Source organism: Klebsiella sp. HMSC16C06 (genome assembly GCF_001808325.1).
Classification (GTDB): Bacteria; Pseudomonadota; Gammaproteobacteria; order Enterobacterales; family Enterobacteriaceae; genus Klebsiella; species Klebsiella variicola.
Genome location: NZ_KV793011.1, coordinates 251,614 through 307,955 on the forward strand (window position 1 = coordinate 251,614; position 56,342 = coordinate 307,955).

58 protein-coding genes and 1 pseudogene (2 of these 59 only partly in view) are annotated in these 56,342 nt (G+C 55.5%); 26 read left to right on the forward strand and 33 right to left on the reverse strand.

Translation table 11 applies throughout. From position 1 onward, the window contains the following. Positions 1–258 carry the 3' portion of an H-NS family histone-like protein gene (locus HMPREF3142_RS18570; protein ID WP_001278198.1) on the forward strand. Its footprint begins 150 nt before the window's first position, so 258 of the gene's 408 nt are visible here — the last part of the coding sequence; the start codon falls outside the window, past its left edge; its stop codon occupies positions 256–258. Between the two features lie 12 nt (positions 259–270). Beyond that, positions 271–819, forward strand: coding sequence for a hypothetical protein (locus HMPREF3142_RS29100; protein WP_014639265.1), 549 nt, complete (start codon positions 271–273; stop codon positions 817–819). Positions 820–1,077: 258 nt separating this feature from the next. Here HMPREF3142_RS29100 and HMPREF3142_RS18585 read toward each other — a convergent pair whose 3' ends face one another. From HMPREF3142_RS18585 to HMPREF3142_RS18595, 4 genes are all read right to left on the reverse strand, one after another. Further along, positions 1,078–2,328 (reverse strand): hypothetical protein, encoded by a 1,251-nt coding sequence (locus HMPREF3142_RS18585; RefSeq protein ID WP_000069445.1) that lies wholly within the window; start codon positions 2,326–2,328, stop codon positions 1,078–1,080. Between the two features lie 373 nt (positions 2,329–2,701). Next, positions 2,702–5,362 carry a DotA/TraY family protein gene (locus HMPREF3142_RS18590; protein ID WP_070612294.1) on the reverse strand — a complete coding sequence of 887 codons (2,661 nt, stop codon included), beginning with the start codon at positions 5,360–5,362 and terminating at the stop codon, positions 2,702–2,704. Between the two features lie 16 nt (positions 5,363–5,378). Further along, complete coding sequence (locus HMPREF3142_RS28240; RefSeq protein WP_077270050.1) at positions 5,379–5,903, reverse strand: hypothetical protein; 525 nt, start codon at positions 5,901–5,903, stop codon at positions 5,379–5,381. Positions 5,904–6,223: 320 nt separating this feature from the next. Beyond that, entirely contained in the window at positions 6,224–6,988 is a 765-nt protein-coding gene (locus tag HMPREF3142_RS18595) for a hypothetical protein (protein ID WP_001002320.1), read from the reverse strand. 1,303 nt (positions 6,989–8,291) lie between these two features. Between HMPREF3142_RS18595 and HMPREF3142_RS18600 the strand changes: the two genes are divergently transcribed. Continuing rightward, entirely contained in the window at positions 8,292–8,858 is a 567-nt protein-coding gene (locus HMPREF3142_RS18600; protein WP_416376791.1) for a replication/maintenance protein RepL, read from the forward strand. Here the strand turns inward: HMPREF3142_RS18600 and HMPREF3142_RS18605 are convergent. From HMPREF3142_RS18605 to HMPREF3142_RS18650, 11 genes are all read right to left on the reverse strand, one after another. Further along, positions 8,842–9,522, reverse strand: coding sequence for a hypothetical protein (locus tag HMPREF3142_RS18605; RefSeq protein WP_070612296.1), 681 nt, complete (start codon positions 9,520–9,522; stop codon positions 8,842–8,844). The two genes, HMPREF3142_RS18600 and HMPREF3142_RS18605, sit on opposite strands and share 17 nt — an antisense overlap. 168 nt (positions 9,523–9,690) lie before the next feature. Next, the gene (locus HMPREF3142_RS18610; RefSeq protein ID WP_070612297.1) at positions 9,691–10,059 is read right to left on the reverse strand and encodes a hypothetical protein; all 369 of its coding nucleotides are present in this window, start codon (positions 10,057–10,059) and stop codon (positions 9,691–9,693) included. A gap of 42 nt (positions 10,060–10,101) precedes the next feature. After that, positions 10,102–10,350, reverse strand: coding sequence for an H-NS family histone-like protein (locus HMPREF3142_RS18615; RefSeq protein ID WP_077270053.1), 249 nt, complete (start codon positions 10,348–10,350; stop codon positions 10,102–10,104). Between the two features lie 68 nt (positions 10,351–10,418). Continuing rightward, the gene (locus HMPREF3142_RS18620; protein WP_011093214.1) at positions 10,419–10,769 is read right to left on the reverse strand and encodes a hypothetical protein; all 351 of its coding nucleotides are present in this window, start codon (positions 10,767–10,769) and stop codon (positions 10,419–10,421) included. 26 nt (positions 10,770–10,795) lie between these two features. Next, positions 10,796–11,032, reverse strand: a complete 237-nt coding sequence (locus HMPREF3142_RS18625) for a hypothetical protein (RefSeq protein ID WP_070612310.1) — start codon at positions 11,030–11,032, stop codon at positions 10,796–10,798. A gap of 80 nt (positions 11,033–11,112) precedes the next feature. Further along, positions 11,113–11,409 (reverse strand): hypothetical protein, encoded by a 297-nt coding sequence (locus tag HMPREF3142_RS18630; protein WP_070612299.1) that lies wholly within the window; start codon positions 11,407–11,409, stop codon positions 11,113–11,115. 78 nt (positions 11,410–11,487) lie between these two features. Continuing rightward, positions 11,488–11,802, reverse strand: a complete 315-nt coding sequence (locus HMPREF3142_RS18635; protein ID WP_070612300.1) for a hypothetical protein — start codon at positions 11,800–11,802, stop codon at positions 11,488–11,490. Between the two features lie 32 nt (positions 11,803–11,834). Continuing rightward, positions 11,835–12,053 (reverse strand): helix-turn-helix transcriptional regulator, encoded by a 219-nt coding sequence (locus tag HMPREF3142_RS28250; RefSeq protein WP_077270051.1) that lies wholly within the window; start codon positions 12,051–12,053, stop codon positions 11,835–11,837. Between the two features lie 177 nt (positions 12,054–12,230). Beyond that, positions 12,231–13,073: a DUF6387 family protein gene (locus HMPREF3142_RS18640; protein ID WP_070612301.1), complete on the reverse strand. Its 843-nt coding sequence runs from the start codon at positions 13,071–13,073 to the stop codon at positions 12,231–12,233. Positions 13,074–13,423: 350 nt separating this feature from the next. Continuing rightward, positions 13,424–13,756, reverse strand: a complete 333-nt coding sequence (locus HMPREF3142_RS18645) for a type II toxin-antitoxin system PemK/MazF family toxin (protein ID WP_008804165.1) — start codon at positions 13,754–13,756, stop codon at positions 13,424–13,426. Continuing rightward, positions 13,757–14,014 carry an AbrB/MazE/SpoVT family DNA-binding domain-containing protein gene (locus HMPREF3142_RS18650; RefSeq protein ID WP_012541132.1) on the reverse strand — a complete coding sequence of 86 codons (258 nt, stop codon included), beginning with the start codon at positions 14,012–14,014 and terminating at the stop codon, positions 13,757–13,759. 526 nt (positions 14,015–14,540) lie between these two features. Between HMPREF3142_RS18650 and HMPREF3142_RS18655 the strand changes: the two genes are divergently transcribed. Then, positions 14,541–15,641: an AarF/UbiB family protein gene (locus HMPREF3142_RS18655; RefSeq protein ID WP_070612302.1), complete on the forward strand. Its 1,101-nt coding sequence runs from the start codon at positions 14,541–14,543 to the stop codon at positions 15,639–15,641. Here HMPREF3142_RS18655 and HMPREF3142_RS18660 read toward each other — a convergent pair. The 3 genes from HMPREF3142_RS18660 to HMPREF3142_RS18670 all read right to left on the reverse strand — a co-directional run bounded on the left by HMPREF3142_RS18660 (position 15,638) and on the right by HMPREF3142_RS18670 (position 18,406). Beyond that, positions 15,638–16,609, reverse strand: coding sequence for a sensor domain-containing diguanylate cyclase (locus HMPREF3142_RS18660; RefSeq protein ID WP_016161433.1), 972 nt, complete (start codon positions 16,607–16,609; stop codon positions 15,638–15,640). The two genes, HMPREF3142_RS18655 and HMPREF3142_RS18660, sit on opposite strands and share 4 nt — an antisense overlap. 206 nt (positions 16,610–16,815) lie before the next feature. Beyond that, complete coding sequence (locus tag HMPREF3142_RS18665; protein ID WP_008804155.1) at positions 16,816–17,652, reverse strand: alpha/beta fold hydrolase; 837 nt, start codon at positions 17,650–17,652, stop codon at positions 16,816–16,818. A 178-nt stretch (positions 17,653–17,830) separates the two neighbouring features. Further along, positions 17,831–18,406, reverse strand: a complete 576-nt coding sequence (locus HMPREF3142_RS18670; RefSeq protein ID WP_012541129.1) for a hypothetical protein — start codon at positions 18,404–18,406, stop codon at positions 17,831–17,833. Positions 18,407–18,537: 131 nt separating this feature from the next. Between HMPREF3142_RS18670 and HMPREF3142_RS18675 the strand changes: the two genes are divergently transcribed. Continuing rightward, complete coding sequence (locus tag HMPREF3142_RS18675; RefSeq protein ID WP_008804154.1) at positions 18,538–19,452, forward strand: LysR substrate-binding domain-containing protein; 915 nt, start codon at positions 18,538–18,540, stop codon at positions 19,450–19,452. 5 nt (positions 19,453–19,457) lie between these two features. Here HMPREF3142_RS18675 and HMPREF3142_RS18680 read toward each other — a convergent pair whose 3' ends face one another. Further along, the gene (locus HMPREF3142_RS18680) at positions 19,458–19,793 is read right to left on the reverse strand and encodes a DUF1869 domain-containing protein (protein ID WP_016161436.1); all 336 of its coding nucleotides are present in this window, start codon (positions 19,791–19,793) and stop codon (positions 19,458–19,460) included. A gap of 6 nt (positions 19,794–19,799) precedes the next feature. Next, the gene (locus HMPREF3142_RS18685; RefSeq protein WP_002911866.1) at positions 19,800–20,132 is read right to left on the reverse strand and encodes a TehB family protein; all 333 of its coding nucleotides are present in this window, start codon (positions 20,130–20,132) and stop codon (positions 19,800–19,802) included. 97 nt (positions 20,133–20,229) lie between these two features. Between HMPREF3142_RS18685 and HMPREF3142_RS29645 the strand changes: the two are divergent. Continuing rightward, a pseudogene (locus HMPREF3142_RS29645) lies at positions 20,230–20,357 on the forward strand (hypothetical protein). Here the strand turns inward: HMPREF3142_RS29645 and HMPREF3142_RS18690 are convergent. Beyond that, on the reverse strand, positions 20,354–22,264 hold the full coding sequence (locus tag HMPREF3142_RS18690; protein WP_012541126.1) for a putative bifunctional diguanylate cyclase/phosphodiesterase: 1,911 nt from the start codon (positions 22,262–22,264) through the stop codon (positions 20,354–20,356). The pseudogene HMPREF3142_RS29645 and the gene HMPREF3142_RS18690 sit on opposite strands and share 4 nt — an antisense overlap. A 10-nt stretch (positions 22,265–22,274) precedes the next feature. After that, positions 22,275–22,772: a putative pterin-binding protein gene (locus tag HMPREF3142_RS18695; RefSeq protein ID WP_012541125.1), complete on the reverse strand. Its 498-nt coding sequence runs from the start codon at positions 22,770–22,772 to the stop codon at positions 22,275–22,277. 306 nt (positions 22,773–23,078) lie between these two features. Here HMPREF3142_RS18695 and shiA point away from each other — a divergent pair, with 306 nt between their 5' ends. After that, the gene (gene shiA / locus HMPREF3142_RS18700) at positions 23,079–24,398 is read left to right on the forward strand and encodes a shikimate transporter (RefSeq protein ID WP_070612303.1); all 1,320 of its coding nucleotides are present in this window, start codon (positions 23,079–23,081) and stop codon (positions 24,396–24,398) included. Between the two features lie 46 nt (positions 24,399–24,444). Beyond that, the gene (locus HMPREF3142_RS18705; protein ID WP_032733310.1) at positions 24,445–25,185 is read left to right on the forward strand and encodes a lipoyl protein ligase domain-containing protein; all 741 of its coding nucleotides are present in this window, start codon (positions 24,445–24,447) and stop codon (positions 25,183–25,185) included. Here HMPREF3142_RS18705 and HMPREF3142_RS18710 read toward each other — a convergent pair. Beyond that, on the reverse strand, positions 25,145–26,101 hold the full coding sequence (locus HMPREF3142_RS18710; protein ID WP_022065282.1) for a LysR family transcriptional regulator: 957 nt from the start codon (positions 26,099–26,101) through the stop codon (positions 25,145–25,147). The genes HMPREF3142_RS18705 and HMPREF3142_RS18710 overlap by 41 nt on opposite strands. A gap of 115 nt (positions 26,102–26,216) precedes the next feature. On the opposite strand from HMPREF3142_RS18710, the gene HMPREF3142_RS18715 reads away from it, so the two are divergent. Next, the gene (locus HMPREF3142_RS18715) at positions 26,217–26,606 is read left to right on the forward strand and encodes a tautomerase family protein (protein ID WP_008804146.1); all 390 of its coding nucleotides are present in this window, start codon (positions 26,217–26,219) and stop codon (positions 26,604–26,606) included. Positions 26,607–26,627: 21 nt separating this feature from the next. Here HMPREF3142_RS18715 and HMPREF3142_RS18720 read toward each other — a convergent pair whose 3' ends face one another. Continuing rightward, positions 26,628–27,359: an HPP family protein gene (locus HMPREF3142_RS18720; RefSeq protein ID WP_023297929.1), complete on the reverse strand. Its 732-nt coding sequence runs from the start codon at positions 27,357–27,359 to the stop codon at positions 26,628–26,630. A gap of 200 nt (positions 27,360–27,559) precedes the next feature. Here HMPREF3142_RS18720 and HMPREF3142_RS18725 point away from each other — a divergent pair, with 200 nt between their 5' ends. Then, positions 27,560–28,669, forward strand: a complete 1,110-nt coding sequence (locus HMPREF3142_RS18725) for an adenosylhomocysteinase (RefSeq protein ID WP_044649982.1) — start codon at positions 27,560–27,562, stop codon at positions 28,667–28,669. 45 nt (positions 28,670–28,714) lie between these two features. Here the strand turns inward: HMPREF3142_RS18725 and cobT are convergent, their stop codons facing one another. The 6 genes from cobT to dacD form a co-directional block, all read right to left on the reverse strand. Then, a complete protein-coding gene (gene cobT / locus HMPREF3142_RS18730; RefSeq protein WP_070612304.1) occupies positions 28,715–29,782 on the reverse strand; it encodes a nicotinate-nucleotide--dimethylbenzimidazole phosphoribosyltransferase in 1,068 nt (355 codons plus the stop codon). A 27-nt stretch (positions 29,783–29,809) separates the two neighbouring features. After that, a complete protein-coding gene (cobS, locus tag HMPREF3142_RS18735; RefSeq protein WP_049010751.1) occupies positions 29,810–30,550 on the reverse strand; it encodes an adenosylcobinamide-GDP ribazoletransferase in 741 nt (246 codons plus the stop codon). A 312-nt stretch (positions 30,551–30,862) separates the two neighbouring features. Continuing rightward, positions 30,863–31,186 carry a DUF496 family protein gene (locus tag HMPREF3142_RS18740; protein WP_002911883.1) on the reverse strand — a complete coding sequence of 108 codons (324 nt, stop codon included), beginning with the start codon at positions 31,184–31,186 and terminating at the stop codon, positions 30,863–30,865. Between the two features lie 167 nt (positions 31,187–31,353). After that, the gene (locus tag HMPREF3142_RS18745; protein ID WP_004203544.1) at positions 31,354–32,412 is read right to left on the reverse strand and encodes an FUSC family protein; all 1,059 of its coding nucleotides are present in this window, start codon (positions 32,410–32,412) and stop codon (positions 31,354–31,356) included. A gap of 98 nt (positions 32,413–32,510) precedes the next feature. After that, on the reverse strand, positions 32,511–32,984 hold the full coding sequence (gene sbmC / locus HMPREF3142_RS18750) for a DNA gyrase inhibitor SbmC (RefSeq protein WP_016161443.1): 474 nt from the start codon (positions 32,982–32,984) through the stop codon (positions 32,511–32,513). Positions 32,985–33,160: 176 nt separating this feature from the next. Further along, entirely contained in the window at positions 33,161–34,324 is a 1,164-nt protein-coding gene (dacD, locus tag HMPREF3142_RS18755) for a serine-type D-Ala-D-Ala carboxypeptidase DacD (RefSeq protein ID WP_016161444.1), read from the reverse strand. Between the two features lie 180 nt (positions 34,325–34,504). On the opposite strand from dacD, the gene sbcB reads away from it, so the two are divergent. Beyond that, entirely contained in the window at positions 34,505–35,929 is a 1,425-nt protein-coding gene (gene sbcB, locus HMPREF3142_RS18760; protein ID WP_023297932.1) for an exodeoxyribonuclease I, read from the forward strand. Between the two features lie 105 nt (positions 35,930–36,034). Here sbcB and fusA read toward each other — a convergent pair whose 3' ends face one another. Further along, a complete protein-coding gene (fusA, locus tag HMPREF3142_RS18765; RefSeq protein WP_070612305.1) occupies positions 36,035–38,137 on the reverse strand; it encodes an elongation factor G in 2,103 nt (700 codons plus the stop codon). A gap of 240 nt (positions 38,138–38,377) precedes the next feature. Here fusA and HMPREF3142_RS18770 point away from each other — a divergent pair, with 240 nt between their 5' ends. Further along, complete coding sequence (locus tag HMPREF3142_RS18770) at positions 38,378–38,686, forward strand: ArsR/SmtB family transcription factor (RefSeq protein WP_008804136.1); 309 nt, start codon at positions 38,378–38,380, stop codon at positions 38,684–38,686. Between the two features lie 16 nt (positions 38,687–38,702). Here the strand turns inward: HMPREF3142_RS18770 and nifJ are convergent, their stop codons facing one another. Next, positions 38,703–42,218: a pyruvate:ferredoxin (flavodoxin) oxidoreductase gene (gene nifJ / locus HMPREF3142_RS18775; RefSeq protein ID WP_064171026.1), complete on the reverse strand. Its 3,516-nt coding sequence runs from the start codon at positions 42,216–42,218 to the stop codon at positions 38,703–38,705. 403 nt (positions 42,219–42,621) lie between these two features. On the opposite strand from nifJ, the gene nifH reads away from it, so the two are divergent. From nifH to nifM, 14 genes are all read left to right on the forward strand, one after another. Continuing rightward, the gene (gene nifH / locus HMPREF3142_RS18780) at positions 42,622–43,503 is read left to right on the forward strand and encodes a nitrogenase iron protein (protein WP_004203553.1); all 882 of its coding nucleotides are present in this window, start codon (positions 42,622–42,624) and stop codon (positions 43,501–43,503) included. Between the two features lie 16 nt (positions 43,504–43,519). After that, entirely contained in the window at positions 43,520–44,968 is a 1,449-nt protein-coding gene (nifD, locus tag HMPREF3142_RS18785) for a nitrogenase molybdenum-iron protein alpha chain (protein WP_012541112.1), read from the forward strand. 55 nt (positions 44,969–45,023) lie between these two features. Beyond that, positions 45,024–46,586 (forward strand): nitrogenase molybdenum-iron protein subunit beta, encoded by a 1,563-nt coding sequence (nifK, locus tag HMPREF3142_RS18790; RefSeq protein ID WP_060876525.1) that lies wholly within the window; start codon positions 45,024–45,026, stop codon positions 46,584–46,586. A gap of 39 nt (positions 46,587–46,625) precedes the next feature. After that, positions 46,626–46,844 carry a putative nitrogen fixation protein NifT gene (gene nifT, locus HMPREF3142_RS18795; protein WP_004203557.1) on the forward strand — a complete coding sequence of 73 codons (219 nt, stop codon included), beginning with the start codon at positions 46,626–46,628 and terminating at the stop codon, positions 46,842–46,844. Positions 46,845–46,854: 10 nt separating this feature from the next. After that, positions 46,855–47,517 carry a NifB/NifX family molybdenum-iron cluster-binding protein gene (locus HMPREF3142_RS18800; protein WP_012967614.1) on the forward strand — a complete coding sequence of 221 codons (663 nt, stop codon included), beginning with the start codon at positions 46,855–46,857 and terminating at the stop codon, positions 47,515–47,517. A gap of 582 nt (positions 47,518–48,099) precedes the next feature. Further along, complete coding sequence (gene nifE, locus HMPREF3142_RS18805; protein WP_012967613.1) at positions 48,100–49,473, forward strand: nitrogenase iron-molybdenum cofactor biosynthesis protein NifE; 1,374 nt, start codon at positions 48,100–48,102, stop codon at positions 49,471–49,473. A 9-nt stretch (positions 49,474–49,482) separates the two neighbouring features. Continuing rightward, a complete protein-coding gene (nifN, locus tag HMPREF3142_RS18810; protein WP_070612306.1) occupies positions 49,483–50,868 on the forward strand; it encodes a nitrogenase iron-molybdenum cofactor biosynthesis protein NifN in 1,386 nt (461 codons plus the stop codon). Continuing rightward, positions 50,855–51,325, forward strand: a complete 471-nt coding sequence (locus HMPREF3142_RS18815) for a NifB/NifX family molybdenum-iron cluster-binding protein (RefSeq protein ID WP_008804129.1) — start codon at positions 50,855–50,857, stop codon at positions 51,323–51,325. The genes nifN and HMPREF3142_RS18815 overlap by 14 nt, the downstream gene beginning before the upstream one ends. Positions 51,326–51,519: 194 nt before the next feature. Beyond that, on the forward strand, positions 51,520–52,359 hold the full coding sequence (gene nifU / locus HMPREF3142_RS18820) for a Fe-S cluster assembly protein NifU (protein WP_038435476.1): 840 nt from the start codon (positions 51,520–51,522) through the stop codon (positions 52,357–52,359). A 15-nt stretch (positions 52,360–52,374) separates the two neighbouring features. Next, complete coding sequence (nifS, locus tag HMPREF3142_RS18825; protein ID WP_023297938.1) at positions 52,375–53,577, forward strand: cysteine desulfurase NifS; 1,203 nt, start codon at positions 52,375–52,377, stop codon at positions 53,575–53,577. 15 nt (positions 53,578–53,592) lie between these two features. Continuing rightward, complete coding sequence (gene nifV, locus HMPREF3142_RS18830) at positions 53,593–54,735, forward strand: homocitrate synthase (protein WP_070612311.1); 1,143 nt, start codon at positions 53,593–53,595, stop codon at positions 54,733–54,735. Between the two features lie 2 nt (positions 54,736–54,737). Continuing rightward, complete coding sequence (locus HMPREF3142_RS18835; protein WP_008804125.1) at positions 54,738–54,995, forward strand: nitrogenase-stabilizing/protective protein NifW; 258 nt, start codon at positions 54,738–54,740, stop codon at positions 54,993–54,995. Next, positions 54,992–55,435 (forward strand): nitrogen fixation protein NifZ, encoded by a 444-nt coding sequence (locus HMPREF3142_RS18840; protein ID WP_008804124.1) that lies wholly within the window; start codon positions 54,992–54,994, stop codon positions 55,433–55,435. The genes HMPREF3142_RS18835 and HMPREF3142_RS18840 overlap by 4 nt, the downstream gene beginning before the upstream one ends. Then, positions 55,435–56,235 (forward strand): nitrogen fixation protein NifM, encoded by an 801-nt coding sequence (nifM, locus tag HMPREF3142_RS18845; protein WP_070612307.1) that lies wholly within the window; start codon positions 55,435–55,437, stop codon positions 56,233–56,235. Before HMPREF3142_RS18840 ends, nifM begins: the two co-directional genes overlap by 1 nt. Positions 56,236–56,257: 22 nt before the next feature. On the opposite strand, the gene HMPREF3142_RS18850 is transcribed toward nifM, so the two are convergent. Next, positions 56,258–56,342 carry the end of a flavodoxin gene (locus tag HMPREF3142_RS18850; protein ID WP_070550064.1) on the reverse strand. The gene runs 446 nt beyond the window's last position, so 85 of the gene's 531 nt are visible here — the last part of the coding sequence; its start codon lies off the right edge, out of view — the gene reads right to left on this strand; its stop codon occupies positions 56,258–56,260.

Genomic DNA, 56,342 nt, shown 5'->3' on the forward strand with positions numbered 1-56,342 from the left:
CAGGAAGAGAAACAGGCCAAGCTGGAAGCATTCCGTCAGAAGTTGTTGGAAGATGGCATAGACCCGGCAGAGTTGCTTTCAACTGTTAGCCCATCTTCTTCCAAGACAGGAGCGAAACGCGCCCCACGTCCAGCTAAGTATAAATATGTTGATACCGATGGTTCGGAAAAGACGTGGACAGGTCAGGGCCGAACTCCTCGTGCTATCGCTGCTGCGCTCGAAGCCGGTAAGACACTGGAAGATTTCGAGATCAAGTAATCTTCATACCATATGTCTACCAAATCCGCTCATTTTTCTTGGGCGGGTTTGTTGAACCAACCTACAGGGATTAACATGCCAATAAAAGAGTTCTTAATTATGAAATCAAAAGCCTTTATTAACTTCATGCGCACTGAACTAAAAAACACATTTACAACTTCTCCTTGCGAAAATAAATTAAGAAAGGCTATTTTTATTTTTTCTTTATTAAATGCCTTAAATATCATAGGTTATTACATCCTCACATATAGTATGCAAATCCTGTTCCTGTTGCCTATTATTTGGGGAGGGTTATTAGCACACGGGACTTACAAACGCTATGGAGATTTGCTTAGATCTGGTTCTGATTGTGCTCTTTTTCTGGTGGCTACTATTACATCAGCATATCTCGTCATTAACACAGCAAGTGATGATGTCGATTTTTTTGAAAAGCATATGATAAATGGATTAGGTTTTTTGATTACATATGTTTTTGCTGTAGCTGCATCCGTTCGTTTTTATATCAGTGCAATAGATTTATATAATAGCTTTATTTCTTTTAAAAAATCAAAAGAAAAATGAAATCACTCATCCTTAGAGTCCATATCTGCCCTGAGGATGATATACCAAAATACATGTATAAAGATAAACAATAAATTAAATGCATAAACCTTTTGATTCATTGCCATTAAGTTCACAAAAACACTCACAATAAGAAATAAATAGTTCTTTTTTCTATGTTCTTTTAGATACCTGATGAATAACATAATAACCTCCATATTGAAAATATGGAAATTATTTAACATCTATCATTAATAAGTCAAGGCAGTCTACAGGAATTTATTCACTTGCCTGAGTCGCTCTTGTCGCATTTGTTTTTAAATTATTCAGCATTTGCTTATCAACCGGTTGCAGTTGTTGTCCTAACAGAGCCGCAAGCAAAATATTTGTGTCTTCTGTTCTTTCGATTTGAAGCATTTGTAATCTTAAATCAAGTGCCTGCATTCTTGCCTGCTCATGCGCAGTTTCTTTTTCATCAGCACTACTGATTTTTACCTGCCAAGCGTCAGCACCTGTTGTATCTGCATAGCGTGAATAGATCTCATATCTTAACATTTCCCACTCTGAAGGATTATCCGGGAATGTTGTGCCGGGAAATAAGGTCGCATACTTGTTTTTTACGGAAGCATCTGACCAAGCAAGGTTTGCTCCCTGCGTAGAGCCTAATGTGGATCCTATTTTGGCCCCTCTGGAGTTCACTGATATATTACTTGCTTTTTTCATTGCCAGTACGGAATCAATGGCGTTTGTTCCAGCAGTGCTTCTGGAGACAAAGCTCGAAAAGGCCGATAAATATTCTCGACCTTCATTTGTGTCTTCTAATCCTTTGTTCTTCAATGGTTCAACGGGCAAGTTCCCTATAAGATTTCTTTTTGCCGCTTCAGCAACTTCAATCTGCTCAACAGAATAGGACTGATTCGAAACCTTATTAGACAATGCATCGGATTTAGATAATGGTGGTGTAATCAGGCTTGATGCCGACTTATCTTTATCAGGATACTGACCTATAGTATTGCACCCACCTCTGTTATATTTCACATCATCTTCGGAGCAAACATTTATTGATACTCTGCCCATGATGTTTTTCTTGGCCTCATTTATTCTGGTATTTGCTTGTGTAAACATCTTAACGCTGTTTTCAGATAAAGCCTCTTTAGCTGAGCTTGTATTCGATCCTGCTGCACCACGACCACCTGCGCTCGTGACTTCTTCACAGGCGTTGGCATCAGGTATTCTGTTTAAGATATTTTTCATGCGCTGTTCTTGGATTGCCTGACTGGCATTACTGACAACCGCATTCTTCTGATTCTCACTGGCTGTTATGGTTGCTTGTGCCAGCTTGTCGTTCATTGAGACTAATGTTTCAATTATTCCATTGCCCATAGATTGGGGTGAAGCCCCCATAAGATACGGTGTCAAAACCTCTTCTGTGACGGGCCAGACAGCGAAAGCTGTATTTGTATATAATACAGAAAAACACAAAGCTGAAACCACTGTTATTCTCTTTACTTTAAATTTATTATTACTCATCACAACACTCCTGTTAACTTATTACCTTCTTTATTATTTAACCAATTAAATATGAACTGTCAATTTTAACAAAAATATTCATCTGGCATCCAACTTTAAAATTATTATAAAAGAAGCGTATAAATCCAACGAAGTAGATTCCATGAACTAGCGTGGTGCTTTTATAGCTTTATCGATGAAGATAGATAGCATGAAATAACTTTACTTTTACGGGAGCATAAAACTTTATAAAAGTAATGTTTCCATTCAAAAAAGCCGTAGCAATATTTTATTTTAGATGCAGCCATTTCAACTTTGTTTATAAGAAAAAATATAAAGTGAGTTTCATTGCAGATAATAATCAGTTAGAAAGAGGACCGAAGCCCTCTTAATATCACATTCCATCATTACCTTCTTTTGATGATGAACTACCACCGGAAGATCCACTACCGCTCCCTTTCTCTGGAGCCTTAAAGCTTTCAATTGGTGAAGCTTGGGCCTGTAAACTTACAGGCAGCAACGGTCTGTTATGTTCACCAAACGATACCGCTCTGTTAGCAGCCTTTTGAGCTACATTCATATAACCTGCTGCGCCTGCTGTATCACCAATAGCATCTGCTGCCTCAGCTGCATTGTAAGCCGAGTTAGCACTTTCAAGAGACTGATATTCATCCTGCTGATCAAGTGGGCCAGCATTACTCATATGAGTTCTGAATGCAGATCCCGTATCATTGGCTTTATTAGCCGCCAGTGCTTTCCCCTGTTGAGCCTGTTGCTGTTGTTGAAGCTCACGTTGCTGTTCACGGTCTTTGTTAATTTGCGCATTCCTGATCTGATTACCCATCGCATTTGAGGTATGGGAAACCTGATCCAACACGGTTTTGGTAAACATAGCACCTTCAACACCTTTTGATGCCGACTGTGCGTAACCCGACATGCTCTGACCACCATGAACACCAAGCCACTTCATAATTTCATCAGGGATGATGTGAATCAGTGAAAGTGATTTCTTCACTACCGTGAACATCATTGCAATATAAACAGCAATGAGAGCCAGTGACTCGATGATACCTATCCCGGCATTGGCTGACATCATGCCAAAAGCGCCGGAGAATGTTTCGTTGACGATCCCACCAAGGATAGGGAGCATCGTATAGGCTGCTATTAATCCTGTTATCATTAGCGCTGGTCGCATGGTTAACGATAAAACCAGACCATAACCAGCGCCACCACGACCCACTACGCCATCACCGTCTGGATGTAAATGTGTTATTACCCATAATGGTGCTGCGACCATTGCTTCAAGGCACAGGATCATCCAGCCGACGCAAACACCAAACCACATGACGTAAGGCAACATAGGAATAACAACGGCTAAAGTATCGCCAGCTATCCATAATGGGATAACCAGTGGCATAACAATCCCCATAGCGCCAAATGCACCTGATACCCAGCTTGACGTCCAAGAGGTCCATGCGCCAAGACCTGCGCCAACAACCGCAGAACTTCCTAATAACGTCCAGCCAGCGGCACTGATTGTATCCCCAAGTCCTTTAACGGCTAATAACGGGTTTATCGCCTGTAAATTGGCAGCAGTTGTGTCGGTTGAAAATGAGACAATTTTTCCTTGTTTTCTGCCATTGATAACGCTGGAGCTGAGAAAACCCGCCATTGCACCAGAAATACTCTTATTGGCTTCACTCTGAAGAGAGGAAACAATTTTCCCGGCATCATCCGTTTTAGGACCTGCGCCACTTTTACCACTGGTATTGGCTTCTGTTCGGCTTTGCGCATCAATACCATTCGCATATCTTGAAGCTGTCGTCGATTTCGCCATATCCTGAGCTACTTTTGCCATAATTGCGTTCAGACTGTTATCGAATATATCGCCGTATTCCATTGTCGCTTGCCCAGCTACAGGAAGATTATGAGCTGCTCCATTAATCGCATCCTGCACACGGATCAGTTTCATACTCCATGCGCCAGCCATAAACCATCCGTCTTTCTGGACATTCTCTTTGAAATCATCCCACTGGTCGCCAGTGGAGAAAACTGTTCGTACTGCAGTATCAATAATGGATACATATGAGGCTGTTGCGCTGTTTATTCCGGTCTGAATATCAATATTATTATCGGCCACATACTGTTCAGCCAGCGTTTTCATACTGTTATCAAGACCGATGAATGCGGCATTGTGTGCCTCAATAACATCTGAAATATTCGTCTTTATATCCTGTGGCATATAAGCCATATACATGCCGCCAGCAGCAATGGTAGCCTGAGCTTTAGCCTGTTCATCATAAGAAGCTTTGGCCTTGGGGTCTGTAAGCGTGATGCTTCCACATGCAGCCTTGGATACCAGTAAATTTTTATTCATATCATTACCGGCATTGCTGGCCCCATAACTGTATGTGTATAAATAGGCACCTTTCTCCGGCGTCATTTCAAACGCAGGCGTGACGTGCGGGAAGGGATCGGCTGCTGCTGATTTCTTCCATAATTCACCCGCCTTCAACATACAGACGTTATTGATAAACGCAGTTTTCGCTATACGGTCAAGTTCCTGATAAGACGCTGATGTTGTGATAACTGCTCCATCTGAGGGGTTAGAGGCGTAAGTATTCCAGACGGTATCCGCCAGACCTACTCCCTGATTAATCATCCACAGCACCATAACCTGAGCGGCACAGAAACCACCTGCTGCCGGGAGTATCATTGCCGTGCCTAATGCAGTTCTTACGGGCAACCACATGGAAGACCATTTCTTACCCAGCATTTCTCCGTCATGTGCCGTTGACATGGTTCCGGCAATCAGCGTGTAGGCAGCTAAAATACCACCAATCAGCAAAACGGCGCTGTTAAGGATTGTCATTGTGCTGGCTAAGGGACTTTCCGCTAAATTGTCCGGGAATAAGATATCCAGAAACCACAGCTTTGATTTGTCTGTCTCCGGGACGGTAAATAAATCTGCGGCATAAGCTGACTGAGTTAATAACAGGCAAGCTAATATTACTAATAATATCGATACTTCTTTTTTCTTTATATTTATCATCATTACATTCCTTTGCCTCTTACTTCATTGAATTACTGATGCTGCTCCAGACATCGTTTCCGTTGACTGTTGCTCCCGATCCTGATGAAGAGCCAGTTCCTGTAGAAACACTTCCATTTGCGATATTCCCAATCACGGGCATATCAATAGAAATGCTTTCGGATATACTTCCGGTCAGTTGACTTACTTTTTCCCTCGCAATCGAACAGGCTTTACTTATTGCTGCTTCCTTCGTTTTTTTAATTATTGAATCCACAGATGGCAGGCTGATGCCGAGGTTACCCACAGGCCAAGCGTCCGTACAACCAATCGTCTCAAGTGACTGATTGATGTTATCCATGAAATTCTTCGCTACCGGCTCTAACTGAGCCGCATCCTGCTTCATTGCGTTATATTGCGCTTGTTTTAATGATGATCTGACATCCGGGCTACAGACTGCTGCATTAGCTGTGGTTGCTGAAATTAATATTGTTGCGGGAAGGATTATTTTGAAAATGCGGACACAGACATTTGTTCGCCATTTATTTTTATTAAGTTTATTCATTTGATACCCCTTTAATTTATTACATTTTATTCACCATATTTTCTTCTTGTGATTAAATAAAAATACAATGCCTTATTAATATATATTAAATAAAATAGAATTAATCAAGAGAACGATCATTTAATTTGACAATGACTTTATTTTTGATTACTGTTTAAAAGTAAATAAATGATTACTCCAAAAAATTTATTACAATACTCTGAAGAGGCCAGTTTATCTGGCTTCTTTTAATTTAATAAGGATTTCACCTTCCACATTCCAACGTTTAAAATATGAATATATGTGTATAAAAAGTTCAGAGAAGTCGCGTTAATGGATCACTAAATATTATCCCAATCTAACGGTTCTTCTGGTGGCACAAGACTTGTGTTCTCTACAGAAGGGATTTCATTTATACTTTCACTCTTCACTAACCCTTGAGACTTTTTAGCCTGCAATCTTGCGATTAACAAATCTATCTCATCTTGGTTATTAACTTCTTGTATAACTGCTTCAATTGACCTGTTTTTATCTTTAAGTATGCTATTGCCACCGCCATTGACGACTATGCTTTCGGGTTGTTCTTCCATTGCTTCTTTCTTTTTTATAATCTCTGATACAAAGCGAGCACGATCACCATTGAAGACAATAGCAGGGTTTATGAAATACCAGTTTTTCTCATTGGTTTTAGCAATAATACGTTTTTCGATGAGTTCTTTGATACCTCTGTAAAAGATAGATTCAGACAAAACAAAGTGATCTATCTTTTCCGCAAGAGACATTGCCTTTTTACAGCTCAGGTAGAAATGATCTTTGCCTATCGCATCCTGATATATTCGTAAAAATATGAAAAACACTTTGTATGCTGTTTTCGTGAGATCAAAATATGCTTTTATCTGAGAGGTATAGAGTTTAATGAACTCTTCTTTATCGACCTCTTGTGTATGCACGATATTGGCGAAGTAGCTTTTACCTGTATCTTTCTTTTCGATAAGTTCTGTGCCTCTTGAAACGGTCAGATTTTTCTTTCGTGTTTCAATCTTTAGCTCTGTCTCAAAGCAAAAAGGATTTAACCCTAAATCTAAGTCAACGTCTATTTCATTCATTTCATTATTACCTCTTGTTGTTTTATTTATAATAAATTAAATACCATGCACAAAAAAGATATCAAGTTTTTTGCATATTTTTTTGCGAAAATATTTTCAAAATCGCAACTATTCCAGTGACGATACTTTAAAGCACTGTCGTTTTTAAGCTTAAAATGACATAGAAACTGACTGCAAAGTCAGGAAAGCTCACCGTGCAGTCAGGAATACTGGCTATAGAGTCAAGAACACTGACCGTACAGTCAGTCGCCTATTTTCGTTATAAGTCTTATACAACAAGGGCTACAGTCTGATTATTTATTAATTTAATTTTGCAAGAAGTAAGAGATAATACTTAAGAGGATTAAAAGAAACCGGGCGATTTTTATGATCGCCATATGGGGTTTCAACATTAAAAATGATTAGCTGTTTTTGAGTACAAGTTGTTTTATATTGCGAAGCTTTCCTTTCTATTTCATTAAAATCTTTTTTTTGAAAATATCTACCATCTATGAGCTAACGCTCATGTGCTGAAGCACGGCTACGCCCTAACTCTGAAATATGTATTTTTATCTTGATGAGGTGACTTATTAATATTGATAGTAAAAAATGGAAAGATCTTTTCCAGATCATTCCATCAAAAAACAACAAAATTGCTCCTATTTTGAACATGGTATGTTATCTTCAACATATAGCATTTGCTCTTAAACGTATAGGAAAACTATATTCAAAGAAGCAGCACTTAGTGATTGTTCAAAACAATCACATTGCTGGAACAGGGCTTGCCGCTGTTAGTGATGGATTTATCCATAGAGAATTTCGGTTTTAGCCGCTAATAAAGTAGAAGTAATATTTTAATACTTAGTCACAATCATTCAGCGCTTCGTGATTGTATGAAACAATCACTTCGCTGAAATATAAATTCAAGAAAAATGAAAACAACTTATAACATTGGTTAGTTGCAGGAAAGAAACCAATGTAATAAAAATTAAAACTGCACCAAAAAATTTACTTTGCATAGTTGTTCTCAGCTTCGCTAATTTAATAATGAAGAAGAAAAATGCTCTCAGGCCAGTCATAGCTTAAAACGAAGTACCGACATCCGGGAGTTAAAGTCCCGAATCTCGGTACTTATGTTGAGAACTATTCTCAAATAAAAATAATGAAGTATTATATTTCTATAAACTTCCGAACTTCAAGTATCCGAATATAATACCTAGAGTATTATTTTTCTGAAAAAATATACACTTTAAGTATTGACTTGTAGGAAATATATAGTATTTAATTTGCAGATAACTAAAAAAATAAAGGAATAAATATAATAATAGAAGATAATACACAAGCAGATAAAAAAGAAATAAAGAAATCAAGAAGAGGTCTTCCACGCCACGAGAAAAACCCTTTTCTTAATGATACGAACCTACATACTAAAACAGGAGTCAGACGTATTACAACAGGAAAAGATCGATTAGCATTAGTAAATGAAAATACTGGAGAACAAGTTGGTAATGGCGGTTTCTTTCAGGCTATGGAGGTTGATAAAACACAGTTCGTGAAACTTTATGTTGATGGCGTATCCGCTATTGAAGGACTCTCTTCATCTGGTAAAAAAGTTTTCAATATTCTTTACCTTGCTATCAGGGATAATAAGGACACTGATACTATTTTGATGTCATACGATATTGTTGATCAAGATGTCGTAAAAATATCAAGAACAACGTATTTCAAAGGTATGAAAGAACTTGCTGACAAGAAGTTTATCGCAGAGACCATGATACAGAACTATTACTTTATTAACCCGGACTATATGTTTAATGGTGATCGCTTGACCTTTATGAAAACCTATTACTTGAAGGATAAAAACACCCACCCTACTATAAAAACTGTATAGGGTGATTAAAAAATGAAGAAAAATCAAATGAGAAAACATTTCTTATATACCAATTTACAAACTCATATCTGGCAGAACCACTTTTTATCATTGCTGACATATCGATCATATTATTTGTTTCTCTGCGTGTTTCTGATATATATAGAACGAAATCAATATGTTTATAATGAGGATTTTCAACAAGAAAATTAAGTTCTGTCATTACATTCTCTGATTCATAGGGCATTATTGTTTCATTAAGAATAACAAGTCCACCGACTGCATTAGGAATATTTAAAGATTGTTTTGTTGATCTAATCTGCCTATTGGCTGTTGCTACAAGATCTTTTATATTTCTATAAGCATAATCCATTATCTTTTTTCTGAAATCATCTGAATCAGGGTGCTTTTGAATCAATTCCTCTATATGAACACTGCCAAACCAATATTTTTTCAGCCATTCATCAGTCTTGGCTAACTCATTAAGTTTTTCATTAATCAAATCAGTTCTGTCATTTGTAAGTAATTTTTGTTCTAAAATAACCTCTCTATTAAATAACAAGTAGTCTGCCATCTTAGAGTTAGTACCATCATTCTTCTTGAAATCTTCCTTGATATCATCTAATACTATATTGTTTTTCTTAGATCTAATAAAATCAAGGAATCTTTTATCTATAGATGTCATCTTTGCTTCCTTCAGCCTTACTTAATCTTTAATGAACTTAATAATACATCATGCAGTTACCATTCGGCAACGTAATGATTATAGTAATGAATGATAATAAAGAAGATATTGATAATATATCTGGAACACACTATAAAAATATTATTTTAGCTTTGACATTAACCGGCCCTATAAAGAAGTTTTTTTATCAGTAGATGATGAGTTAACCCATGACGGATTCATCAGATCGCTTGATAGTAAATATTTATGGTCATCCTCATCAACAACTACAGCATTTAACTTATCAGCTATCTGCAACATCATACAATAAAGCGCCTCGTCTGGATGCTTAGTCGAAATCCTTCCATCATTCCAGTCAAGCCAAGGTTCATTGTGTTCACTTTGACCACTCCATATAGCAAAAAACTCTCCATTCTTGCGATCTATTGATAGTTCTTTATCATCATCAGCAAGCTGGAGCCATTCCTCACTACTGATTGGATTGCTTGCGCTATCGAACCAATTTTCTGTTCTTATTATATGAAGTTCCCAGCCCATAGACACTTCCGTTGCTTGATGAAGATACAATATTATGACTGGCTATTGCCAGTCAATGAGATCCACCGGTGATACACGATCACGCCCCATTTTCTCAATCAACTGTTGTAATCTCTTGGCTCTCAATTTCTGAGCCTTTTTCTCACCAATCTCCTGATAGTATTCTTCCCGGCGCTCCGTGACAACTTGGCGGAACTTCTTCAAAAGCTGTTCCAGTGTTTTGATGTCTGTAGTAGCCGCTTCAGCTTGGATTTTTCTATACATATACATAACGTGGAATTCATCAATCATATTATACCTCTTAGTTTTATCATTCATGTTATTTCCCTCTTTCGAGGGAATAATCATAATATTTAAGATCAAACAACTGTCACTTTTAGCTTCCAATAAACAGGATCTTGATTTTCATCCTGATTTATATTCTTTGAAACAAGTTCAATGATGTGTTCTTGATGCCAATACAAGATAGCGGCTTTTAAATCCCTTCTATTTATATCAGATACATCATTTTTGATAGAGCATTTTTTCATCTCACGAGTTATCAAAACATCATATATGACGCTTGACATGAAGCCATCCTTCAAAATATCGATTGCTGTTTCAGGATGTTTTTCATAAATGGTATATATTTCATCACAGTATCCTTGCAAGATATTGGCAATAAGTTCGTTTAGTTCTTTTTCATTTTTATTTAATATAATCTCTTTCATCTTTAATCCTTTTATTATGTTAATGGTTAGTTGTTATAAACGACATTGATGATGACAGAACCGTATTCTAGACCTAACTCATCGACTAAATCGTTATTGATATGTCGATTTAATGCATCTACTAAGTTTTTATCTCCTATCATTTCTTCTACTGAATACCCGCTCAGAGCAATAAACACATCAAGACTTTCTTGAATAGTATTCTTTACTTTCGGGGTTCCTTCGCACAGCATACTTACTACTACAGATATTTTATTTGTCATAGAACTTTGTTCGTTATTGTTTACCATTTATATTTCCTCTTATTTTTTGTGGTTAGCCCCTTGCGGGGCAAGAATGAATATTACTTTCTAAAGTCGTCTGAATACTCAACTAACATGGCAGCAACCACTTCAAAGTTAACTTGATTAATATCACCATGATTTCCCTCTTGTTTAGTGAATCTTTCAAAGTTGTTCTGAATATGGTCTATCACATGAATAATAAATGGACTCATAAAATCCGGGTCATCCAAATAATCATTGGCGTCACCATCGCCATTAACTTCCATGAACATATTCCAGCTTGCGGCAAACGATCTGCAAGCAAGCTCATAGAACAGTTCGGTTGATTTATTAATACTTGTTTTTTCTTTAGACATATTTATACCCTCATAGTTAAATGCTTATTTTATTCATTGTTTTTTTATTAGCCCCTTACGGGGCAGAACACGGTGTTATTAGCTCATACTAAAAAGTAATGCTTGAGTATGAACATATCTCATTTCATGCATAACCTTATCCATATCAACATAAATCAGTCTTTCTCTTTTACCCTCTTCTTTCATGTGTTCATCAAAGCGTTTTGCCAGATAATCTTTAACATGTAAAAGATACGATTCCGTTCTATCGCTATCCAACATAATAGCTGCTAACACCTCAAGTTCTTCTTGTTCTTTATATATACGTATTCCTGAGATATAAAGATTCTTCGCCATAGCAGTAAAAATATTGGTAGATGACTCTTTGATACTTTTAGTTTCATTACTATTCATTTTATTTCCTCTTGTTGTTATTAGAATATTTGTTATTCAGATACAGGGCGTGAATCAGAAATGATTTTCTCAATCCATGCATCAATCTCACTTTCAATAAAGGCAATAGACCTTAAACCCGTTTTAACCTGCGATGGAAAGCGACCAGCTTTAATAAGCGTATAAATCCATGTCTTTCCAAAACCTGTTCTTCTTTTTACTTCTGGTAAACGAATAAGGCGGTGTTGTTTATTTTCTACGATTTGAACCATATTTATCTCCTGTATTGTTTCGATGAGATAATTGTAGGGGTTTTTCTTGTGATTTAAGAGGGATGTTCAGGAAGTAGTTTTTTACGCAAATTTTTGAAAGGGAATAAAATAGGGTATGTTCAGGTTCAGTGAATGTAGGCGATATCTGCATTGCGCAACACACCGCCTCCGGGAATGTTAGTCCTCGCCGAGTTCGTCAGTGATGAGATCCTGAACCTTCCAATGTCTTCTGTCGTCGTATCTGTATGTAAAATCGACAAAAGACTGATAGTGAGCAAGCTTTGTCAGATACTTGACTGCCAGTGGATGGTCTGTAGACTTCATTTTCTCAACGTCACGAATGCCATCTTTAAACTCGTCTGGGTAGATAAAGCTGGTCAGTTGTGGCATACCAATCCTGACCTCTTCATCCTGCGCCCAGAACAGCAGGTCCATGATTGGGATAATGTTGTAATCGAGTATTTTTTTAAGGTTGCTGACCCCAAAGCGAAAATCTCTGGCTGGAGGCTCAGGAGCCTGAAGCTGCTGTTTCCACTCAGGAACCATGACTTTCAGGTGATTGATGATTTCTTCGGATGACGTTTCTGCCAGATTAATTTGAACCAGCATCAGCCCTTCGTTGTTTACCCCGGCTTCCTTCAGATAGTGCGAGACTTCCATATGTGGTAGGGGTTTTCCTTCCGGGTTTACGTATTTATCGAAAGCAGCAACATAACCCGCCACCTCCCACAGCCCTTGGTGTGTGACAGGCTTGATGGCATAGCTGGAAGACAGTCTTTTTTCTGGCCCCCCGAAAACATCACCAAACACGACCTTGCCTTCAATCAGCTCTTCGTAATATTTCTGATGCCTGCGAAGATTTTCAGGAGACAGCTCAGCCCGGTTTTGTTCCATACGATAGGCGACAATCCTGTTCTCTATCTCTTGGAAAAGCTGTTCCACTGTCAATTTTTGCAGGACGCTGTAGTTTTCAATGTTGAACCATTCATTAACAGCGCTCGCGATCTCTGCTTTAGTCATGAGATATCCTTCTGGCTTTACTTATCTCTTTGATATGTTATGAGTAAACATATCGGATTTGGTGGCAGTAATCTATTCAATAGAGCAGGGAAAGCAGCGGAACAACCAGTCCAAATTTCAAGATAGTTCAGTGAAGTTCAGCAAAGTGTGTTGTCATAACCAATTGAATATAATTGACATTATATCGATACGAGATTAAAAATGTTGGTAAATATGATGGTAAAAAATCATATCACTTCAACAAAACCACTAATAACAGGAGATATAGATGAAGTTCGAGTCCAGTCAGAGGAGCCACATTTAAAAAGCCTGCTTTCGAGCAGGCTTTTTGCTTTTTTGCGTCGCTGACGTTAACTGAGAATCGCATCCAGCCTGGCAAGCACTTCATTGACAACGGCGTCAGGTATGCGTTCCAGACGCTTGCCGTTCCGGGCCGCCATATCGATAGTTCTGGGCTGGTCGCAGCGAATAACGCCTGTTGTTTTGGTCCCCGCCTCTTCCAGTGAAACCGTGAAGCCTGCTGTACGTGCAAAGTTTCCACCGCTGGTGACGGGAACCACGACCGGTAGCCGGGTCAGCTTGTTAAACGATGCCTTCGATACAATGAGGACCGGACGTTTTCCACTTTGCTCGTGGCCAGCAATCGGATCCAGTGAAACAAGCCAGATTTCCCCTCTGTCCATTTACAGAATCTCCTTGCCCACCGCAGGCGCATCAATCCATTCCCGATCCTCTTCGCTCATTTCGGCGTGCGGATCGCACTGCGCCAACAGTTCCTCAAGCGAATAATGGGGCCGTTTCTGCGGTTCAATAATCAGGCAGCCATTATCTATAGTCATACCCACTTCGCTGTCTGTCGACAGCTCCAGCGCTTTCAGCACGGCGGGAGGAACCGCCAGCATGATGGATCCGCCAACCTTTTTCAGGCGAGTTTTGTACATAAAGGACCTCCGAATATTATATTTTAATATAACATCCAGGGTGGATTGTGCACTATTACTCATCAGATTCATGGTGATTTCCTTAGCGTAATAAACCGCAATCCATCGAAGGACAGATCCCAGTTTTCAGCGGTGTGATGACCTGTAAAACGGCGACCATCCTGATACATCGGGCACTTCTTGCAGGTCAGGAAGCATTGTGTGCAGGCGAGAACTGATTTCGTTGTAAGAAGGCGATAATAGAAAACTGATTCTGGGGTTCAAAAGATTATGGCGAATCAGATAAATAAAATGCGGCGCTGCTTCCGTATCCGGGTTGCGCTGGAGGAACATCAGCGATAGCGCGAAGGCCAGATTTGCTCAGGTGCTTGCCTTTCCCTGCCGCCTCCCTACGCCCCGAGTATCCTCCGTGAACGCCCCCCAGCTCAGCCTGAAAAAGCCCCCGCCAGTAGGATGAATTCACTACCGCTTGCGGGTGAGATAGCGTGGATTATCCACGCTGTCTAACGTTATACCCGGAGGCACCATGAACCTCAGACAACAGCAACAGCAGGCGTTCGATCGCAGCGGAGAACCCCTTATCGTCGGCAACGTCAGCCACTGCCCGCTGCCACCCGAAACCCTCGCCGCGCTGGGCCCCGATTCACCCTATGTAGTGCAGGTATACGGCTCAGGCCTGACCGGGGAGGTTTACCGGTTGCGCATCGCCGGCAAGGAGTACAATTTAAAAAAACGACGCGCCATCGCCGGCGTCGCCAACCTCAACGGCCAGCTGTCGTTTTTAAATGAAGTGCAGCGCCGGCAGGCGTTGCAGCGGCTGAAGGATAACCCAGTCACCGCCCCGCGCTTCACCCACATCGTTCCGACGCTGTATGCCGATTATCGCCTCGGCATCCTGCTCTCGCCGTGGATCGATGGCGAGCTGATTCACCAGCTGACCCCGCCGCTGATCGCCCAGCTATTTACGACCCTGGAAGCCTGTGAGGAACAGGGGCTGATGGAGTGGGATCTCTGTCGTGGAAATCTGCTGGTGGACCATCAGGAGCAGCTGTGGCTGTTCGATTTTGGCTACATGTATCCCTTCGATCCGCTCAGGGAATTCAACAGCAACGGTCTGGCCGATCCGCTGTTCCACTTTGTCGAGCGCTTTGAGACCCGCTTCTTTTTTAGCTGGCTGATGACCCAGGTTCCCGGCGCGGAGCAGCAGCTGGCGCACTATCGCGATCTGAAGCGGCTGGCGCTCGAAAGCTACCGGCGCAAGCTCGCCTGGCTCCGCGCCCGACAGGCCGCCCCGCAGGTGCAGGCCCATTTTCAGCAGATAACGGCGCGCTGGGCGTCGGCGCTGGCGGACCCAGCCGCGCTGCGCCGGTTATTTGCCGTGGAGGCTTTCCGCTCCCACGTGCTGGATATCGAAGACGATCTGCATGGCCAGTCGTGTACCTTACTCACTCTGCAACGTATCGACTGGGTGATAGGCCAGCTGGAACAGCATTATCGCTTTATCGCCGACGAAGGCGGTCTGTTTTACGATAACGAAGGCAAATCACAGCAGGCGCTGCTCAGCAGCTATGCGCAGAAGCGGCAGCTGGCGCAGCGGTACCTGCAGAACGCCTCCACGCCAGGTTAGCGACGCTCGCGACCCTGCTTCTGCTTCGCCTGGTACATCAGCCGGTCAGCGGTGGCCACCAGCGCGTTGAGACTGGGATGGCTGGCGGGATCGTACTCGACGCAGCCCCAGGAGAACGCCAGCTGCCAGGGGTGAGCCGCCTGCTGGTTGAAACGGGCCACGTTGTGACTGAGCGTCTCCATCGCTGTCGCGGCATCGTGGCGGCTGGTATTGGCGAACAGAATGATAAATTCGTCCCCACCCTGCCTGGCGAGGATATCGGACTCACGGAAGGCCGCTTTCATCAAATCGGCGATGGCGATCAGCGCGCGGTCACCCTCTTCATGCCCCCAGGTATCATTGATGTGCTTGAAGCGGTCGAGGTCGACAAAGGCGAGGCTTACCGGCTCCTGGCGGCGCTGGGCCGTCAGCAGGGCATACTCCGCCAGGGTGAGGAACCCCCGGCGATTAAACAGTCCCGTCAGCTCATCCGAGGTTGCCGCATCCAGCACCTTGAACTCATCCTCCACGATCGCCGCCAGATCGCTTAAGATCTGCATTTCATGGGCGGAAAACGAACGCGGCTGATGGTCCATCAGACAAAAAGACCCGACGGTCGCGCCATCCGGCAGTTGCACCGGATACCCGGCGTAAAAACGGATAAACGGCGCCGCAATGACCAGCGGGTTATCGTGAAAGCGCTCGTCCTGCTGCATGTCGTTGACGATAAGCGGGTCGGTTTGCAGGATGGTATGGGCGCAAAATGAAATATCTCTCGGCACCGTGTCCACATCGAGGCCGGCACAGGACTTGATATGCAGGAGATCTTCCCCCACCAGACTGATGGACGCCACCGGCAGGTTATACAGCGAACGGGCAAGCCTGGTCAGGCGATCGAAGCGTTCTTCTTTTCCGCTATTCAACAGCCCGGAAGAGCGTAGCGATTGCAGGCGACGCTGCTCGTCGGGATGAAGTCCGGCTAATTTCATTGTCTCTCTCTTGTCTCTTGCGCAGAATTCTGCCGGGTTTCCACAGAGAAACCCGGCGTTTTATCCTGCCAGGGGGAAAATAGTCGTCAGGTATCCCATGAGTTAAGCAGATTTCCCCTGCTCGTCAACCAGCGCGCCCCGGCGACTGGCGACCAGGGCGCTGGCGGAATGCCATTAACGGCACTCTGCCCGGCAAAGGGGGAAGATCAGGCGCGGATAAACGCCAGCAGATCGGCGTTGATGGTATCGGCGTGGGAGGTGTGCATCCCGTGCGGGAAGCCAGGATAAATGATTAGCTGGCTGTTCGGCAGCAGTTTGTCCTGCAGAATGGCCGCATTTTTATAGGGAACCACCTGGTCGTCATCCCCCTGCATCACCAGCACCGGCAAGGTGATCGACTTAAGGTCTTCCGTCTGGTCAGTCTCTGAAAACGCCTTGATACCTTCATAATGGGCCTTGGCGCTGCCGATCATTCCCTGTCGCCACCAGTTCTGGATCGTCCCCTGCGACACTTCTGCCCCGTCACGATTGAAGCCATAGAACGGGCCAGAGGCGACGTCGAGATAGAACTGGGCGCGGTTCGCCGCCAGCGCTTTGCGGAAACCATCAAACACCTCGATTGGCGTACCGCCCGGATTCTGCTCGGTTTTCACCATCAGCGGCGGGACGGCGCTAATTAACACCGCTTTCGCCACCCGCCCCTGCGGCTGGCCGTAGCGGGCGACGTAGCGGGCAACCTGGCCGCCGCCAGTGGAGTGCCCGACGTGGACCGCATTGTGCAGATCCAGATGTTCCACCACCGCCGAAACGTCCGCCGCGTAATGGTCCATATCGTGCCCCTCGCTAACCTGATCGGAGCGGCCATGACCCCGACGGTCGATAGCGATGACCCGAAAACCTTCGGCAAGGAAAAACAACATCTGGTTATCCCAGTCGTCGGCGCTCAGGGGCCAGCCGTGATGAAAGACAATCGGCTGAGCTTCCTTTGGACCCCAGTCTTTGAAGTAAATGTTGACGCCGTCTTGGGTGGTGACAAATGCCATGTTACAGACTCCTCTTTCAGGATAACCAGCCTGCAGGCCCGTGCCTGGGCTGAACGCCGACGGCGGCCGGCAGGAGTGCCGACCGCACAGGAATGTGATGCCTGTAACAGTGTAGAAGAAATTTGTCACCACGCCGGGTGACTTACCCCGTCTCGTTTCATTTGCCTCCCGGACTCACTTACGCCGCACTCTCCAGCTGCCTGATGCGCACGATCAGCGCGCCGAGCAGCGACAGGTCCAGCAGCACGGCGAAGGCGAAGCACACGCCGCTGCGCCCGGCCCCGGCAGTGTGTTGGGCCAATAGCGTCGCCGCGATGACAACGACCACGCTCAGCAGCGTTGCGCCACCGAGTCTGGGCCCACACTGCATCGACCGTCCCGCCGCAATCCGCCAGGCGACAGCCGCCCCCGCCCCGCCACACGCCACGCCCGGCAGCATGGCGGGCCAGTCCTGCCCGCCATACCAGGCCACCAGCGCCAGCAGCCAGCCGGCCGCCGACAGCAGAAAGGCCCAGCGCGTCGCCGCCAGGGGCGAGCGATAAAGCCAGGAATGCCCGCGTGTGGATCCCCACCCGGCGCCGCAGGCGGCGCTCAGTGCCGTCAGCAGACTCAGCGTGCCGGTCACGCCGATAACGGGAACCATGTTTAACAGCAAGGCTCCGGCGGCAAAAGCCACGCTCAGGGCGATGGCGCGGCCACGCGGCTCGATAATCCCCGCCGCGTCCGCGGCGGTGTAGCGGCTTACAACGTGCATAATTGACTCCTGACAGGCGAAGCAGCATGAATTTAATTCATGCCACTGTCTTTACATGCCCGTAGCCTAGCGCCACTATATTGCCTTACACAAACGCATAGTTTTCAGCCATAGATGAGAAAAACTCAGCCATGAGAACACCCCGTCTACCGCCGCTGGGGGCGCTGCGCGCCTTTCATGCCGTCGCCCGCCACCGCAGTTTTAAACAGGCCGCCGGGGCGCTCGGCGTCAGCGCGACGGCAGTCAGCCATCAGATTAAACTGCTGGAGTCGGTGCTGGAGTGCCGGGTTTGCGAACGCAGCGCACAGGGGGTCAGTCTGACTGCCGATGGCGAGATCCTCTACGCCGCCACGCAGCGCGCTTTTAGCGCCCTGGAACAGGCCGTCGTCCAGATCGCTCATGCTCGCCAGCCACCATCCTTAACCGTCACCACCACCTCCAATTTTCTCACCCACTGGCTGGTGCCACGGCTGGCGGACTTTACCGCTCGCTTTCCGGCTATCGACCTGCGTCTGCACACCAGCGTCGAACGGGTGGATCTGCAACTGGGTACCGTGGACGCCGCGATTCGCTATCGTGAAACGCCGGAACCAGACCTGTGCTGTACGCTGCTGTATGAGGATCGTTTTATCGTGGTCGCCAGCCCGTCCCTGGGCCTCGCCCGGCCTGAAGATCTGCAGCGGGTGACGCTGTTTCACGTCGCCAACCGCCGCGTGCCGGCCGACTCGCCAAACTGGGAGAACTGGCGCCGCCGCTATGGGCCGTCGACGCTGAATATTGATGCGGGGTTAACCTTTAGCGATGAGACCCATGCCCTGCAGGCGGCGGTGGCCGGCCAGGGGGTGGTGATCGCCAGCGAACTGCTGGCGCGGGATCTGCTGCAGCGCGGGGTGTTGTCCGCGCCGTTTAGCTGTGCATTACCGGGCGCCTGCTACTACCTGGTCACCACCGAGGCTGCGGCGCAGCGCGCGGATATTATCGCTCTGCGGGAGTGGCTGGTCGGCCAGATGGTATTAGGTGACGGTCGCCATCCGGCGGAAGAGTAGCGGGCTTACCAGCCGCAAACGTTGGTCTCTTCATCGGACTCGTAGCCGCGAACGATATTGATCAGATCCTTCACCGTATCAGCGGCGGTGAGCGGGTCGCGCAGCGCCGCCAGCGAGGAAAAGGTTTTATCAACCGAGACGCCGTTATTATTATTGGTGACGGTTAACACCCACTCCTCTTCTTCATTGCCAGCTGGCAGGTCATCCAGCAGACTATTTACCGCCTCCACCGCGTGCTGCGGAATATAAAGCGCCATCGGTTTGAGATATATTTTTTCGCGTTTTTCCTGACGCTGGCCATTCTCAACTGCCAAGGCATAGCCTTTATTTTCGCTGTTCATCTCTTGTTATCCCTCGATGAGAATTTTCGGATCGACGTAAAAGTCGACATTAAAAACCGTGTCCTCGCTGAGCGCCTCAATACAGTGCCATTTCTCCGGCGGAAAAACGCCAAACTGCCCGGCTTCAATGGTCAGCGTTTCAACAGGCTCGGGGCTGGTTTCATCAGCATAGCCGAGATAGCGGATCGCCCCCTGCATCACCGAGAGACGAGGATAGACGCCCTGCCGGGTGCCGGCATCCAGATGGCGACGCCAGATAGAGGCCGGGGCGGTCTCTTTGGTCCACAGCGGCGTGCTGCGGGTATGAACGTAATGGGTGGGAATAATGATTCGCTGCATGATGGTGCCTCACTTTACCGTCTCAAATGCGACGTTCAGAAATAGCCTATATGATGCATATCATATACCCCTTTTAAACGCTAAGGATATTATTTTGTTGCTGCTTTTACCGTCTACTCCTTTTTATACCTCTCAGGGATTAGCGACGCGGTAAAATAAAAAAGGCGATTTCAGGATCCTGAAATCGCCCGGAGAATAAAAGTAAACGCATTAAAAATTTGTTAGCGCAGCGGACTCGGCTTGCCGATTAAATACCCCTGGACCAGGTCGCACCCCAGCGCCTGCAGCGAGGTCAACTGCTCTTCGGTTTCCACGCCTTCCGCCACAATACGCATATGCAGACTCTTTCCCATACTGATAATCAGGCGAACGATATCCAAATCGTCTTTTTGCTCCGGAATATTGATAACAAACGAGCGGTCAATTTTGATTTTATCGAACGGGAAGTAGCTTAAACGCGACAGAGAAGAATAGCCGGTACCAAAGTCATCAATGGAAATCTGAATGCCCTGCTCGCGCAGCTGGCTGAGAATTTCCAGCGAACGGGTATTCTCATTGAACACATCCGACTCGGTGATCTCCAGATCCAGACGTCGCGGATCGAGGCCGGTCTGCTGCAGCACGCCGATAATGGTATCGGTCAACGACGTGTTCATCAGTTGAATCGGCGAAACGTTGACCGAGACTTTTAGCGGCGTCGCCCAACTGGCCGCTTCGGCGCAGGCGGTTTTCAGCACCCACTCGCCGAGGGTATTGATCAGGCCGATTTTCTCCGCGACGGGAATAAACACCGTCGGCGGCACAGCGCCGCGCACGGGATGGAACCAGCGAACCAGCGCTTCATAGCCGTAGATTTCACGCGTGACGGTATCGGCGATCGGCTGGTAGTAGACTTTAAATTCGTCATGGGCCAGCGCCTGCAGCAGGTCATCTTCGAACGATTTATTCTCCTGCAGGCGCTGCAGCATGCCCGGCCGGAAAATTTGCACATGACCGCTGCCCTCTTTTTTCGCCTCGTACAGCGCAAGGTCAGCACACTTGTACAGATAATCGGTCCGGCTTTCGCCGTCAGAGATAACGATCCCGATGCAGGCGTCGATATTAATCTGCGCATCGTAGATCTGATAGGGCTGGCTGATCTTCTCCCGGATAACATTGGCGCGCTCGAGGGCCATCTCTTCAGTCAGATCGTAAGAGAGCATCGCGAACTCATCGCCGCCGAGGCGATACAGCGTCTCGGAGGTTTTGCGGAAAAAAGAGAGACGACTGGCCAGATCCTGCAGCAGCTTATCGCCAGCATCATGGCCGAGGGTATCGTTCACATCCTTAAAGCTGTCGAGGTCGAACAGCATCACCACCGCGCACCCCTGATAGGGGCGCACCTGGTTGACAATCTCCTGCAACCGCTGCCAGAAAGAGAGACGATTCGGCATACCGGTCAGCGAATCATGGTAGGCATCGTACTGCAGTCGGCGGTTCTGTACCTGCAACTTCTCTTTCGAGGCCTGCAGATCGTTGGCCAGCGTCTTCATGCGCACATGGGCGCGACGCAGGTTATTATTCTGCCGGAGCATCAACAGGCCGAGGGTAATACACATGGCGATCAGCAGAATGGAGATCACCGAGTAGATATAATAAAGATGCTGGATTTTATCATGCGTGATATTAACGATATTAATATCTTGCGTCAGGGTGGCGGCGGCCATTGAGGTCAGGGGGCCATCCAGTTCACTCAACACCGGCAGGATCTGTTTGACCTGCTCCGGCGTCATGGTATCAACTTGTTTATCAAGCAGATGAAGATTACGAATCAGCGTCGCGACCACCGCCTTCCGCTGTTCGCTTTTATTAATAAATTTACCCAGATCGCCCTGCTGCAGGAGTTCGATCTGGCTCATCATGATCTCCAGGCGCAGGCGCACCTCATCGTGGTCCGCCCCTTCGGCCCCGATCGCCATTCCCGCCAGACGAGACTCCAGTCGCATATATTCCGACACCATCTGCGACATTGACCACGAGTCTGTATAGCGGGTAAATTTTTGCAACTCACTTTGTCGCTCATGCACCAGATAGGTAATATATCCGGTAACAATAAATAACGACAAAATAATAGCCGTGAGTATTCGATTCAAGATCCAACCCTTACTCTATAATAATCTTAGAAACTTGCCAGGCCGATCGGGAATAATAGATCTGGTTTTGTAATTCAGTGCTGCTGTCGTAAGGGTAGACGATAAATAATGGACCTTTATCACGAACGCGCATATATTCGCCGTTCATTTTTAAGGCCATAATGACCGGGAATTTATAAAAATCATCAATCGGGATAATGGTGGTGTAGTCGTTAAGCGCCAGCACGCGCGCGGATTTGCCCTTAGCGCCGACTAAATCCATGAGTTTATTAAGGGGAATGCCATCGAAACGAACCTTACCGGTGTACCAGGGGGTGGTGGTTTCCACCGTTTTCATCCCCAGTTTTTCCAGCGCCGCGAGGTCAAAAACGGCTTTGTCACCGACGTTCGTATTCCCGATTTTTCCGGAAATGGTCAGTACAGGTTTTCCTGTCGGCGCAGGCAGTTTTTCAGCGTAAGCGGAAGGCAACATGACAGAACAAAATAACACTGCAAGAAGTAGACGCATTTAACTCACCATTCCAGAGAAGGAGACATGTTAAGTGTAAACCATTTACGTCAATTCTTAAAAGGTGTCCCTCTTTGTTATCCGTTGATTTAATTAAAAGTATAAGCTGGCTGGCAAATTGCCAGATTGTTTAGTACAGGGTGTGATTTAGCCCGCCTTTCCCGTCGCTTCTTTTTTGCGCCATCTCCCCGCTTAGCAGGCAAACTACTTTCCTCCACGGCCGCTGCGCGGTAGTCTCAACGCTGACGCAACAGTAAAAGCGTCTCATTCCAATAACGACAAATTATGTGACAGACAGGACAGGGTATGGATTCAACAATAAGCGTGCAGCCCGCCGAGGCGCCAGATTCACTGCTTCGCGCCCGGCGGGCGGCATGGGGCAGTTTTGCCGGCGCGGTGGTCGACTGGTACGATTTTCTTCTCTATGGCATTACCGCCGCGCTGGTGTTTAACCGCGAGTTTTTCCCGCAGATCGGCCCGGCGATGGGGACGCTTGCCGCCTTTGCCACCTTCGGCGTCGGGTTTCTTTTTCGCCCGCTCGGCGGGATTATCTTTGGCCACTTCGGCGACCGCCTCGGGCGCAAACGGATGCTGATGATGACCGTCTGGATGATGGGTATCGCCACCGCCTGCATCGGCCTGCTCCCCTCGTTCAGCCAGATCGGCTGGTGGGCGCCGGCGCTGCTGGTGTTCCTGCGGGCCGTTCAGGGGTTTGCCGTCGGCGGGGAATGGGGCGGCGCGGCGCTGCTCTCGGTGGAGAACGCCCCGCAGGGGAAAAAAGCCTTTTACAGCAGCGGGGTGCAGGTAGGCTACGGCGTCGGCCTGCTGCTCTCCACCGGGCTGGTATCGCTGATCAGCAGCCTGACCACCGACGAGCAGTTCCTCAGCTGGGGCTGGCGCTTACCGTTCCTGTTCAGCGTGGTGCTGGTCCTTATTGCGCTGTGGATCCGTAATGGCATGGCGGAATCGCAGGAATTTGAAGCGCAGCAGAGCCTGGCCAACCTTCAGCCGGAGAAAAAGCGACTACCGGTGGTGGAAGCCCTGCTTCGCCATCCGGGAGCGTTTTTACTGATTATCGCCCTGCGGCTGTGCGAACTGCTGACGATGTATATCGTCACCGCCTTCGCCCTCAACTATTCCACGCAAAACCTCGGCCTGCCGCGCGAGCTGTTTCTCAACATCGGCCTGCTGGTGGGCGGACTCAGTTGCCTGACTATCCCCTGCTTCGCCTGGCTGGCAGACCGCTTTGGTCGCCGACGGATCTATATCACCGGCGCGCTGATCGGCACGCTGAGCGGTTTTCCGTTCTTTATGGCGCTGGAGAGTCAGTCTGTTTTCTGGATCCTGTTCTTCGCCCTGATGCTGGCCAATATCGCCCATGATATGGTGGTCTGCGTCCAGCAGCCGATGTTTACCGAGCTGTTCGGCGCCAGCTATCGCTATAGCGGCGCCGGCGTCGGCTACCAGGTGGCGAGCGTGGTCGGCGGCGGTTTTACGCCGTTTATCGCCGCGGCGCTGGTCACCTTCTCCGGCGGTTCATGGCACAGCGTGGCCCTCTATCTGACCGCGGGATGCCTGCTGTCGGCGCTCACCGCCCTGCTGATGAAAAAACAGACCGTCCACTGACCCACCTGCGGGGGGCGTGACCCGCGCCCTCCGGTAAGGAGAATGCATGTCTCTGTTATCGCTGGCCGACTGCTGGCCTCGCCGTTTTACCCCCTCCTCGCTGGCGCTGCAGTTTTGCGAGGACCCCACCCAGGCGGAACAGCCGCTGTTTGCCAAAGCCTGCGCCGGGGAAGCCGTCGCCCAGCTCTGGCAGGCGCCGCAGGGATTTGTGGTGCCGGGGAGCTATCGTCAGTTTGCGGATCTGCCGGCGGTCAGCGCGCATTTTGCCGCGCGCGGCTGGCCGGTATGGCTCCGCCGCTCCGGGGGCGGGCTGGTGCCTCAGGGGCCGGGAATTATCAACCTTAGCCTCGCCTGGCCGGTGCAACAGTCGCTCGGCGAGGCCGCCGAACCCATCTATCACTCGCTGTGCGCGGTGCTGCAGCGTACCCTCGCGCGCTTCGGCGTTGCCAGCCACGCCCGGGCGGTAAACGGTTCCTTTTGCGATGGCCGGTATAACCTCGCCTGCGGGGAGGGCGAGGCGGCGCGCAAGATTGTCGGTACCGCCCAGTACTGGCGGCCGCTGACGGCAGGCCGCGGCCACGTGGTGCTGGCTCATGCGGTGATCCTTATTGACGCCGATCTTACCGCGGCGCATCAGGCGGCGAACGCCTTTGAAGCGCAGCTCGGCAGCGAGCGGGTCTATTGCGCCGACAAAACCGTCACCCTCGCGCAGCGGCTTCCCGGCGAGCGCCATCTGCTTCCCCGCTTTAGCGAGGCGCTGGCGCGGGAGCTGGACGCGGCTCGCTGAAGGTCGCTTTCAGGTAGCGGCTGAAGGTTTCCACCGCGCGCGACACGCGCGGGGTATAGGGCCGGATGACGTACAGCTTATCGGCAAACACCTCCACCGGCTGCCACGCCGGGAGCAGCTCCTGCACCAGCCCGCGACCGATGGCCTCCTGGGCGCTGAAATCCGGCAGCAGCGCCACCCCAAGCCCCGCCAGCACGGCATCGCGTAGCGACTCGCTGTTATTCGTGGCGAAGGGCCCCTGCACATTGATGGTCACCCGTTCATCGGGCGTCTGGCGGGAGGCGAACGTCCACTGCGGGCGCTGTGGCCCACGGGGATAGGTCAGGCACTGGTGGTGGCGCAGATCGTCGGGGGTCTCCGGGCGGCCATGGCGGCGAATATAGTCGGCGGACGCGACGATCAGCGTCGCGGTGTGACACAGCGGCCAGGCGACGTGGGTGTCCGGGAGCGCCTCGCGCCGACAGTGGCGGATGGCAAGATCGAACCCTTCGCTGGCCAGAGAGACCAGCCGGTCGGTCACCTCCAGCTGCAAATGCAGCTGGGGATGCTGATGCAAAAACGGCGCGATCGCCGGGACCAGCTGCTGGCGGGAAAAGGCCACCGGCGCGGTCAGGCGCAGCGTTCCCCGCAGCGGCCCGCCCTCATCGCAGGCGCCGGTGAAAATATCCCGCAACTGACCAAACGGCTCGTTGAGTTCCGCCACCAGCCGCAGTCCGTCTTCGCTGAGGCTCACGCTGCGGGTAGTGCGATGGACCAGGGTTTTGCCAGTCACCCGCTCCAGCTCGCTGATTTTCTGGCTGATAGCCGACTTGCTGATCCCCAGCTTTTCCGCGGCCCGGGTATAGCTTTTTTGCTCTTCCAGCACCGTCAGCCAGTACAGATGGGCCCAGTAACTCTCCGGACGACTCTCGCTCATGTGATTGTTCACCAGTAAAAACAATGTATTCAACTATAGCGGTTTTTGCCCGCGACGGCATCGGCTAGCATCCTGTTCAGCCCGTCATTATTCCCTAACGATAAGGAACACCTGCATGCCATTACTGACATTTGACCTGATTGAAGGCCGTACGGAACAGGAGATCAGAACCCTGCTGGATGCCGCCCATCGCGCCGTGCTGCGTGCCTTCGAGGTACCGGAACGCGACCGCTACCAGATTGTTCACGAAAACAAAGCCCACCATATGGTGATTGACGATACCGGCCTCGGACTGACCCGCACGCGGGATCTGGTGGTGGTGCGGGTCTATACCAGCCCGCGCAGCGAGGCGCAGAAGCAACGCTTCTTCGCCCTGTTGCAGGAGGAGCTGGCGGAGCACTGCGGCCTGAGCGGCGATGATGTGATGGTGTCGATTATCAGTAATCAGAAAGGTGACTGGAGCTTTGGCCGCGGGGTCGCGCAGTATCTTACCGGCGATCTGTAACCCGCAGCCCGAAGCGCGCCCTTAGCGGCGGGCAGCCATCGCGATACGCTGGCGCGCCTGCTGCTCGATATTCTCCAGCAGTTCCTGGACATCGTCTTCATCAATGTCGAGGAACTGGCCTTCCAGCAGCGCGGCGTGAATATCCTCCCGGGTGACCGAGATGCCCAGTGGCACCGCCCGGGGCTTGACCTCCTCCGCCGCCAGCGAATGCGGATAGCGGCGGCCAACCAGGTTATTAAACACGATGGCCAGCAGCGCCAGCATCAGCGAGTTGAGCAGCACAGGCGTCAGCACAAAGTGATAGCCTTCGCTGTGCACCCCGGCGCCGCCGAGGATCGCCGTCAGGGCCACCGCACCGCCGGGGGGATGCAGACAGCGCAGAAAATACATCCCGGCGATCGCCAGCGCGGCCGCCAGCCCGCAGGCCAGCGCCGGGTCGGGAACCAGCATGCCCACCGTGACGCCGATCAGCGCCGACAGCACATTACCGCCGACAATCGACCACGGCTGCGCCAGCGGGCTGCTCGGCACGCCAAATAACAGCACCGCCGACGCGCCCATGGGGGCAATAAACCACAAATTGACTTCGCCGAGCAGCCAGTGGCTGAACATGCTGGTCACCGCCAGCCCGGTGCCGGCGCCAATGGATCCCAGCACGATATGCCGGCGGGCCACCGGTAGCGCGTGCGGCTTCAGGCGCCCAAGGAAAATCCGCAGCCGTGAAAACAGCCCCGCAGAAATGACACTCAACATCGCTTTATCGCTTAGGTCATAGGAATTACTTATATTTTATTTTCTTTTTTTAACCTTACATTAACAACCATGTATTTCACAGGGGGATAGCGTGGGCAATATCGTCCAGAGGGCACAGGGCTGTGAATTCTCGCGTGGGCTGATAGAATCCCTTTTCTGTCAGGGGGATACCCCTTTTGCGAACTGAAGGTCATAACCCAGTGAATAATAAAATCTCTTTAGTGAAAGAAGTGGCATGGGCCAGTCAGAATATGCCGCGTACCCTGCGTCAGGTCGCCGCCCTGCCCGACCTCAGCGGCGTGCGCCTGGCCTGCTGTATGCACCTCGACATGAAAATGATCCCGCTGGTGCAGGGGATCCTCGACAAGGGCGCTCAGGTCTTTTTAACCACCTGTAACCCCACCACCGTGCAGGACGACGTGGTGGCCTGGCTGGTGGAGCGCGGCGCCGATGCCTGCGCGTGGCGCAATATGAGCGACGCCGACTGGCAACAGTCATGGGAAAAAGCGATTGCCTGGCAGCCCACTCACCTGTGCGAGATGGGCGCCGATATCACCACCCTGCTCCACCAGCGCGGCGAGTTTGGTAACATCGTGGCGGGTCTGGAAGCCACTGGCTCGGGCGTCAATCGGCTGGGCGATATTCAGCCAGGCTATCCGATCTTTAACTGGGACGATCTGCCGGTCAAAGAGGGGCTGCACAACCGCCATATGGTCGGTCTCACCGCCTGGCACACCTTCTTCCAGACCACTCATCTCACCCTGCATGAGAAAAAAGTGCTGGTGATCGGCTACGGCCTGGTCGGCCAGGGCGTCGCGGCGGCGGCAAAAGCCTTTGGCGGTCAGGTGATGGTGGCGGAGATCGATCCTGCCCGTCGTCTGCAGGCGGCCTACGACGGCTGGCACGTGGTGGATCTGCAGGAGGCTATCGCCTCGGCGGACGTGGTGGCCACGGCGACAGGCGGGAAAAACGTGGTTAATCGCCAGGCGCTGGAGCGCGCGAAAGCGGGAGTCTTTATCCTTAACGTCGGCCACGTGGCGGAAGAGATCGACGGCGAGTACCTGCGCCAGTACCCTCAGGAAGAGGTGATGCCGTATATCAACGCCTACCGCATGGCCGACAAAACCATCTATCTGCTGGCCAATGGTTCGATGCTCAACCTGACCGCGGGCTTCGGCGATAGCCTGAACGCTTTTGACGTCACCCTGGCGGTGATGGCCAGCGGCATCCGCCATATTGTCACCGACGGCATGCGCGCCCCGGCGCAGGTTTACCTCCTGCCCCAGGCGGTCTGGCAGCAGGCGCTGTAAACGCAGCGCATCGTCCCCCCATCGTGGAGACGATGCGCTTTTTCATCAGGACGACGGCGCGGTATCGGGCAGCACAATGTTGCTCTGCGCCAGCGTTCCCATCTGGTTGTACATCACGCTGGCGGCATCCAGCAGGTGCATGGCCAGCGCGGCGCCGCTGCCCTCTCCCAGGCGCATGTCCATATCGAGATAGGGCCGCAGACCCAGCGCGTCCAGGGCGATCTGCGCCCCTTTCTCCGCCGACAAGTGCGAAGGGACAAGATAAGGATGCGCCGTCGGGGCCATGCGACACGCCGCCAGGGCAGAGGCATAGGAGAGGAAGCCATCCAGCACCACCGGCAGGCCACAGGAGGCCGCCCCGAGGATCACCCCGGTCATGCCCACCAGATCGTAACCGCCCACCTTCGCCAGGACATCCAGCCCCTCTTCCGGGTTCGGCTGGTTAAGGGCTATCGCCTGGCGCACCACCGCCACCTTATGGCCCCGCTGCGCCAGCGGCAGATTGGCCCCACAGCCCACCACGGCGTCAGGATCGCTGCCCGTCAGGACACTGATCACGGCTGCGGCCGGGGTGGTATTGGCCATTCCCAGTTCGCCGACGCCAAAAACTTTCACCCCGTCGGCGGCGAGCTGGCGGGTGAGATGCATGCTGGCCAGCAGCACCGTCTCCGCCTGCTGGCGACTCATCGCCGCCGTCCGGGCGATATTCCCGCTACCGCGGGCCACCTTGAGGTTAATCAGGCCCGGCAGCGGGTCGGCATCGATGCCGACATCCACCACCTGCACCCTGGCCCCGGCCTGCGCCGCCAGCACGCAGACGCCGGTGTTGCCCCGCACCATATTACCGGCATGAATGGCCGTCACCACCTGCGGCGAAGGCGTCACGCCTTCATGCCAGACGCCATGGTCGGCGCACATGACCACTATCGCTTTCTCCGCCAGCGCCAGCTGCCCCTGCAGCCCCGGCAAACCAGCCAGCTGCACGGCCAGCGTCTCCAGACGGCCAAGGCTACCGGGCGGCTTTAGCAGGCCATCAATATGCTGCTGAGCGCGCGCCATGCCCGCCACATCGGGCTGCGGAATGGCAGCCAGTAACGCAGAAAGTGTTTCCATTCTGTTCCTCACCGTTGGCGCCAGGCCTTACAGCAGCGCCAGTAAAAAGAGTAATTCACCCAGCTCAATCGCTGCCCCGAGAGTATCCCCGGTCTGCCCGCCGAGGGTTCGCTTCAGCGCCCATCCCAGACCCCAGATCAGCACCAGGGTGATCAGCGCGGCGCGCAGACCCTGCAGCCCCAGCAGGACGGTGGCCAGCGCTACCCCCATCGCCATCGTCACCAGCGTCTGCTGCAGGCTAACTTTGCCAATAAACAGATTGCCCAGCCCCTTTTCCCGCGCGTAGCGATGACGATACATCAGCAGCACCGCCATTCCGCGACCGACGGCGCAGGCCGCCGCCAGCGCGGCAATGGGGTGGATATCGCGCAGCAGCAGCTCGCCGACCACCAGCACTTTCGCCACCAGCACGAAGATCAGCGCCAGCCCGCCGTGGGTGCCCAGCCGGCTGTCGCGCATGATCTCCAGCATCCGATCGCGGGTGCGGGCGGAGAAGATGCCGTCGCAGGTATCAGCCAGCCCGTCAAGGTGAAATCCGCCGGTGAGCAGCGCCAGCGCCAGCACGCCGAACAGCGCCGCCAGCGGGACGCCGCACCACGGCTGCAGGAGGAGCGCCACCGCGCCGGCGATGGCGCCGAGCAGTAAACCGACCAGCGGAAAGGTGACGATACTGCGCTGGTACTGTTCGATCTCCAGGCCCTGAGATAACCGCGCCGGGACCGGCAGGCGGCTGATAAACGAGAGTGCAGCAAAGAATGACTTAATCACGTGAGGTTGACTCCTGTCGGCGAAAGCAGCGGAAGAGTTCGGTCGCGCCCGGTCAGCACCTGAGTTTGTCTTCTGGCGAATCGATCGTCGGAGAGGTGAGAGGTGTTGAGATATCGCTCTGACGCCGCTGCGTCAGATGCCCAGCCAGGATGAGAGAAACCTTTCCGATATCAATACGTTTTCGCGGGGCAGTATAGCAAAGAGTCGGTGAGGAGAGTCAGTTGCCGGGACAAAGTTTTGCAGAAAAAGAGACGAATGGGGAGGTAGAGCAGAACAGCCCGGCGACGTCGATCGCCGCCGGACCGGCAGGGATTAGCCTTCGACTTTGGCTTCGCCCATCACTTTCAGTTTTTTGGAGATGTCGCGGCGCTCTTTGGACAGCTCGGCATTTTTGATGATGTAATCATCAACGCGATCTTCGTAATCGCTCTTCATGCTGGCGATGATGCCCTGGATAGCTTCCACGCTCATGCCCGGTTTGATGTAGTCGCTGAGGTTGTCCAGCAGCAGAACACGCTTCTGGTTATCACGGATCTTTTTCTCAACGTCCTGAATTTCACGCTGCAGTTTGTTCTTACGACGGTACAGACGAACAAACTCCAGTACGTCCTGGAAAGAAGGCTTAGTTGTTTCCATTTTTACACCCCTAATAATTGAGATTCGGATTCGTAAAGCGACTGCGTTATAGGGCTAACATAACTGCTAGCAGTCGCTGATGACAATGTTTTTTCCTTTGCGTTTATCATAACCCTAAACGCTGCTGAATCGAAACAACCCATGCAGTTACCCGGTGCATCTGGTGCTTATTTGCGCAACGCGCGGCAGATCAGATGCGACAGCAGCTCCAGCTGGCGCGCCAGTTCAATCGAGAGCCAAACATAGCCATGAATTGGGGTTTCCGCCAGGCTGTCGTCCCCCTGCTCTTTCATCAGCTGGCGCAGTTCGAGGACGATCTCATTCAGCTTTTCATTGTTGGCGCGCACAGGCTGAGGGTTCCCTTCATACAAGGCGTGGGCGATGGCCAACAGCGTCTGCTGGGTCATCTGCTGCGTCTCCCGCAGGGTGTGCGCATTGAGCATCACAAAATGACCCGGACGGGTGGCCCACCAGGCGTTGATCTGCAGCTCCAGCATGCAGACGAGGTTGCGGCTGACGGTCTGGATAGCCTCGAAGATCGCCTTCTGGATGTGCGTCTCTTTGCTGGCGGGGGTGATCAGCCCGCGCATTTTGACGACGTCGTTCAGCGCCTGTTGGAGATGCTTTTCCAGCCGCGGCCGATCCACCAGATTTGGCGAGAAGCCGGCCTGGTAGAGGCGGTTAAAGTTGGTGACATAGCTGGCCATCTGGATGCGCCAGTGGATGAACGCCCGCTGCGGCCAGATACCGGTAAACAGCATCGCCAGCAGCGAGCCGAAGATCACGTCGCCGCTTCGCCACAGCGCGGTATGCATATCGCCGGGCGGCGCCCCGACCACCACCGACAGGGTAATGCCGATCAGCAGTGCCTGATAGGGTTTCTTGCCCAGCGCCAGCCAGCCGCAGAGGAACATCGCCGCCGCGCACCAGAGGACCATCAGCGGCAGGGAGATGAGCTCAAGCTTCAGCGCCACCAGCCCCAGCGCCGAGCCGAGGATCGTGCCGCCGATGCGCTGAAACGCCCGCGGCACGACGTTGCCCCAGAAGGAGATCGGACCCATCACCACCACCAGGGTGATGAGAGGCCAGGTCCCCTCAGGCACGTTCAGCAGCCGCACCAGCAAAAAAGTGAGCACAAAGGCCAGCGCAATCCGCACGCCATGCACCACCCGATAATGGCGATACAAGCGGATCTCAAATGGCTTGAGTGATTTATCAGCGCGCACAACCCTCTCCGGCAAAACGAAAAGGCCAATTGTAACTGCTTTTTCGCCCGGAGCGTGCCGGGAATGTAAAAATCCTTGTCCGGAACAGGGGTAAACCGCTACGACGCTACGCGCTCAACGGGGACATACATGTCGATATCCCAGTAGCCGTCGTGGTTGCCGTCGTTGAGATAGATCTCAAAACAGGGCCTGGGGGCCACGCGATACGTTGTGCTCTGCAGCAGGCTGTCGAAAAACTGCATCCACGGGGTGGCAAAATCGTAATCCACCACCCGCGCGCGGGCGCAGGCGTAATCCCCGCCGGCAATCGCCGCCAGTATCACCCCTTCGCTGTTGGCGGGAATGACGTAATCCTCGTCAACGGCGACCACGGTGGCGCAGCGCAGTTTTTCCGCCGGCACTTCCTCCGGGTTATCGTAGTAGACGGCAAGCCATTCACGGGCGGGCACCTGATGGTTCTCAACCCACATCATCAGTTGCTCAAACCCCTGCTTGACCGTTTGATCCCAGGGCCCGACCAGATGGAAACCGGCAATGGTTTTCTTGCCGAGGGTGGTGATACTGTAGTTCATCTTGCCTCCTTTGGGGATAAATGACTGTATGAATATACAGTTAATTTAACAGGAGATCCCCCCTCAGTATGTGCGCGAATTCACAGAGTCGCCATCACACTGCTGAAAAAACAGGCGCCCCGCCAGCAGGAGCGACAGACGAAAAAAAACCGCCTGCAAAGAGGCGGTTATCATGGTTACAGCTCGTGGTGCAGGTAATCGCTCATTCGCGAGAACACCCCGCCTTTATTGATGCTTTCGAGGGTGACCAGCGGATAGTGCCCCACCACCTTGTCGCCGTCATACAGCGAAATCTCGCCGACCCGCTGGTTGGCGGCGATCGGCGCCTCCAGATCCTTCTTATCCAGCACATATTTCGCTTTAATCCGCGACACTTCCGCCTTCGGCAGCGCTAACCAGAAATCCTGATCGGTGCCGAGCTTAATCTGCTCTTTATCGCCGTACCAGATGCGTTCGGTGCCGACCTTCTGGCCCTTCTGCAGCACCTGCACGGTGTCAAAGTTCTGCTGCCCCCAGTGCAGCAGTTTAGCGGCCTGCTGCTCGCGGCCTTTCGGACTGTCCGCCCCCATCACCACGGCGATCAGCCGGCGCTGGCCATCCACCGCCGAGGCGATCAGGTTGAACCCGGCGCCCGAGGTGTGGCCCGTTTTCAGGCCATCGACGTTCATGGTTTTATCCCACAGCAGACCGTTACGGTTTTGCTGGGTGATCCCGTTCCACGTCAGGCTTTTCTGGCTGTACATGTGGTAGACGTCAGGTTCGCCATGAATAATCGCCCGCGACAGCACCGCGAGGTCATAGGCAGAACTGTGCTGGCCCGGGGCGTCGAGGCCGTGGACGGTTTCGAAATGGGTATCCCGCAGGTGCAATTTTTCGACATACTGATTCATCAGGGCGACAAACTGCGGCTGGCCGCCGGCGACATAGTCGGCCAGCGCGACGCAGGCGTCGTTACCGGAGTCGACAATCAGCCCACGGCTGAGGTCGCGGACGCTGACCCGATCCCCTGGTTTTAAGAACATCAGGGATGACCCGTCGAACACCGGGTTGCCCTTCGCCCAGGCGTCTTTACCCACGGTGACGATGTCGTCAAAGGTGATACGATGGCTGTCGATGGCGCGATCGACCACGTAGCCGGTCATCAGTTTGGTCAGACTGGCAGGATTGCGCTGCTGATGTTCGTTACCCGCGGTCAGGACCTGACCGGTGGTGTAATCCATCAGCACCCAGGAGCCAGCCTGAATAGCCGGTGGCGCGACCGTAGCAGGGAAGTCGACGGCAAATGCGCAGGAAACGCTCGAAGCGAGCAAAGATACAGCAATAAACAAACGGCCTTTCAACGGCATATCCTCTAGATTTACAGATCCGCCGTCCTTTTTACGGAACTTCGCGTTTCATATCAGGGTTTAATTGCAAGAAAATATGACACAGCAGAGGAAGTTGCTTGCCGTTACCCTTCTGAGGACCGGGCAAATCGTTTACCATACCGGTCGCACGCCACCACGGATAATGAACAGACTATGCAAGATAGCGTCAACCAGCCCGGATTTTTATTCCACGATTATGAAACCTTCGGCACCAGCCCTTCCCTCGACCGGCCGGCGCAGTTCGCCGCCATCCGCACCGACGCGGAGCTGAACGTGATCGGCGAGCCCGAGGTGTTTTACTGCAAGCCCGCTGACGATTATCTGCCGCAGCCGCAGGCGGTGATGATCACCGGGATCACCCCGCAGGAAGCGCTGGCCAAAGGGGATAATGAGGCCGCGTTTGCCCGCCGCATCCACGATCTGTTCACGGTGCCGCAAACCTGCATCGTCGGCTATAACAACGTGCGCTTTGATGACGAAGTGACGCGGAATATCTTCTATCGCAACTTCTATGACCCTTATGCCTGGAGCTGGCAGCACGATAACTCGCGCTGGGATCTGCTCGACGTGATGCGCGCCTGCTATGCCCTGCGTCCGGAAGGGATCACCTGGCCGGAGAATGACGAGGGTTTGCCCAGCTTCCGGCTTGAACATCTGACCGTCGCCAACGGTATTGAACACCAGAACGCCCATGACGCGATGGCCGATGTGTACGCCACCATCGCCATGGCGAAGCTGGTGAAAACCCGGCAGCCGCGGCTGTTTGATTATCTCTACAGCCACCGCAATAAGCGCAAGCTGGCGACGCTCATCGACGTGCCGCAGATGAAACCGCTGGTGCACGTCTCCGGCATGTTTGGCGCCGCGCGCGGCAACACCAGCCTGGTGGCGCCCCTGGCCTGGCATCCGGAAAACCGCAATGCGGTGATTATGGTCGATCTGGCGGGCGATATGGCGCCGCTGCTGGAGCTCGATGCCGATGCCTTGCGCGAGCGGCTTTACACCCCGCGCGCCGAGCTTGGCGATCTGCCGGCGGCGCCGATCAAGCTGGTGCATCTCAATAAATGTCCGGTGCTGGCTCAGGCCAATACCCTGCGCCCGCTGGATGCCGACCGGCTGGGGATCTCCATTCAGCGCTGTCTGGAGAATGCCCAGCTGCTGCGGGCGAATCCGCAGGTGCGCGAGAAAGTGGTGGCGGTCTATGCCGAAGCCGAGCCGTTCGTGCCGTCCGAAAACGTCGACGCCCAGCTTTACAATGGGTTCTTTAGCGATGCCGACCGCGCGGCGATGAAAATCGTGCTGGAAACCGAACCGCGCAATCTGCCGGCGCTGGATATTACCTTCGCCGATAAGCGTATCGAACGCCTGCTGTTTAACTATCGGGCGCGCAACTTCCCCGGCACGCTCGATGAACATGAGCAGCAGCGCTGGTTAGAGCACCGTCGTCAGGTGTTTACGCCAGAGTTTTTGCAGGCCTATGCCGATGAGCTGCAGATGCTGTATCAGCAGTATGCGGATGATAAAGAGAAGCTGGCGCAGTTGAAGGCGCTGTGGCAATACGCACAGGATATTGTCTGATTGGCAGACATTCCCGGGTTGCGGCTAACGCCTTACCCGGGCTACAAACGATGGCTGGACTCGTAGCCCGGGTAAGACGCCTCGCGTCGCCCCCGGGAACGTTGCTTAGCTTTTCGCGCGGCTGGCGATGATTTCATCCGCCACATTACGCGGCGCTTCCGCGTAATGGTGGAACTCCATGCTGTAGGTTGCCCGTCCCTGAGACATCGAGCGCAGCGTGGTGGAATAACCAAACATCTCCGCCAGCGGCACGTCGGCGCGGATGATCTGGCTGCCGAAGCGCTCTTCCATCCCCTGCACCATCCCGCGACGGGAAGAGAGATCGCCCATAATATTCCCGGCGTACTCTTCCGGCGTCTCCACCTCGACGTGCATCACCGGCTCAAGGATCACCGGATCCGCTTTGCGCGCGCCTTCCCGGAAGCCAAAGATCGCCGCCATGCGGAACGCCATCTCCGAGGAGTCCACGTCGTGGTACGACCCGAAGGTCAGGGTCGCTTTCACGTCAACCACCGGATAACCCGCCAGCACGCCGGTGCCCATCGCTTCGCGCAACCCTTTCTCCACGGAAGGGATGTACTCGCGTGGCACCACGCCGCCTTTGGTGGCGTCCTCGAAGACGAAACCGCTGCCCGGCTCCAGCGGCTCCAGGGTCAGCACGACTTGCCCGTACTGCCCTTTGCCGCCGGACTGGCGCACAAATTTGCCTTCCACGTCCGTCACTTTCTTGCGCAGGGTTTCGCGGTAGGTGACCTGCGGACGACCAATGTTGGCCTCGACGCCAAACTCGCGCTTCATCCGGTCGACAATGATCTCCAGATGCAGCTCGCCCATACCGGAGATAATCGTCTGGCCGGACTCTTCATCGGTATGCAGACGGAACGACGGATCTTCCGCCGCCAGCCGCTGCAGCGCGATGCCCATTTTCTCCTGATCCGCTTTGGTCTTCGGCTCGATGGCCAGCGAAATCACCGGCTCCGGAAACTCCATCCGTTCGAGGGTAATGATCGCATCCGGATCGCACAGCGTATCACCGGTGGTCACATCCTTCAGCCCAACACAGGCCGCGATATCCCCGGCGTGCAGTTCGTCAACTTCGTGGCGGTCGTTGGCCTGCATCAGCACGATACGCCCGATGCGCTCTTTCTTGCCCTTCACCGGGTTCCACACCGCATCGCCTTTCTTCAGCGTCCCGGAGTAGACGCGGATAAAGGTCAGCTGGCCGACGTAGGGGTCGGTCATCAGTTTGAACGCCAGCGCCGACAGCGGCTCATCGTCGCTCGGATGGCGTTCCGCCGGCTGGCCTTTCTCATCAACGCCTTGTATCGCCGGAATATCCAGCGGCGACGGCATCAGCTCCACCACCGCATCGAGCATGCGCTGCACGCCTTTGTTTTTAAAGGCGCTCCCGCAGAGCACCGCCTGGATTTCCCCCTTCACCGTGCGCTGGCGCAGACCGGCAACGATCTCCGCCTCGTCCAGCTCGCCGGTTTCCAGGTATTTATCCATCAGCGCGTCGCTGGCTTCCGCCGCCGCCGAGACCATTTTCTCCCGCCACTGCTGTGCCGTCGCCAGCAGATCGTCAGGGACAGGCCCATAGCTGAAGGTCATGCCCTGGGTGGCGTCATCCCACAGGATGGCGCGCATTTTCACCAGATCGACAACGCCGGTGAAATGCTCTTCGGCGCCAATGGGGATCACAATCGGCACCGGGTTAGCCTTCAGACGGTCGATCATCATCTGCACCACGCGGAAGAAGTCCGCGCCGGGGCGGTCCATCTTGTTGACGAAGGCCAGCCGCGGAACGTGGTATTTATTTGCCTGGCGCCAGACGGTCTCAGACTGGGGCTGCACCCCGCCGACGGAGTCATACACCATCACCGCGCCGTCGAGCACGCGCATGGAACGTTCCACCTCAATGGTGAAATCCACGTGCCCCGGGGTGTCGATGATATTGATCCGGTGCGGCTCGAAGCTGCGGTCCATACCCGGCCAGAAGCAGCTCACCGCCGCCGAGGTAATGGTGATCCCGCGCTCTTGCTCCTGGGCCATCCAGTCGGTGGTTGCCGCGCCATCGTGTACTTCACCCAGCTTATGGCTCATCCCGGTATAAAACAGGATGCGCTCGGTGGTGGTGGTTTTACCGGCATCGATATGCGCGGAGATACCGATGTTGCGATAACGTTCGAGGGGGATGGGTCGGGGCATGATGCGTCCTTAGTCGTTTTGACTGTCAGTCTGCGGTCGGAATGATCCGCAGTTCATTTAACTGCCGCCTATCATAGTACAACTGTACGAGTATATTCGAACTATTTTTGCTATTATTACGATTGGTCAGGTTGCGGCGGCGCGCGTGGCATCAGAACCGGAGTTTGGGTATAGTAGCCGCCAGCCGCCGATATGGGCTGCGGCTGCCATGCGCCGCGCCACCGCCGACACAGGATTATTATGATCGCCAATCACCCCGAACGAGAACAAATTCGCCTGGAAAATGTCCTTTCCGCGCTCGGTAACCCACTGCGACTGGAGATCATCCGCACGCTGGCCGACGGCAGCGAGCTGAGCTGCAACGCTCTGCGCCAGGAAGAGGTGGCCAAGTCCACCATGACCCACCACTGGCGCGTCCTGCGCGACAGCGGTGTGATCTGGCAACGGCCTCAGGGACGGGAGAACATGATTTCGCTGCGCCGGGAAGATCTGGACGCCCGTTTTCCCGGCCTGCTGGATACGCTGCTGAACGTCATGCAGCAGCCGTGAATCGCTAACCGACAGCCTACTCCTCTCCCGCCAGCCGCTGATACTGCCTGAAACGGGCCCGGGCATCGTCCTCCGTTTTCCGGAACAGCGCGTCCGCCAGATCCGGCGTGGTTTTATGCAGCGCGGCATAGCGCACCTCGCCGAGCAAAAAGTCGCGGAAACTCTCTTCCGGCTCTTCGGAGTCCAGTATAAACGGCGTTTTGCCCTCGGCTTCCCGCTGCGGATGATAACGCCACAGGTGCCAGTATCCCGCCTCCACCGCCCGCTTCGCCTCGCGCTGACTGCAGCGCATCCCGGCTTTCAGGCCGTGGTTGATACAAGCGGCATAGGCGATCACCAACGACGGTCCCGGCCAGGCCTCGGCCTCGGCGATGGCCCGCAGGGTCTGATCTTTATCGGCGCCCATGGCGATCTGGGCGACGTAAACATTGCCGTAGCTCATCGCCATCATGCCGAGATCTTTTTTACGCGTACGTTTCCCCTGAGCGGCAAATTTGGCGATCGCCGCCACCGGGGTCGACTTGGACGACTGGCCGCCGGTGTTGGAGTAGACCTCGGTATCAAACACCAGAATATTGACGTCTTCCCCACTGGCCAGCACATGATCGAGGCCGCCGAAGCCGATATCGTAGGCCCAGCCGTCGCCGCCGAAGATCCACTGCGAACGCCGGACGAAATAGTCGCGGTTCTGCCAGAGCTGCTCCAGCAGCGGGACGCCCTCTTTTTCCGCCGCCAGCAACGCACTGAGGCGGTCCGCGCGCTCGCGGGTCCCCTCCCCCTCATCCTGCTGCGCCAGCCACTGCCGCATCGCGGCGTGAAGCGCGTCGCTGACCGGCAGCGCCAGCGCGGCGGTCAGCTCCTCGGCGATCTGTTGGCGGATCGCCTGGCCGCCAAGCATCATGCCGAGGCCGAACTCGGCGTTATCCTCAAACAGCGAGTTTGCCCACGCCGGCCCGTGGCCGCGATGGTTGGTGGTATAGGGCATCGAAGGCGCGCTGGCGCCCCAGATCGAAGAGCAGCCGGTGGCGTTGGCGATCAGCATCCGGTCGCCAAACAGCTGGGTGATAAGCCGGGCATAGGGCGTTTCTCCGCAACCCGCGCAGGCGCCGGAAAACTCCAGCAGCGGCGTTTCGAACTGGCTGCCTTTGACCGTCGTTTTGCGAAACGGGTTATCTTTTGGCGCCAGTCCCAGGGCGTAATCCCAGACCGGAGCCATCGCACGCTGGCTGTCGAGGGAGACCATCTGCAGCGCCTTGCCGCGCGACGGGCAGCTCTCCACGCAGTTGCCGCAGCCGGAGCAGTCCAGCGGCGAGATAGCCAGATGATAGTGATAGTCTTTGGCCCCCTGAGCGGGTTTACTCAGCAGCCCGGCGGGAGCCGTGTCCTGCTCTTCAGCGCTCAGTAACGCCGGGCGGATCGCCGCATGCGGGCAGACAAAGGCGCACTGGTTACACTGGGTACAGCCGTCAGGCTGCCAGACCGGCACCTCCAGCGCGATGCCGCGCTTCTCCCAGGCGGCGGTGCCGGAGGGAAAGGTGCCGTCTTCCATCCCGGCGAAGGCGCTCACCGGCAACAGGTCGCCACGCTGGCGGTTCATGGGCTGCAGGATATCGCGGATGAAGTCCGGCATCAGGGTGCTCGCCTGCGGTGCCGGCGCCTCGAGGGTCGCCCAGTGGGCGGGTACCGTCACCCGGTGCAGCGCCGCCATCCCCAGCTCGATAGCCCGCTGGTTCATCTCAATGACGCTCGCCCCTTTGCTGCCATAGCTTTTCTCCACCGCCTGCTTGAGATAGTCCGCCGCCGTTTGCGGCTCGATAATCGCCGTCAGCTTAAAGAACGCCGCCTGCATCAGCATGTTAAAGCGCCCACCGAGGCCCAGCTCGCGGGCAATGTCCACCGCATTAAGGGTATAAAAGTCGATCTTTTCCTGCGCCAGATAGCGCCGGACGCTGACCGGCAGGTGCTGCTCCAGCTCCGCCTCCGACCAGCTGCAGTTGAGCAGAAAGGTGCCTCCCGGCTTCAGCCCCTCCAGCAGGTCGTAGCGGTCGACATAGGATTGCTGAGAGCAGGCGATAAAATCGGCCCGGTGGATCAGGTAGGGCGAGGTGATCGGCCGGTCGCCAAAGCGCAGGTGCGAAACGGTGATCCCTCCGGACTTTTTCGAGTCGTAGGAAAAGTAGGCCTGGGCGTAGAGTGGCGTGTTATCGCCGATGATCTTGATGGCGCTTTTGTTCGCCCCGACGGTGCCGTCCGAGCCCATCCCCCAGAATTTACAGGCGGTGATCCCGGCATGGGAGACCGCCAGCGGTTCCTGCCGGGCGGGCAGCGAGGTAAAAGTGACATCATCGACAATACCCAGGGTAAAGCCGTCCTTCGGCAGCGGCTGCCTGAGGTTGTCAAACACCGCGGCGATATCGTTGGGCAGCACGTCCTTACCGCCGAGCGCGTAGCGGCCGCCGACGATCAGCGGCGCATCGTCGCGTTGATAGAAGGCGTTCTTGACGTCGAGGCACAGCGGTTCCGCCTGCGCCCCCGGCTCTTTGGTACGGTCAAGGACGGCAATACGCTGCACGCTGGCGGGCAGTTGCGCGAAAAAGTGCGCCAGCGAGAACGGCCGATAGAGATGGACGCTGAGCAGCCCCACCTTCTCCCCCGCCGCATTCAGCGTCTCCACCACCTCCTGGACGGTGTCGCACACTGAGCCCATGGCGATAATCACCCGCTCGGCATCCGGCGCGCCGTGGTAATTAAACAGGTGATATTCCCGCCCGGTCAGCGCGGTGATCTTCGCCATATAGCTTTCCACCAGATCGGGCAGCGCGAGGTAGAAGCGGTTACCGGCCTCCCGCTCCTGGAAGTAGATATCCGGATTTTGCGCGGTGCCGCGGATCACCGGATGATCCGGGTGCAGCGCCTGCCGACGAAAGCGCTCCAGCGCCGGCCGGTCCAGCAGCGTCGCCAGTTGCTCATACGCCAGCACCTCAATCTTCTGTATTTCGTGCGAGGTGCGAAAGCCGTCGAAGAAGTTGATAAACGGGATCCGCCCGGCGATCGCCGCCAGGTGCGCCACCGCCGACAGGTCCATCACCTGCTGAACGTTATTCTCCACCAGCATGGCGCAGCCGGTCTGGCGTACCGCCATCACGTCCTGATGGTCGCCAAAAATATTCAGCGAATTGGTCGCCAGCGCCCGCGCGCTGACGTGAAAAACACCCGGCAGCAGTTCACCGGCAATTTTGTACAAATTGGGGATCATCAGCAGCAGCCCCTGCGACGCGGTGTAGGTGGTGGTGAGCGCTCCCGCCTGCAGCGCGCCGTGCACCGCCCCGGCGGCACCGGCTTCGGATTGCATTTCCATCAGGCGCACCGGCTGGCCAAACAGATTCTTTTTCCCCTTAGCGGCCCATTCATCGACATTTTCCGCCATCGGCGTGGAGGGGGTGATGGGGTAGATGGCCGCCACGTCGGTAAAGGCGTAGGAGATCCAGGCCGCCGCCGTGTTGCCATCCATTGTTTTCATGTTTCCGGACATCGTTCAATCCTCAAAGGTGAGCGTTCTCTTTACCGCGGCAGCCCGCGGCAAACCCTGTCACCTCTCCAAGCACAGCCTGTGCCAGCTCGCGAATTGCCGCCTGTCACTCACCAATTCAACAGGTTAAGGGAAGAAACGCACAGGCCCGTCCGGCGGGATTGCGGGGAATAAGACACTGTGCGCGACAAGCTGTTGAACAGGTGACAAAGCGCCGCGCCGGGCCCGTGGCGGGAAATTGTTCTGTTTCGCACATTTGGTAGCGTTATTGTGCCGTTTGCTCAGCCTCCCGGCGCGGCCGTTTTACAAAAAACACTTATTGATCAAATAACTGAGCAAAAATTCGCAGCTGGTACGTTCCCTGCACTTCTCTGCTGGCAAACACTCAACAACAGGAGAAGTCACCATGACCATGCGTCAATGCGCTATCTACGGTAAAGGCGGTATCGGTAAATCCACCACCACCCAGAATCTCGTCGCGGCCCTCGCCGAGATGGGTAAGAAAGTGATGATCGTCGGCTGCGATCCGAAAGCGGACTCCACCCGTTTGATCCTCCACGCTAAAGCCCAGAACACCATCATGGAGATGGCGGCGGAAGTGGGCTCGGTCGAGGATCTGGAGCTCGAAGACGTTCTGCAAATTGGCTATGGCGATGTCCGTTGCGCCGAATCCGGCGGCCCGGAGCCAGGCGTCGGCTGTGCCGGACGCGGGGTGATCACCGCCATCAACTTCCTCGAGGAAGAAGGCGCCTATGAAGAAGATTTGGATTTCGTCTTCTATGACGTCCTCGGCGACGTGGTCTGCGGCGGCTTCGCCATGCCGATCCGCGAAAACAAAGCCCAGGAGATCTACATCGTCTGCTCCGGCGAGATGATGGCGATGTATGCCGCCAACAATATCTCCAAGGGGATCGTGAAGTACGCCAAATCCGGCAAGGTGCGCCTCGGCGGCCTGATCTGTAACTCACGCAAAACCGACCGGGAAGACGAACTGATCATCGCCCTGGCGGAGAAGCTTGGCACGCAGATGATCCACTTCGTTCCCCGCGACAACATTGTTCAGCGCGCGGAGATCCGCCGGATGACGGTGATCGAGTACGACCCGACCTGTCAGCAGGCGAATGAATATCGTCAACTGGCGCAGAAGATCGTCAATAACACCAAAAAAGTGGTGCCGACGCCGTGCACCATGGACGAGCTGGAATCGCTGCTGATGGAGTTCGGCATCATGGAAGAAGAAGACACCAGCATCATTGGTAAAACCGCCGCTGAAGAAAACGCGGCCTGAGCACAGGATCCTCACCATGACCAACGCAACAGGCGAACGTAACCTTGCGCTCATCCAGGAAGTCCTGGAGGTGTTTCCCGAAACCGCGCGCAAAGAGCGCAGAAAGCACATGATGATCAGCGATCCGCAGATGGAGAGCGTCGGCAAGTGCATTATCTCGAACCGTAAATCGCAGCCCGGGGTGATGACCGTGCGTGGCTGCGCCTATGCGGGCTCGAAAGGGGTGGTGTTTGGGCCAATCAAAGACATGGCCCATATCTCGCACGGCCCCATCGGCTGCGGCCAGTATTCGCGCGCCGGACGGCGCAACTACTATACCGGCGTCAGCGGTGTCGACAGCTTCGGCACCCTGAACTTCACCTCTGATTTTCAGGAGCGCGATATTGTTTTCGGCGGCGATAAAAAGCTGACCAAACTGATCGAAGAGATGGAGCTGCTGTTCCCGCTGACCAAAGGGATCACCATCCAGTCGGAGTGCCCGGTGGGCCTGATCGGCGATGACATCAGCGCCGTAGCCAACGCCAGCAGCAAGGCGCTGGATAAACCGGTGATCCCGGTGCGCTGCGAAGGCTTTCGCGGCGTATCGCAATCGCTGGGCCACCATATCGCCAACGACGTGGTGCGCGACTGGGTGCTGAACAATCGCGAAGGGCAGCCGTTTGCCAGCACCCCGTACGATGTTGCCATCATTGGCGATTACAACATCGGTGGCGACGCCTGGGCCTCGCGCATTCTGCTGGAAGAGATGGGGCTGCGCGTAGTGGCGCAGTGGTCCGGCGACGGCACCCTGGTGGAGATGGAGAACACCCCATTCGTTAAGCTTAACCTCGTCCACTGCTACCGTTCGATGAACTATATCGCCCGCCATATGGAGGAGAAACATCAGATCCCGTGGATGGAATATAACTTCTTCGGCCCGACCAAAATCGCCGAATCGCTGCGCAAGATCGCCGATCAATTTGATGACACCATTCGCGCCAATGCGGAAGCGGTGATCGCCAAATATGAGGGGCAGATGGCGGCCATCATCGCCAAATATCGCCCGCGGCTGGAGGGGCGCAAAGTGCTGCTGTACATGGGGGGGCTGCGGCCGCGCCACGTCATCGGCGCCTATGAGGATCTCGGGATGGAGATCATCGCCGCCGGCTACGAGTTTGCCCATAACGATGATTACGACCGCACCCTGCCGGACCTGAAAGAGGGCACTCTGCTGTTTGACGATGCCAGCAGCTATGAGCTGGAGGCCTTCGTCAAAGCGCTGAAACCTGACCTCATCGGCTCCGGGATCAAAGAGAAATATATCTTCCAGAAAATGGGGGTGCCGTTCCGCCAGATGCACTCCTGGGACTATTCCGGCCCCTATCACGGCTATGACGGCTTCGCCATCTTTGCCCGCGATATGGATATGACCCTGAACAATCCGGCGTGGAACGAACTGACTGCCCCGTGGCTGAAGTCTGCGTGATTGCCCCTTCACTGTCCCGTCAGTCCACCGATTTGTGGCGCGGGAGGAGAACACCATGAGCCAAACGATCGATAAAATTCACAGCTGTTATCCGCTGTTTGAACAGGATGAATACCAGACCCTGTTCCAGAATAAAAAGACCCTTGAAGAGGCGCACGACGCGCAGCGTGTGCAGGAGGTTTTTGCCTGGACCACCACCGCCGAGTATGAAGCGCTGAACTTCCAGCGCGAGGCGCTGACCGTCGACCCGGCCAAAGCCTGCCAGCCGCTCGGCGCCGTACTCTGCGCGCTGGGGTTCGCCGGCACCCTGCCCTACGTGCACGGCTCCCAGGGCTGCGTCGCCTATTTTCGCACCTACTTTAACCGCCATTTTAAAGAGCCGGTCGCCTGCGTCTCCGACTCCATGACCGAGGACGCGGCGGTGTTCGGCGGCAACAACAACATGAATCTGGGCCTGCAGAATGCCAGCGCGCTGTATAAACCCGAGATTATCGCCGTCTCCACCACCTGCATGGCCGAGGTGATCGGCGACGATCTGCAGGCGTTTATCGCCAACGCCAAAAAAGAGGGATTTGTTGACGACAGCATCGCCATTCCTTACGCCCATACCCCCAGCTTTATCGGCAGCCATGTCACCGGCTGGGACAATATGTTCGAAGGGTTCGCGAAGACCTTTACCACTGACTACGCCGGGCAGCCGGGCAAACAGCAAAAGCTCAATCTGGTGACCGGATTTGAGACCTATCTCGGCAACTTCCGCGTGCTGAAGCGGATGATGGCGCAGATGGATGTCCCGTGCAGCCTGCTCTCCGACCCATCAGAGGTGCTCGACACCCCCGCCGACGGCCATTACCGGATGTACGCCGGCGGCACCAGCCAGGAGGAGATCAAAACCGCGCCGGACGCCATTGACACCCTGCTGCTGCAGCCGTGGCAGCTGGTGAAAAGCAAAAAGGTGGTTCAGGAGATGTGGAACCAGCCCGCCACCGAGGTGGCCGTTCCGCTGGGCCTGGCCGCCACCGACGCGCTGCTGATGACCGTCAGTCAGCTGACCGGCAAACCGATCGCCGACGCTCTGACCCTGGAGCGCGGCCGGCTGGTCGACATGATGCTGGATTCCCACACCTGGCTGCATGGCAAAAAATTCGGCCTCTACGGCGATCCGGATTTCGTGATGGGGCTGACGCGCTTCCTGCTGGAGCTGGGCTGCGAGCCGACGGTGATCCTCAGCCATAACGCCAATAAACGCTGGCAAAAAGCGATGAAGAAAATGCTCGATGCCTCGCCGTACGGTCAGGAAAGCGAAGTGTTCATCAACTGCGACCTGTGGCACTTCCGGTCGCTGATGTTCACCCGTCAGCCGGACTTTATGATCGGTAACTCCTACGGCAAGTTTATCCAGCGCGATACCCTGGCAAAGGGCAAAGCCTTCGAAGTGCCGCTGATCCGTCTGGGCTTTCCGCTGTTCGACCGCCATCATCTGCACCGCCAGACCACCTGGGGCTATGAAGGCGCAATGAACATCGTCACGACGCTGGTGAACGCCGTGCTGGAAAAACTGGACCACGACACCAGCCAGTTGGGCAAAACCGATTACAGCTTCGACCTCGTTCGTTAACCATCAGGCGCCCCGCCGCAGGCGGGGCCAGGAGGGAGTATGCCCATCGTGATTTTCCGTGAGCGCGGCGAGGCGCTGTATGCCTATATCGCCAAACAGGATCTGGAGGCCCGGGTGCTCCAGGTCGAACATGACGAGACGGACCGCTGGGGCGGCGCGATTGCCCTCGAAGGGGGACGTCGCTACTACGTCAATCCGCAGCCGGGGCGACCCGTCTTCCCGATAAGCCTGCGCGCCACCCGCAGCACGCTGCTATAAGGAGCTGGAAATGTCCGACAACGATACCCTTTTCTGGCGTCTGCTGGCGCTGTTCCAGACGCTGCCGGAGCTGCAGCCGGTGCAAGTCGTTGACTGGCTGGCGCAGGAGTGCGGCGAAACGTTGACCCCGGCACGGTTAACCACCCTGACGCAGCCTCAGCTGGCCGCCAGCTTTCCTTCGGCGACGGCGGTGATGTCCCCGGCCCGCTGGGCGCGGGTCATCGCCTGCCTGCAGGGGGTGCTGCCCGGCCATTTGCGCATCGCCCGCCCCCCTCAGCGAACGCCGCAGCTGCGGGTCGCTTTTTGCTCGCAGGATGGCCTGGCCATCAATGGTCATTTTGGCCAGAACCGGCTGTTTTTTATCTATGCCTTCGATGACCAGGGCGGCTGGCTGGCGGATCTGCGCCGCTATGCGTCTTCTTCTGCGGCGTCGGACGCCAGCGAGATGCGCGCCAGGCTGCTGGAGGATTGCCATCTGCTGTTTTGTCAGGAGATTGGCGGGCCTGCCGCCGCGAGGTTGATCCGCCATCAGATCCATCCGATGAAAGCGCCGCCGGGCACGACGATTCAGGCTCAGTGCGACGCGGTAAGCGCGATGCTGGCCGGTCGGCTGCCGCCGTGGCTGGCGAAGCGCCTCAACCGGGATAACCCTCTGGAGGAACGTGTTTTTTAATCGTTGTGTTGTGCTTGTTGCCCGCCGACCCCGCGGGCCTTTTTTTGCCCCCGCAGGGAACATTCTTTCAGCAAGGCAAGCGCCGCAGGACAGGGACAAAAGTAACAGCCGGGGGTTGGGCGCATCAGGAAAATTGGCGAGAACGCAGGCGCGCATCCAGGACTGGCCGCCAGGACGGCGGCCAGAGGGCGGTCGAGACAAGGATGTCGAGTCCGCCCGTTCCGCCAGATGAAGCCGGAGTGGAGCGGACCGCGCAGCGGCAATTTTCAGCGCCATGCTGGGGGTCATGGGGGGCGGGCGAAACGCCCCCCATGCCGTTCACCCGCAGAGGGCGCAATGAAATAGTGAGGAAGGTCGGTGAACGGAATATTCCACCTTATCGACCCTTCCCGTCATTCGCCAATATGCGGCAATACTGTCGCGGTAAATCCAGTTATCAGCGCGATAAATCATGCCTTCCCCCTGTCCGATTGTTGCCTTTGTCGCAAAACCCACAACCCTTTTCCCTTAAAAATCAACCTCCCTCTCCCTGGAGCGCGAATTGCATCACCTCTCCGGTCTCCCACCGTCAACGAGGTCACTATGAAGGGAAAGGAAATTCTGGCGCTGCTGGACGAACCCGCCTGCGAGCACAACCAGAAGCAAAAATCCGGCTGCAGCGCCCCTAAGCCCGGCGCTACCGCCGGCGGCTGCGCCTTCGACGGCGCGCAGATAACGCTCCTGCCCATCGCCGACGTCGCGCACCTGGTGCACGGCCCCATCGGCTGCGCGGGCAGCTCGTGGGATAACCGCGGCAGCGTCAGCGCCGGCCCGGCCCTCAACCGGCTCGGCTTTACCACCGATCTTAACGAACAGGATGTGATTATGGGCCGCGGCGAACGCCGCCTGTTCCACGCCGTCCGTCACATCGTCGACCGCTATCATCCGGCGGCGGTCTTTATCTACAACACCTGCGTACCGGCGATGGAGGGGGATGACCTGGAGGCCGTCTGCCAGGCCGCACAGACCGCCACCGGCGTCCCGGTCATCGCCATTGACGCCGCCGGTTTCTACGGCAGTAAAAATCTTGGCAACCGAATGGCGGGCGACGTGATGCTCAGGCAGGTGATTGGCCAGCGCGAACCGGCCCCGTGGCCAGACAACACGCCCTTTGCCCCGGCCCAGCGCCACGATATCGGCCTGATTGGCGAATTCAATATCGCCGGCGAGTTCTGGCAGGTCCAGCCGCTGCTCGACGAGCTGGGGATCCGCGTCCTCGGCAGCCTCTCCGGCGACGGCCGCTTTGCCGAGATCCAGACCCTGCACCGGGCGCAGGCCAATATGCTGGTGTGCTCGCGCGCGCTGATCAACGTCGCCCGGGGGCTGGAGCTGCGCTACGGCACGCCGTGGTTTGAAGGCAGCTTCTACGGGATCCGCGCCACCTCCGACGCCTTGCGCCAGCTGGCGACGCTGCTGGGGGATGACGACCTGTGCCGCCGCACCGAGGCGCTGATCGCCCGCGAAGAGCAGGCGGCGGAGCAGGCGCTGGCGCCGTGGCGCGAGCAGCTCCGTGGGCGCAAAGTGTTGCTCTACACCGGCGGCGTGAAATCCTGGTCGGTGGTATCAGCCCTGCAGGATCTCGGCATGACCGTGGTGGCCACCGGCACGCGGAAATCCACCGAGGAGGACAAACAGCGGATCCGTGAGCTGATGGGCGACGAGGCGGTGATGCTTGAGGAGGGCAATGCCCGCACCCTGCTCGACGTGGTGTACCGCTATCAGGCCGACCTGATGATCGCCGGCGGACGCAATATGTACACCGCCTGGAAAGCCCGGCTGCCGTTTCTCGATATCAATCAGGAGCGCGAGCACGCCTACGCCGGCTATCAGGGCATCATCACCCTCGCCCGCCAGCTCTGTCTGACCCTCGCCAGTCCCGTCTGGCCGCAAACGCATACCCGCGCCCCGTGGCGCTAGGAGAACACCATGGCAGACATTATCCGCAGTGAAAAACCGCTGGCGGTGAGCCCGATTAAAACCGGGCAACCGCTCGGGGCGATCCTCGCCAGCCTCGGGCTGGCCCAGGCCATCCCGCTGGTCCACGGCGCCCAGGGCTGCAGCGCCTTCGCCAAAGTTTTCTTTATTCAGCATTTCCATGACCCGGTGCCGCTGCAGTCGACGGCCATGGATCCGACCGCCACGATCATGGGGGCCGACGGCAATATCTTCACCGCGCTCGACACCCTCTGCCAGCGCCACAGCCCCCAGGCCATCGTGCTGCTCAGCACCGGTCTGGCGGAAGCGCAGGGCAGCGATATCGCCCGGGTGGTGCGCCAGTTTCGCGAGGCGCATCCGCGCCATAACGGCGTGGCGATCCTCACCGTCAATACCCCGGATTTTTTTGGCTCTATGGAAAACGGCTACAGCGCGGTGATCGAGAGCGTGATCGAGCAGTGGGTCGCGCCGACGCCGCGTCCGGGGCAGCGGCCCCGGCGGGTCAACCTGCTGGTCAGCCACCTCTGTTCGCCAGGGGATATCGAATGGCTGGGCCGCTGCGTGGAGGCCTTTGGCCTGCAGCCGGTGATCCTGCCGGACCTCTCGCAGTCAATGGATGGCCACCTCGGTGAAGGGGATTTTACGCCCCTGACCCAGGGCGGCGCCTCGCTGCGCCAGATTGCCCAGATGGGCCAGAGTCTGGGCAGCTTCGCCATTGGCGTGTCGCTCCAGCGGGCGGCATCGCTCCTGACCCAACGCAGCCGCGGCGACGTGATCGCCCTGCCGCATCTGATGACCCTCGACCATTGCGATACCTTTATCCATCAGCTGGCGAAGATGTCCGGACGCCGCGTACCGGCCTGGATTGAGCGCCAGCGCGGCCAGCTGCAGGATGCGATGATCGACTGCCATATGTGGCTTCAGGGCCAGCGCATGGCGATGGCGGCGGAGGGCGACCTGCTGGCGGCGTGGTGTGATTTCGCCCGCAGCCAGGGGATGCAGCCCGGCCCGCTGGTCGCCCCCACCAGCCACCCCAGCCTGCGCCAGCTGCCGGTCGAGCAAGTCGTGCCGGGGGATCTTGAGGATCTGCAGCAGCTGCTGAGCCACCACCCCGCCGATCTGCTGGTGGCTAACTCTCACGCCCGCGATCTGGCGGAGCAGTTTGCCCTGCCGCTGATCCGCGTCGGTTTTCCCCTCTTCGACCGGCTCGGTGAGTTTCGTCGCGTCCGCCAGGGGTACGCCGGTATGCGAGATACGCTGTTTGAGCTGGCCAATCTGCTGCGCGACCGCCATCACCACACCGCCCTCTACCACTCGCCGCTTCGCCAGGGCGCCGCTCCCCAGCCGGCTTCAGGAGACGCTTATGCCGCCCATTAACCGTCAGTTTGATATGGTCCACGCCGACGAGTGGTCGATGAAAGTCGCCTTCGCCAGCTCCGATTACCGCCACGTCGATCAGCATTTCGGCGCCACGCCGCGGCTGGTGGTCTACGGCGTCAAAGCCGACCGGGTCACCCTGCTGCGGGTGGTGGAGTTCCCGGTCGCCAGCGGTCACCAGACCGAGAAGATAGCCGAGCGCATCCACGCCCTTGAGGATTGCGTCACCCTGTTCTGCGTGGCGATTGGCGAGGCGGTTTTTCGCCAGCTGCTGCAGGTGGGCGTCCGCGCCGAACGCGTCCCAGACCAGACCACCATCCTCGGCTTGCTGCAGGAGATCCAACTCTCCTGGTATGAAAAAGCGCAGCGCCGCAGCGCGCGGCAACGCGATCCGCAGCGCTTTAACCGCCTGCTGGAGGAGCCGGCGTGGCGGGAGGAACCCGACCCGCTCCCCTGATCCTGTCGTTTATGTGACAAAGCCCACAAAACGCCACAACAGTGTCGGCCCTGTCGGGGGCGCTTAACCCGCCAGGTCATTAACAAATAAGGTTTTTATGCGTTGGTATCGCAATTGCTTGGGGGTCAGTACCACCGCCAGTCTGCGGTGTACCGCGCCCCGGCGTTTTCGTCATCATCCCTGGAGCTGACAGCATGTGGAACTACTCCGAGAAAGTGAAAGACCATTTTTTTCATCCCCGCAACGCGCGCGTGGTCGACAACGCCAACGCGGTGGGCGATGTGGGTTCATTAAGCTGCGGCGATGCGCTGCGCCTGATGCTGCGGGTTGATCCGCAGACCGAGATCATCGAGGAGGCGGGCTTCCAGACCTTCGGCTGCGGCAGCGCCATCGCCTCCTCTTCCGCGCTGACGGAGCTGATTATCGGCCACACCCTGACCGAAGCCGGGCAGATCACCAACCAGCAGATCGCCGACTACCTCGACGGTCTGCCGCCGGAAAAAATGCACTGCTCGGTGATGGGCCAGGAAGCGCTGCGTGCGGCCATCGCCCATTTTCGCGGCGAAAGCCTTGAGGAGGAGCATGAGGAGGGCAAGCTGATCTGTAAGTGCTTCGGCGTCGACGAAGGGCATATTCGCCGGGCCGTGGTGAACAACGGCCTGACCACCCTCGAGGAAGTGATCAACTACACCAAAGCCGGCGGCGGCTGCACCGCCTGCCATGAAAAAATTGAGCTGGCGCTGGCGGCGATCCTCGCCCAACAGCCGCCAGCCCCCCTGCCAGCGGAGACGACCCAAGATGCGCACTGGCAAAGCGTGGTCGATACCATCAACGAACTGCGTCCTCACATTCAGGCCGACGGCGGCGACATGACGTTGCTCAACGTCACCCCGCGTCAGGTGACCGTCAGCCTCTCCGGCAGCTGCAGCGGCTGCATGATGACCGACATGACCCTCGCCTGGCTGCAGCAAAAGCTGATGGAGCGTACCGGAACTTACATGGACGTGGTGGCGGCCCCGGCCGCGGTTAACTAACCCAAGGGGGATACGATGAAACCTGTTTATCTCGATAACAACGCCACCACCCGTCTCGACCCGATGGTTCTCGACGCGATGATGCCCTTTTTAACCGACTTTTACGGCAACCCTTCGTCGATACACGATTTTGGTCTGCCGGCGCAGGCGGCCCTTGAACGGGCGCACCAGCAGGTGGCCGCCCTGCTCGGGGCCGACTACCCCAGCGAGATCATCTTTACCTCCTGTGCCACCGAGGCCACCACCACCGCCATCGCCTCGGCGGTGGCCCTGATGCCGGAGCGGCGCGAGATCATCACCAGCGCGGTCGAACATCCCGCCACTCTGGCGGTGTGTGAGCAGCTGGAGCGCCAGGGATACCTGATCCACCGTATCGCCGTGGATCAGCAGGGCGCCCTGGATATGGCGCAATTTCGGGCGGCGCTTAGCCCGCGCGTGGCGCTGGTCAGCATCATGTGGGCCAATAACGAAACCGGCGTCATGTTCCCGGTGCCCGAACTGGCGGAGCTGGCTCATGAGCAGGGCGCGCTGTTTCACTGCGACGCGGTGCAGGTGGTGGGCAAAATCCCGATGGCGCTCAGCCAGACGCGGATCGATATGCTCTCCTGCTCGGCGCATAAATTCCACGGTCCCAAAGGGGTGGGCTGCCTCTGGCTGCGGCGGGGAACGCGTTTTCGCCCGCTGCTGCGCGGCGGCCACCAGGCGCATGGCCGGCGGGCCGGTACGGAAAATATCAGCGGCATTGTCGGAATGGGCGCCGCCAGCGAGCTGGCGCAGGTTCATCTGCCGGGCATGGCGCAGATTAGCCAACTGCGCGATCGTCTTGAACAACATCTCCAGGCCACTATCCCGGCGGTGACGGTGATGGGCGGCAGCCAGCCGCGGGTGCCCGGCACTCTCAATCTGGCCTTCGAGTGTATCGAGGGCGAGGCAATCCTGCTGCTGATGAATCAGGCCGGGATCGCCGCCTCCAGCGGCAGCGCCTGCACCTCCGGCTCGCTGGAGCCGTCGCACGTCATGCGGGCGATGAATATCCCCTACACTGCGGCCCACGGCACCATCCGCTTCTCCCTCTCACGCTATACCCGGGAAAAAGAGATCGACTACGTCATCGCCACCCTGCCGTCGGTTATCGACCGGCTGCGCGCCCTGTCGCCCTACTGGCGACAGGGTCAGCCGCACCTGCAGGATGGCGCCTTCACGCCGGTCTACGGCTAAGGCGGGGAGACAATGATGGGACGCGTACTGATTAACGACACCACCCTGCGCGATGGTGAACAGAGTCCCGGCGTGGCCTTTCAGGCCAGCGAAAAGATCGCCATCGCCGAGGCGCTGTACGCGGCGGGGATCGAAGCCATGGAGGTCGGCACCCCGGCGATGGGCGAGGAGGAGTGCGCCCGCATCCGGCAGGTGCGCCGTCAGCTCCCGGGCGCCACGCTGATGACCTGGTGCCGGATGCAGGCGGGAGAAATTCGCCAGAGCGCCGACCTGGGCATGGACTGGGTGGATATCTCCATCCCCGCCTCCGACAAGCTGCGGCAGTACAAACTGCGCGAAGGCTTACCGCTGCTGCTGGAGCGGCTGGCGGCCCTGATCCACCTCGCCCACACCCTTGGCCTGAAGGTCTGCATTGGCTGTGAGGACGCCTCGCGAGCCAGCGACGCGACGCTGCAGGACATTGCCCACCTGGCCCGGGAGGCGGGAGCCACCCGTCTGCGCTATGCCGATACCGTCGGTATCCTCGACCCGTTCACCACCGCGGCGCAGATCGCCGCCCTGCGCCGCGTCTGGCCCGGCGAACTCGAGATGCACGCCCATAACGATCTGGGCCTGGCTACCGCCAACACCCTGGCGGCGGTGCGCGCCGGGGCCACCAGCGTGAACACCACCGTGCTGGGCCTGGGCGAACGCGCGGGCAACGCGGCGCTGGAGACCGTGGCGCTCGGACTGGAGCGCTGCCTGGAGGTCAAGACCGGCGTGCGTTTCACCGCCCTGCCGGCGCTGTGCGAACAGGTGGCCCTCGCCACCCGCCGCCCGGTGGATCCCCAGCAGCCGCTGGTGGGCGAGCTGGTCTTTACCCACGAATCCGGCGTACATGTTGCGGCGCTGCTGCGCGACAGCGAGAGCTATCAGGCGATCGACCCCGCCCTGCTGGGCCGCGGCTATCGGCTGGTGCTGGGCAAACACTCCGGTCGCCAGGCGGTTAACGGCGTCTTCGATCGGATGGGTTATCGCCTGACATCAGCGCAAATTGACCAGCTGCTGCCAGCGCTCCGTCGCTTTGCCGAAAACGGCAAACGCAGTCCGCGGGATGATGAGCTGGCGGCAATCTACCACGCGCTCTGCGGCGCCGAAACGCTGCAGGCCAGGGGGTGAGTATGGAGTGGTTTTATCAGATCCCCGGCGTGGGCGACCTGCGCTCCGCCGATGCGTTCTTTCAGTTTTTCGCCGTTCCCTATCAGCCCGAGCGCCTGGCGCACTGCAGCCTGCCGGTGCTGGCCACCTTTCACCGCAAGCTGAAGGCGGAAGTGCCTCTGCTCAACCAGCTGGAGGATAACCCGCGCGCGCACTGGCTGCTGGCGCGCCGACTGCTGGCGGAGAGTTATCAGCAACAGTTCGAGGAGAACACGCCATGAGACCCCGATTTACCTTTAGCGAAGCGGTCCGCGTCGTGCGCGCCATCCGTAACGATGGCACCTATGCGGGCCTGCCGTCCGGCGCCCTGCTGGTGCGCCGGGGCAGCATCGGCTATGTCCGCGACTGGGGAGTATTCTTGCAGGACCAGATCATCTACCAGATCCACTTCCCGGACTGCGACCGGGTAGTCGGCTGTCGCGAACAGGAGCTGATTGCCGGCGATCGGCCCTGGCTGGCCGGCAATCTGCAGTATGGCGATAGCGTAATCTGTCAGACGGCGCTGGCGATGCAGGGCGAGATGGTGGTCAGCGTCGGGCAGTTGGGGCGCATCGAAGCCACCGGCCGGGGCGAGCATGGCGACGGCTATATCGTCGACTTCGGCGGCCGCTGGTTCCAGGTCCCGGTAAGCGCGCTGGCGCTGGCAGAGGAGGAAGAATAATGGAGCCATGGCAACGATTTGGCCGGCAGCGGCTGGCGCAGAGCCGCTGGAACTGCGAGCCGGCGGCCATCGACGCGGTCGACCGGCAGGCCTTCGAGGCGGCCTGGCAGCGCCAGGCCCAGATGGAGCAGCTCATCGTCGCCCAAATTGCGCCGGAGGCGATCCCCGCCGCGCTGCTGGAGGGCCTCGCCACTTCGCTGGGCGCCTGGCTGGATGAGGGAGGATTTACGCCAGCGGAGCGGGCGGCGATCGTCCTGCACCACGCCCGGCTGGAAAGCGCCTTCGCCGGGATTGCCAGCCAGGCGCCGCGGCCGGATCCTGCCGCGGTGCAGGCCTGGTATCTGCGGCATCAGGCGCAGTTTATGCGCCCGGAACAGCGCCTGACCCGCCATCTGCTGCTCACCGTCGATGGCGACGACCAGGCGGTTTACTCGCGTATACGGGAGCTTCATGGGCAAATCGAAGCCTCCCGCGAGGCGTTTGCGCCGCTGGCCCAGCGACACTCCCACTGCCCGAGCGCGCTGGACGGCGGACTGCTGGGCTGGATCGGCCGGGGGCTGCTCTATCCGCAGCTGGAGGAGGCGCTGTTTGCGCTGGCGGAAAATGCGCTGAGCGCGCCGGTGGCCAGTGAGCTCGGCTGGCATCTGATCTGGTGTGAGGCCATTCGCCCTGCCGCGCCGATGACGCCTGAGCAGGCGCTGGAAAGCGCCCGCGATTACCTCAGTCAACAGAGCCAGCGCCGCCACCAGCGCCAGTGGCTGGCCGAGATGCTAGCGCGCCAGCCGGGGCTGTGCGGGTAGCCGACAGGCTACCCGCCATCGCCTACAGCAGATGCGGTTTAATCTCCTCAAGCCAGGTCGCCAGCCGCGCGTCGGTCTCGTCGAACTGGTTATCCTGATCCAGCACC

Bases quoted from the DNA above. Each gene is read 5' to 3' on its own strand.
- HMPREF3142_RS29100 (WP_014639265.1), top strand. From the start codon at position 271: ATGTCTACCAAATCCGCTCATTTTTCTTGGGCGGGTTTGTTGAACCAA.
- HMPREF3142_RS18585 (WP_000069445.1), bottom strand. From the start codon at position 2,328: ATGAGTAATAATAAATTTAAAGTAAAGAGAATAACAGTGGTTTCAGCT.
- HMPREF3142_RS18590 (WP_070612294.1), bottom strand. From the start codon at position 5,362: ATGATGATAAATATAAAGAAAAAAGAAGTATCGATATTATTAGTAATA.
- HMPREF3142_RS28240 (WP_077270050.1), bottom strand. From the start codon at position 5,903: ATGAATAAACTTAATAAAAATAAATGGCGAACAAATGTCTGTGTCCGC.
- HMPREF3142_RS18595 (WP_001002320.1), bottom strand. From the start codon at position 6,988: ATGAATGAAATAGACGTTGACTTAGATTTAGGGTTAAATCCTTTTTGC.
- HMPREF3142_RS18605 (WP_070612296.1), bottom strand. From the start codon at position 9,522: ATGACATCTATAGATAAAAGATTCCTTGATTTTATTAGATCTAAGAAA.
- HMPREF3142_RS18610 (WP_070612297.1), bottom strand. From the start codon at position 10,059: ATGGGCTGGGAACTTCATATAATAAGAACAGAAAATTGGTTCGATAGC.
- HMPREF3142_RS18615 (WP_077270053.1), bottom strand. From the start codon at position 10,350: ATGATTGATGAATTCCACGTTATGTATATGTATAGAAAAATCCAAGCT.
- HMPREF3142_RS18620 (WP_011093214.1), bottom strand. From the start codon at position 10,769: ATGAAAGAGATTATATTAAATAAAAATGAAAAAGAACTAAACGAACTT.
- HMPREF3142_RS18625 (WP_070612310.1), bottom strand. From the start codon at position 11,032: ATGACAAATAAAATATCTGTAGTAGTAAGTATGCTGTGCGAAGGAACC.
- HMPREF3142_RS18630 (WP_070612299.1), bottom strand. From the start codon at position 11,409: ATGTCTAAAGAAAAAACAAGTATTAATAAATCAACCGAACTGTTCTAT.
- HMPREF3142_RS18635 (WP_070612300.1), bottom strand. From the start codon at position 11,802: ATGAATAGTAATGAAACTAAAAGTATCAAAGAGTCATCTACCAATATT.
- HMPREF3142_RS28250 (WP_077270051.1), bottom strand. From the start codon at position 12,053: ATGGTTCAAATCGTAGAAAATAAACAACACCGCCTTATTCGTTTACCA.
- HMPREF3142_RS18640 (WP_070612301.1), bottom strand. From the start codon at position 13,073: ATGACTAAAGCAGAGATCGCGAGCGCTGTTAATGAATGGTTCAACATT.
- HMPREF3142_RS18645 (WP_008804165.1), bottom strand. From the start codon at position 13,756: ATGGACAGAGGGGAAATCTGGCTTGTTTCACTGGATCCGATTGCTGGC.
- HMPREF3142_RS18650 (WP_012541132.1), bottom strand. From the start codon at position 14,014: ATGTACAAAACTCGCCTGAAAAAGGTTGGCGGATCCATCATGCTGGCG.
- HMPREF3142_RS18655 (WP_070612302.1), top strand. From the start codon at position 14,541: ATGAACCTCAGACAACAGCAACAGCAGGCGTTCGATCGCAGCGGAGAA.
- HMPREF3142_RS18660 (WP_016161433.1), bottom strand. From the start codon at position 16,609: ATGAAATTAGCCGGACTTCATCCCGACGAGCAGCGTCGCCTGCAATCG.
- HMPREF3142_RS18665 (WP_008804155.1), bottom strand. From the start codon at position 17,652: ATGGCATTTGTCACCACCCAAGACGGCGTCAACATTTACTTCAAAGAC.
- HMPREF3142_RS18670 (WP_012541129.1), bottom strand. From the start codon at position 18,406: ATGCACGTTGTAAGCCGCTACACCGCCGCGGACGCGGCGGGGATTATC.
- HMPREF3142_RS18675 (WP_008804154.1), top strand. From the start codon at position 18,538: ATGAGAACACCCCGTCTACCGCCGCTGGGGGCGCTGCGCGCCTTTCAT.
- HMPREF3142_RS18680 (WP_016161436.1), bottom strand. From the start codon at position 19,793: ATGAACAGCGAAAATAAAGGCTATGCCTTGGCAGTTGAGAATGGCCAG.
- HMPREF3142_RS18685 (WP_002911866.1), bottom strand. From the start codon at position 20,132: ATGCAGCGAATCATTATTCCCACCCATTACGTTCATACCCGCAGCACG.
- HMPREF3142_RS18695 (WP_012541125.1), bottom strand. From the start codon at position 22,772: ATGCGTCTACTTCTTGCAGTGTTATTTTGTTCTGTCATGTTGCCTTCC.
- shiA (WP_070612303.1), top strand. From the start codon at position 23,079: ATGGATTCAACAATAAGCGTGCAGCCCGCCGAGGCGCCAGATTCACTG.
- HMPREF3142_RS18705 (WP_032733310.1), top strand. From the start codon at position 24,445: ATGTCTCTGTTATCGCTGGCCGACTGCTGGCCTCGCCGTTTTACCCCC.
- HMPREF3142_RS18710 (WP_022065282.1), bottom strand. From the start codon at position 26,101: ATGAGCGAGAGTCGTCCGGAGAGTTACTGGGCCCATCTGTACTGGCTG.
- HMPREF3142_RS18715 (WP_008804146.1), top strand. From the start codon at position 26,217: ATGCCATTACTGACATTTGACCTGATTGAAGGCCGTACGGAACAGGAG.
- HMPREF3142_RS18720 (WP_023297929.1), bottom strand. From the start codon at position 27,359: ATGTTGAGTGTCATTTCTGCGGGGCTGTTTTCACGGCTGCGGATTTTC.
- cobT (WP_070612304.1), bottom strand. From the start codon at position 29,782: ATGGAAACACTTTCTGCGTTACTGGCTGCCATTCCGCAGCCCGATGTG.
- HMPREF3142_RS18740 (WP_002911883.1), bottom strand. From the start codon at position 31,186: ATGGAAACAACTAAGCCTTCTTTCCAGGACGTACTGGAGTTTGTTCGT.
- sbmC (WP_016161443.1), bottom strand. From the start codon at position 32,984: ATGAACTACAGTATCACCACCCTCGGCAAGAAAACCATTGCCGGTTTC.
- sbcB (WP_023297932.1), top strand. From the start codon at position 34,505: ATGCAAGATAGCGTCAACCAGCCCGGATTTTTATTCCACGATTATGAA.
- fusA (WP_070612305.1), bottom strand. From the start codon at position 38,137: ATGCCCCGACCCATCCCCCTCGAACGTTATCGCAACATCGGTATCTCC.
- HMPREF3142_RS18770 (WP_008804136.1), top strand. From the start codon at position 38,378: ATGATCGCCAATCACCCCGAACGAGAACAAATTCGCCTGGAAAATGTC.
- nifJ (WP_064171026.1), bottom strand. From the start codon at position 42,218: ATGTCCGGAAACATGAAAACAATGGATGGCAACACGGCGGCGGCCTGG.
- nifH (WP_004203553.1), top strand. From the start codon at position 42,622: ATGACCATGCGTCAATGCGCTATCTACGGTAAAGGCGGTATCGGTAAA.
- nifD (WP_012541112.1), top strand. From the start codon at position 43,520: ATGACCAACGCAACAGGCGAACGTAACCTTGCGCTCATCCAGGAAGTC.
- nifK (WP_060876525.1), top strand. From the start codon at position 45,024: ATGAGCCAAACGATCGATAAAATTCACAGCTGTTATCCGCTGTTTGAA.
- nifT (WP_004203557.1), top strand. From the start codon at position 46,626: ATGCCCATCGTGATTTTCCGTGAGCGCGGCGAGGCGCTGTATGCCTAT.
- HMPREF3142_RS18800 (WP_012967614.1), top strand. From the start codon at position 46,855: ATGTCCGACAACGATACCCTTTTCTGGCGTCTGCTGGCGCTGTTCCAG.
- nifE (WP_012967613.1), top strand. From the start codon at position 48,100: ATGAAGGGAAAGGAAATTCTGGCGCTGCTGGACGAACCCGCCTGCGAG.
- nifN (WP_070612306.1), top strand. From the start codon at position 49,483: ATGGCAGACATTATCCGCAGTGAAAAACCGCTGGCGGTGAGCCCGATT.
- HMPREF3142_RS18815 (WP_008804129.1), top strand. From the start codon at position 50,855: ATGCCGCCCATTAACCGTCAGTTTGATATGGTCCACGCCGACGAGTGG.
- nifU (WP_038435476.1), top strand. From the start codon at position 51,520: ATGTGGAACTACTCCGAGAAAGTGAAAGACCATTTTTTTCATCCCCGC.
- nifS (WP_023297938.1), top strand. From the start codon at position 52,375: ATGAAACCTGTTTATCTCGATAACAACGCCACCACCCGTCTCGACCCG.
- nifV (WP_070612311.1), top strand. From the start codon at position 53,593: ATGGGACGCGTACTGATTAACGACACCACCCTGCGCGATGGTGAACAG.
- HMPREF3142_RS18835 (WP_008804125.1), top strand. From the start codon at position 54,738: ATGGAGTGGTTTTATCAGATCCCCGGCGTGGGCGACCTGCGCTCCGCC.
- HMPREF3142_RS18840 (WP_008804124.1), top strand. From the start codon at position 54,992: ATGAGACCCCGATTTACCTTTAGCGAAGCGGTCCGCGTCGTGCGCGCC.
- nifM (WP_070612307.1), top strand. From the start codon at position 55,435: ATGGAGCCATGGCAACGATTTGGCCGGCAGCGGCTGGCGCAGAGCCGC.